The 57496-nt window shown below is 49.4% G+C and carries 54 protein-coding genes and 1 riboswitch (2 of these 55 only partly in view); of the genes, 27 read left to right on the top strand and 27 right to left on the bottom strand.

Annotated elements, in window-relative coordinates:
* Positions 1 to 291, bottom strand: partial view of a MaoC family dehydratase gene (locus tag NT073_RS22365; protein WP_297377874.1) — the 5' portion only. Its footprint begins 126 nt before the window's first position; 291 of the gene's 417 nt are visible here — the first part of the coding sequence; the start codon lies at positions 289 to 291; the stop codon falls past the left edge of the window.
* 132 nt (positions 292 to 423) lie between these two features.
* Here NT073_RS22365 and NT073_RS22360 point away from each other — a divergent pair, with 132 nt between their 5' ends.
* On the top strand, positions 424 to 1656 hold the full coding sequence (locus NT073_RS22360; protein ID WP_297377873.1) for an acyltransferase: 1233 nt from the start codon (positions 424 to 426) through the stop codon (positions 1654 to 1656).
* Positions 1657 to 1739: 83 nt separating this feature from the next.
* On the opposite strand, the gene NT073_RS22355 is transcribed toward NT073_RS22360, so the two are convergent.
* Positions 1740 to 2147 (bottom strand): T9SS type A sorting domain-containing protein, encoded by a 408-nt coding sequence (locus NT073_RS22355; RefSeq protein WP_297377871.1) that lies wholly within the window; start codon positions 2145 to 2147, stop codon positions 1740 to 1742.
* A gap of 247 nt (positions 2148 to 2394) precedes the next feature.
* Between NT073_RS22355 and pgeF the strand changes: the two genes are divergently transcribed.
* Both pgeF and NT073_RS22345 read left to right on the top strand, forming a co-directional pair.
* Positions 2395 to 3141, top strand: a complete 747-nt coding sequence (pgeF, locus tag NT073_RS22350; protein ID WP_297377869.1) for a peptidoglycan editing factor PgeF — start codon at positions 2395 to 2397, stop codon at positions 3139 to 3141.
* A 69-nt stretch (positions 3142 to 3210) separates the two neighbouring features.
* Entirely contained in the window at positions 3211 to 3453 is a 243-nt protein-coding gene (locus NT073_RS22345; protein WP_012928057.1) for a GlsB/YeaQ/YmgE family stress response membrane protein, read from the top strand.
* A 305-nt stretch (positions 3454 to 3758) separates the two neighbouring features.
* Here the strand turns inward: NT073_RS22345 and NT073_RS22340 are convergent, their stop codons facing one another.
* Entirely contained in the window at positions 3759 to 4919 is a 1161-nt protein-coding gene (locus tag NT073_RS22340; protein WP_297377865.1) for an acyl-CoA dehydrogenase family protein, read from the bottom strand.
* Between the two features lie 365 nt (positions 4920 to 5284).
* On the opposite strand from NT073_RS22340, the gene NT073_RS22335 reads away from it, so the two are divergent.
* Positions 5285 to 6616, top strand: a complete 1332-nt coding sequence (locus NT073_RS22335; protein ID WP_297377863.1) for a UDP-glucose/GDP-mannose dehydrogenase family protein — start codon at positions 5285 to 5287, stop codon at positions 6614 to 6616.
* Positions 6617 to 6714: 98 nt separating this feature from the next.
* A complete protein-coding gene (locus NT073_RS22330; RefSeq protein ID WP_297377861.1) occupies positions 6715 to 7695 on the top strand; it encodes a UDP-glucuronic acid decarboxylase family protein in 981 nt (326 codons plus the stop codon).
* 166 nt (positions 7696 to 7861) lie between these two features.
* On the opposite strand, the gene nspC is transcribed toward NT073_RS22330, so the two are convergent.
* From nspC to NT073_RS22305, 5 genes are all read right to left on the bottom strand, one after another.
* The gene (gene nspC, locus NT073_RS22325; protein ID WP_297377859.1) at positions 7862 to 9022 is read right to left on the bottom strand and encodes a carboxynorspermidine decarboxylase; all 1161 of its coding nucleotides are present in this window, start codon (positions 9020 to 9022) and stop codon (positions 7862 to 7864) included.
* 189 nt (positions 9023 to 9211) lie between these two features.
* Positions 9212 to 9664: an energy transducer TonB gene (locus tag NT073_RS22320; protein WP_297377857.1), complete on the bottom strand. Its 453-nt coding sequence runs from the start codon at positions 9662 to 9664 to the stop codon at positions 9212 to 9214.
* Between the two features lie 62 nt (positions 9665 to 9726).
* Positions 9727 to 10557, bottom strand: a complete 831-nt coding sequence (locus NT073_RS22315; RefSeq protein WP_297377855.1) for an energy transducer TonB — start codon at positions 10555 to 10557, stop codon at positions 9727 to 9729.
* A gap of 61 nt (positions 10558 to 10618) precedes the next feature.
* Complete coding sequence (locus tag NT073_RS22310; protein ID WP_297377853.1) at positions 10619 to 11395, bottom strand: hypothetical protein; 777 nt, start codon at positions 11393 to 11395, stop codon at positions 10619 to 10621.
* Between the two features lie 101 nt (positions 11396 to 11496).
* Positions 11497 to 12714, bottom strand: coding sequence for a saccharopine dehydrogenase family protein (locus NT073_RS22305; protein ID WP_297377851.1), 1218 nt, complete (start codon positions 12712 to 12714; stop codon positions 11497 to 11499).
* 211 nt (positions 12715 to 12925) lie between these two features.
* Here NT073_RS22305 and NT073_RS22300 point away from each other — a divergent pair, with 211 nt between their 5' ends.
* Positions 12926 to 13366 (top strand): hypothetical protein, encoded by a 441-nt coding sequence (locus NT073_RS22300; protein ID WP_297377849.1) that lies wholly within the window; start codon positions 12926 to 12928, stop codon positions 13364 to 13366.
* An 83-nt stretch (positions 13367 to 13449) separates the two neighbouring features.
* Here NT073_RS22300 and NT073_RS22295 read toward each other — a convergent pair whose 3' ends face one another.
* The 4 genes from NT073_RS22295 to NT073_RS22280 form a co-directional block, all read right to left on the bottom strand.
* A complete protein-coding gene (locus tag NT073_RS22295) occupies positions 13450 to 14793 on the bottom strand; it encodes a serine hydrolase domain-containing protein (protein ID WP_297377847.1) in 1344 nt (447 codons plus the stop codon).
* A 57-nt stretch (positions 14794 to 14850) separates the two neighbouring features.
* Positions 14851 to 16146 carry a serine hydrolase gene (locus tag NT073_RS22290; RefSeq protein ID WP_297377845.1) on the bottom strand — a complete coding sequence of 432 codons (1296 nt, stop codon included), beginning with the start codon at positions 16144 to 16146 and terminating at the stop codon, positions 14851 to 14853.
* Positions 16147 to 16267: 121 nt separating this feature from the next.
* Positions 16268 to 16642, bottom strand: a complete 375-nt coding sequence (locus NT073_RS22285; protein WP_297378372.1) for a DUF3037 domain-containing protein — start codon at positions 16640 to 16642, stop codon at positions 16268 to 16270.
* Positions 16629 to 17426: a HipA family kinase gene (locus tag NT073_RS22280; RefSeq protein WP_297377843.1), complete on the bottom strand. Its 798-nt coding sequence runs from the start codon at positions 17424 to 17426 to the stop codon at positions 16629 to 16631. The genes NT073_RS22285 and NT073_RS22280 overlap by 14 nt, the downstream gene beginning before the upstream one ends.
* A 96-nt stretch (positions 17427 to 17522) precedes the next feature.
* Here NT073_RS22280 and NT073_RS22275 point away from each other — a divergent pair, with 96 nt between their 5' ends.
* Together NT073_RS22275 and NT073_RS22270 are read left to right on the top strand one after the other, a co-directional pair.
* A complete protein-coding gene (locus NT073_RS22275; RefSeq protein ID WP_297377841.1) occupies positions 17523 to 19463 on the top strand; it encodes a histidinol-phosphatase in 1941 nt (646 codons plus the stop codon).
* Positions 19464 to 19523: 60 nt separating this feature from the next.
* Positions 19524 to 20630, top strand: a complete 1107-nt coding sequence (locus tag NT073_RS22270; RefSeq protein ID WP_297377839.1) for a serine hydrolase domain-containing protein — start codon at positions 19524 to 19526, stop codon at positions 20628 to 20630.
* Between the two features lie 61 nt (positions 20631 to 20691).
* On the opposite strand, the gene NT073_RS22265 is transcribed toward NT073_RS22270, so the two are convergent.
* Entirely contained in the window at positions 20692 to 21033 is a 342-nt protein-coding gene (locus NT073_RS22265; RefSeq protein WP_297377837.1) for a nuclear transport factor 2 family protein, read from the bottom strand.
* A 220-nt stretch (positions 21034 to 21253) separates the two neighbouring features.
* Here NT073_RS22265 and NT073_RS22260 point away from each other — a divergent pair, with 220 nt between their 5' ends.
* From NT073_RS22260 to NT073_RS22245, 4 genes are all read left to right on the top strand, one after another.
* The gene (locus NT073_RS22260) at positions 21254 to 21577 is read left to right on the top strand and encodes an MmcQ/YjbR family DNA-binding protein (RefSeq protein ID WP_297377835.1); all 324 of its coding nucleotides are present in this window, start codon (positions 21254 to 21256) and stop codon (positions 21575 to 21577) included.
* A gap of 69 nt (positions 21578 to 21646) precedes the next feature.
* Positions 21647 to 22093: an AraC family transcriptional regulator gene (locus NT073_RS22255; protein ID WP_297377833.1), complete on the top strand. Its 447-nt coding sequence runs from the start codon at positions 21647 to 21649 to the stop codon at positions 22091 to 22093.
* Complete coding sequence (locus tag NT073_RS22250; RefSeq protein ID WP_297377831.1) at positions 22090 to 22476, top strand: VOC family protein; 387 nt, start codon at positions 22090 to 22092, stop codon at positions 22474 to 22476. The genes NT073_RS22255 and NT073_RS22250 overlap by 4 nt, the downstream gene beginning before the upstream one ends.
* 405 nt (positions 22477 to 22881) lie before the next feature.
* Entirely contained in the window at positions 22882 to 27198 is a 4317-nt protein-coding gene (locus NT073_RS22245) for a hypothetical protein (RefSeq protein ID WP_297377829.1), read from the top strand.
* A 177-nt stretch (positions 27199 to 27375) separates the two neighbouring features.
* Here the strand turns inward: NT073_RS22245 and tenA are convergent, their stop codons facing one another.
* The 4 genes from tenA to thiM are packed head-to-tail and all read right to left on the bottom strand — an operon-like array spanning position 27376 to position 30306.
* Positions 27376 to 28026: a thiaminase II gene (tenA, locus tag NT073_RS22240; RefSeq protein ID WP_297377827.1), complete on the bottom strand. Its 651-nt coding sequence runs from the start codon at positions 28024 to 28026 to the stop codon at positions 27376 to 27378.
* A 6-nt stretch (positions 28027 to 28032) separates the two neighbouring features.
* Positions 28033 to 28839 carry a bifunctional hydroxymethylpyrimidine kinase/phosphomethylpyrimidine kinase gene (gene thiD / locus NT073_RS22235; RefSeq protein WP_297377825.1) on the bottom strand — a complete coding sequence of 269 codons (807 nt, stop codon included), beginning with the start codon at positions 28837 to 28839 and terminating at the stop codon, positions 28033 to 28035.
* 40 nt (positions 28840 to 28879) lie between these two features.
* The gene (thiE, locus tag NT073_RS22230) at positions 28880 to 29503 is read right to left on the bottom strand and encodes a thiamine phosphate synthase (protein ID WP_297377823.1); all 624 of its coding nucleotides are present in this window, start codon (positions 29501 to 29503) and stop codon (positions 28880 to 28882) included.
* Positions 29500 to 30306 carry a hydroxyethylthiazole kinase gene (gene thiM, locus NT073_RS22225; RefSeq protein ID WP_297377821.1) on the bottom strand — a complete coding sequence of 269 codons (807 nt, stop codon included), beginning with the start codon at positions 30304 to 30306 and terminating at the stop codon, positions 29500 to 29502. Before thiM ends, thiE begins: the two co-directional genes overlap by 4 nt.
* A gap of 42 nt (positions 30307 to 30348) precedes the next feature.
* A riboswitch (TPP riboswitch) is annotated at positions 30349 to 30450 on the bottom strand.
* A gap of 99 nt (positions 30451 to 30549) precedes the next feature.
* Here thiM and NT073_RS22220 point away from each other — a divergent pair.
* The gene (locus tag NT073_RS22220; RefSeq protein WP_297377819.1) at positions 30550 to 31860 is read left to right on the top strand and encodes an alpha/beta fold hydrolase; all 1311 of its coding nucleotides are present in this window, start codon (positions 30550 to 30552) and stop codon (positions 31858 to 31860) included.
* Positions 31861 to 31982: 122 nt separating this feature from the next.
* On the opposite strand, the gene NT073_RS22215 is transcribed toward NT073_RS22220, so the two are convergent.
* A complete protein-coding gene (locus NT073_RS22215) occupies positions 31983 to 32156 on the bottom strand; it encodes a DUF1059 domain-containing protein (protein ID WP_297377817.1) in 174 nt (57 codons plus the stop codon).
* Positions 32157 to 32426: 270 nt separating this feature from the next.
* On the opposite strand from NT073_RS22215, the gene NT073_RS22210 reads away from it, so the two are divergent.
* The 3 genes from NT073_RS22210 (at position 32427) to NT073_RS22200 (ending at position 35336) form a co-directional block, all read left to right on the top strand.
* Positions 32427 to 33272 (top strand): sugar phosphate isomerase/epimerase, encoded by an 846-nt coding sequence (locus NT073_RS22210; RefSeq protein ID WP_297377815.1) that lies wholly within the window; start codon positions 32427 to 32429, stop codon positions 33270 to 33272.
* Positions 33273 to 33438: 166 nt separating this feature from the next.
* The gene (locus NT073_RS22205) at positions 33439 to 34233 is read left to right on the top strand and encodes an MbnP family protein (protein WP_297377813.1); all 795 of its coding nucleotides are present in this window, start codon (positions 33439 to 33441) and stop codon (positions 34231 to 34233) included.
* Positions 34230 to 35336 (top strand): cytochrome c peroxidase, encoded by a 1107-nt coding sequence (locus NT073_RS22200; protein WP_297377811.1) that lies wholly within the window; start codon positions 34230 to 34232, stop codon positions 35334 to 35336. The genes NT073_RS22205 and NT073_RS22200 overlap by 4 nt, the downstream gene beginning before the upstream one ends.
* A 42-nt stretch (positions 35337 to 35378) precedes the next feature.
* Here NT073_RS22200 and NT073_RS22195 read toward each other — a convergent pair whose 3' ends face one another.
* The gene (locus NT073_RS22195) at positions 35379 to 37388 is read right to left on the bottom strand and encodes a T9SS type A sorting domain-containing protein (RefSeq protein ID WP_297377809.1); all 2010 of its coding nucleotides are present in this window, start codon (positions 37386 to 37388) and stop codon (positions 35379 to 35381) included.
* A gap of 300 nt (positions 37389 to 37688) precedes the next feature.
* On the opposite strand from NT073_RS22195, the gene NT073_RS22190 reads away from it, so the two are divergent.
* Positions 37689 to 39065, top strand: coding sequence for a Gfo/Idh/MocA family oxidoreductase (locus NT073_RS22190; RefSeq protein ID WP_297377807.1), 1377 nt, complete (start codon positions 37689 to 37691; stop codon positions 39063 to 39065).
* Between the two features lie 77 nt (positions 39066 to 39142).
* Here NT073_RS22190 and NT073_RS22185 read toward each other — a convergent pair whose 3' ends face one another.
* The 3 genes from NT073_RS22185 to NT073_RS22175 form a co-directional block, all read right to left on the bottom strand.
* The gene (locus tag NT073_RS22185) at positions 39143 to 39523 is read right to left on the bottom strand and encodes a MerC domain-containing protein (RefSeq protein ID WP_297377805.1); all 381 of its coding nucleotides are present in this window, start codon (positions 39521 to 39523) and stop codon (positions 39143 to 39145) included.
* A gap of 169 nt (positions 39524 to 39692) precedes the next feature.
* Positions 39693 to 40346, bottom strand: a complete 654-nt coding sequence (locus NT073_RS22180; protein WP_297377803.1) for a hypothetical protein — start codon at positions 40344 to 40346, stop codon at positions 39693 to 39695.
* A 159-nt stretch (positions 40347 to 40505) separates the two neighbouring features.
* The gene (locus NT073_RS22175) at positions 40506 to 41381 is read right to left on the bottom strand and encodes a geranylgeranylglycerol-phosphate geranylgeranyltransferase (RefSeq protein WP_297378369.1); all 876 of its coding nucleotides are present in this window, start codon (positions 41379 to 41381) and stop codon (positions 40506 to 40508) included.
* Positions 41382 to 41549: 168 nt separating this feature from the next.
* Here NT073_RS22175 and bshA point away from each other — a divergent pair, with 168 nt between their 5' ends.
* The 3 genes from bshA to NT073_RS22160 all read left to right on the top strand — a co-directional run bounded on the left by bshA (position 41550) and on the right by NT073_RS22160 (position 44896).
* Positions 41550 to 42689: an N-acetyl-alpha-D-glucosaminyl L-malate synthase BshA gene (gene bshA / locus NT073_RS22170; protein ID WP_297377802.1), complete on the top strand. Its 1140-nt coding sequence runs from the start codon at positions 41550 to 41552 to the stop codon at positions 42687 to 42689.
* A gap of 126 nt (positions 42690 to 42815) precedes the next feature.
* A complete protein-coding gene (locus tag NT073_RS22165) occupies positions 42816 to 44153 on the top strand; it encodes an NAD(P)/FAD-dependent oxidoreductase (protein WP_297377801.1) in 1338 nt (445 codons plus the stop codon).
* Positions 44154 to 44248: 95 nt separating this feature from the next.
* Entirely contained in the window at positions 44249 to 44896 is a 648-nt protein-coding gene (locus NT073_RS22160; protein ID WP_297377800.1) for a sterol desaturase family protein, read from the top strand.
* A gap of 111 nt (positions 44897 to 45007) precedes the next feature.
* Here NT073_RS22160 and NT073_RS22155 read toward each other — a convergent pair whose 3' ends face one another.
* A complete protein-coding gene (locus NT073_RS22155; protein WP_297377799.1) occupies positions 45008 to 45334 on the bottom strand; it encodes a nucleotide pyrophosphohydrolase in 327 nt (108 codons plus the stop codon).
* Between the two features lie 8 nt (positions 45335 to 45342).
* A complete protein-coding gene (locus NT073_RS22150) occupies positions 45343 to 46578 on the bottom strand; it encodes a pitrilysin family protein (protein WP_297377797.1) in 1236 nt (411 codons plus the stop codon).
* 28 nt (positions 46579 to 46606) lie between these two features.
* Here NT073_RS22150 and NT073_RS22145 point away from each other — a divergent pair, with 28 nt between their 5' ends.
* The 4 genes from NT073_RS22145 to NT073_RS22130 all read left to right on the top strand — a co-directional run bounded on the left by NT073_RS22145 (position 46607) and on the right by NT073_RS22130 (position 51109).
* The gene (locus NT073_RS22145; protein WP_297377795.1) at positions 46607 to 47635 is read left to right on the top strand and encodes a glycosyltransferase family 9 protein; all 1029 of its coding nucleotides are present in this window, start codon (positions 46607 to 46609) and stop codon (positions 47633 to 47635) included.
* A 336-nt stretch (positions 47636 to 47971) separates the two neighbouring features.
* Positions 47972 to 49111: a histidinol-phosphate transaminase gene (locus NT073_RS22140; protein ID WP_297377793.1), complete on the top strand. Its 1140-nt coding sequence runs from the start codon at positions 47972 to 47974 to the stop codon at positions 49109 to 49111.
* A gap of 178 nt (positions 49112 to 49289) precedes the next feature.
* Entirely contained in the window at positions 49290 to 50423 is a 1134-nt protein-coding gene (locus NT073_RS22135) for a TlpA disulfide reductase family protein (RefSeq protein ID WP_297377791.1), read from the top strand.
* 287 nt (positions 50424 to 50710) lie between these two features.
* Positions 50711 to 51109, top strand: a complete 399-nt coding sequence (locus tag NT073_RS22130) for a hypothetical protein (protein ID WP_297377789.1) — start codon at positions 50711 to 50713, stop codon at positions 51107 to 51109.
* On the opposite strand, the gene NT073_RS22125 is transcribed toward NT073_RS22130, so the two are convergent.
* Positions 51086 to 51538 (bottom strand): hypothetical protein, encoded by a 453-nt coding sequence (locus tag NT073_RS22125; protein ID WP_297377787.1) that lies wholly within the window; start codon positions 51536 to 51538, stop codon positions 51086 to 51088. The two genes, NT073_RS22130 and NT073_RS22125, sit on opposite strands and share 24 nt — an antisense overlap.
* 69 nt (positions 51539 to 51607) lie before the next feature.
* Positions 51608 to 52849: an MFS transporter gene (locus NT073_RS22120; RefSeq protein WP_297377786.1), complete on the bottom strand. Its 1242-nt coding sequence runs from the start codon at positions 52847 to 52849 to the stop codon at positions 51608 to 51610.
* Positions 52850 to 53078: 229 nt separating this feature from the next.
* Between NT073_RS22120 and aroB the strand changes: the two genes are divergently transcribed.
* Together aroB and NT073_RS22110 are read left to right on the top strand one after the other, a co-directional pair.
* Positions 53079 to 54116, top strand: coding sequence for a 3-dehydroquinate synthase (gene aroB / locus NT073_RS22115; RefSeq protein WP_297377784.1), 1038 nt, complete (start codon positions 53079 to 53081; stop codon positions 54114 to 54116).
* Between the two features lie 125 nt (positions 54117 to 54241).
* A complete protein-coding gene (locus tag NT073_RS22110; RefSeq protein ID WP_012928001.1) occupies positions 54242 to 54775 on the top strand; it encodes a DUF4136 domain-containing protein in 534 nt (177 codons plus the stop codon).
* Positions 54776 to 54873: 98 nt separating this feature from the next.
* On the opposite strand, the gene gldA is transcribed toward NT073_RS22110, so the two are convergent.
* Positions 54874 to 55791 carry a gliding motility-associated ABC transporter ATP-binding subunit GldA gene (gene gldA, locus NT073_RS22105; protein ID WP_297377781.1) on the bottom strand — a complete coding sequence of 306 codons (918 nt, stop codon included), beginning with the start codon at positions 55789 to 55791 and terminating at the stop codon, positions 54874 to 54876.
* A gap of 144 nt (positions 55792 to 55935) precedes the next feature.
* Between gldA and NT073_RS22100 the strand changes: the two genes are divergently transcribed.
* Positions 55936 to 57496, top strand: partial view of an amino acid permease gene (locus NT073_RS22100; RefSeq protein WP_297377779.1) — the 5' portion only. Its footprint extends 128 nt past the window's final position; 1561 of the gene's 1689 nt are visible here — the first part of the coding sequence; its start codon is at positions 55936 to 55938; the stop codon falls past the right edge of the window.

Raw genomic sequence — 57496 nt, 5'->3', positions numbered from 1 at the left:
AAATGTGGCTTCGTAGTCGGTATCGACAAACATAGGCCGTAAGAACTCCAGCGTTTGCCCCAGATAAACGGAGCCGTAGCCCGGAAATTCGGTGCCAAGTACTTTTGTGAATACACTCGCCCCCAGCATGCCGTGAATAATTGGGCGTTTAAAGGGCGTTTGGGCAGCAAAGTCAGCATCGAGGTGAAGCGGGTTATTATCGCCTGTAACGCGGGCAAAATCGACTACATCGGTCTGTGAAAATCGGAACGAATAACGATGAACGGCATTGAGGCCAAAGTCTGGAGTCATATCAGAAAATGAATTATACGAGATGAATTGCATTGGATATCGGCAAAGTTAGGGATGTCTCGATAAATCGTTCATCACAGGTTCGCCGGCCCGGCTATCATTCGTAATTCTCTAGTACCTTCGCAGTGAATTATGCTGAGAAACCTATTTTCGCTCGATACAGCGACAGCCAGGCGCGTATTCGGGTTAGACATGATGCGGGCCATTGCCATTCTGATTGTGGTAGATGCCCACGCAACGATTGCCCTCAAGGAGTATTATAGCGGAGCGTTCTGGCACCACCTGCTGCCCGATGGTGTCGAGCTGTTCTTTGTGCTGAGCGGTTTTTTGATTGGTGGAATACTGATCCGGTCTTACGAAAAGAAACAAACCTTCGACCGGCAACTGCTGCTTAATTTCTGGACCCGCCGTTGGTTTCGCACACTGCCAAACTATTACCTTGTCCTGACCGGAATTATTCTGCTATCGCTCCTGAGAGCCTGGGCAAATGGTCTGCCCAATGCGCTTCCCGGCGCGGGAACACTGGTCAGGTATTATTTTTTCGTGCAGAACTTTGCCAGCTACGTACCTGATTTCTTTCCCGAAACATGGAGTTTAGCTATTGAAGAATGGTCGTATATAACCCTGCCGTTGGTACTTTGGGCAATGCACCGTCTGTTGGCTGGGCAGTGGTCGCGGCAGCGGATCGTTCTGGCGGCAATTCTGTTCGTTATTATTGGTACAAATCTATACCGGTTTATTACAGCCCTCCAGGTTCCGGTTTCGGAGGGTGAGTTAGGGTATCGGGGTATCGTCATGACTCGTCTGGATGCCATTTCGTATGGTGTACTGGCTGCCTATGTCAAACATTATTTTCCTGTTGCCTGGCAAAATGATGCCTTGCGACGGCGGTGGCTTTGGCTGGGCTTAGGGTTGACAGTACTGGCGGCCTTCACGTCCTCTATCGTTATCCTGAAATTTTATGGCAACATGGGCCTTTTTCCGGCGTATACATTCTACAAGCGCACCGTTTATTTTCCGGTCATTGGCCTGAGTATGGCGCTGCTGATGCCTTACATGGACGGCTGGCGGACAGCTACGGGGGGATGGGCGAAGTTTGGCATTTCGCGGGCCATTACGCATATCAGCCTGATTTCCTATTCCATGTATCTGCTCAACCTGACGCCCATTATGATGACATTCATTGACCGCATACCCACCACATCACTTGCAATGGGTTGGGTAAAAGTTGGCCTTTTCTGGGTGCTGGTACTGATTCTGTCGACGCTGCTTTATAAATTCTTAGAAAAACCGGTTACCGAACTGCGGGAACGCCTGTCGGCCAAGGAGCCAACACAACTGGTTGGCGAACAGGTAGATCGATAGAAAACTAATTTCAGGGTTGTACAATAAAAAAGGTGCCCAAATAGATGGGCACCTTTTTTATTGGTGAGAAAGGATAGCAGACATTAATTAATGGCAACCAAACGATTGGGGGTGGCGGGTTGCTTAGTCGACAAAACCACGTTTTGCGTCGTAGTTTCGGCACCATTGCTGATTTCCAGCATATAGGTGCCATCTTCCAGATCGCTCAGGTTCAGGCTCAGGCGGCAGCCTTTGTCGTGTTTGCCCAGGTATTGTGCGTATAAGACTTTACCGCTTGTGTCTTTCAGGCGAATGTCGACACGGCCGTTCGTTTCTTTGTCAAGGGCAATGTTCAGCTTACCCGATACGGTCGTGTATATACCAGTTTTGTACGTGGCAACCTTCGAGGGGCGACCAATTGGGTTGGTTTCGGCGATGTTGGCAAAAGAAGCAGCCGCTGTGACAACAGCCAGAGAGAAAGCTAAAGCGAGGGATTTGACGAGCGTTTTCATAATGTTTATAGTTTAAATGTTTTGAGTTGAAAGCGAGTCGGGTTATTGCCGATTGGTGAAACAAAGATATAGGCTACAGACAGTACTATGTAATGCAAACTACTGGAGCGGTTCTGTAAATTGATGAATGGACTGAAACCGGTATGTTTGAGCAACCGGTAGGTTAGGAAAGCGTCAGTTTAGGCCCCAATTTTGTTGAGCTTAGGGTCGAAGCCAATGCCCGGAAGTATATAATCGTCCTGATTTTATGAAATCGTACTATTGTCCAGCTATATTTTCTTCATTCACTACCCTGATTGCCGCCGAAAGCACCCGGGTTGGGGGCGTTAGCCCGGTACCATTTTCATCGCTCAATCTGGGTATCAATACCGCCGACGAGGTTGCCAATGTCGATGAGAACCGCCGTCGCTTCTTTTCGGACATTGGCGCCGGTTCATTTCAATTTGCATCGTCGCATCAGATCCATAGCACAGCCGTTCTACACACAACTGAGCCGGGTCGTTTTGATGGCTATGATGCGCTGATTACCAACCAGCCTAATTTGCTCATCGGCGTAACCGTAGCCGACTGCGTACCGATTTTGCTGTATGACCATCGGCATCAGGCTGTTGGGGCGGTTCATGCGGGCTGGCGCGGTACCGTAGGTGGTATTGTCACTCAAACGCTGCTGGCTATGCAGAACCAGTATGGTACTTTACCCGAAGACTGTTATGGCTATGTAGGAACCTGCATTGATGAATGCGCCTTTGAGGTTGGTCCCGAAGTGGCCGAGCAGTTTTTGCCAGCTTTTAAACGGGCAGACCATAGCAGTGGAAAAAGCTATATTGATTTAAAAGCAGCCAATTTTCGGCTACTGACCGACTTCGGAATTCCTGTAAACCAGATAAGTATTTCCTCCTTCTCTACGGTGCTGAATAATGACCTCTATTTCTCGTATCGGGCAGAAGGCGGACATACTGGACGAATGTTAGCTGTAATTGGTATAAAACAATAAACAATACGGAGTTGAGCTAAGTTATGTATCTGTTTTTATCACATTATTAGTACTCAACACTCAAACGTCATGGGAATCTTAGTATCAATTCTGGTAGGTGCAGTAGCCGGCTGGCTCGCTGACCTTGTTTTTAAACGGTTTTCGTTTTCGCTTTTCGCTGAAATCCTGCTGGGTATTGCCGGTGGATTTGTAGGTGGTTGGATATTCGGTCGGGATGGTGGTATCGTCGATCAGATCCTGACCGCTTTTGTCGGTGCTGTTATCATCCTTGGTATTGCCGCCTTAATAAAAGGCTCGCGTCGTACGGTGTAAATCAGAACCGGTATTTTAGTAAAATTTAAAGGATTAAGCATGATTGCTCACGGTTGTGCACTTGTCATACTAATCCCGAAAATCACTCCAATCCAATTTAGATTAGCGAGCAGTACTGCTCGCTAATGCCAAAAATCAGTAAAACAAATCCCGATCAGCCTAGCTGATCGGGATTTGTTTTATCACATTAGTCCAGAAAATCAGTTAAAATCATCTGAGAATAAGGCGATAGGACTTGTCGTCCCCAAGACTAAAATCAGATTTTATTTACTGCATTAATCTTGTTACTGCATTAATCTTGAAAATCATTTTGATCTGGTTGAAATCCCTGTCAGGATATGCCTTGAGATAACCAGTTTTTGAATTTCGCTGGTCCCTTCTCCAATGGTACACAGTTTTGCGTCGCGGTAAAATTTCTCAACGGGGTAATCTTTTGTATATCCATAGCCACCAAAAATCTGAACGGCATCGTTGGCAACGCTAACCGCTGTTTCGGAAGCAAATAATTTTGCCATTGCCGATTCTTTAGTAACCGGCTCCCCGGCATCTTTCAGGGCAGCTGCCTGATAAGTCAGGAGTTTAGCGGCTTCGATAGCGGTGGCCATATCTGCCAGTTTAAAGCTTATGCCCTGAAAATTAGCGATCGGCTGACCAAATTGTTCACGTTCTTTCGCGTAGGCTACAGCAGCATCATAAGCTCCGTAAGCAATACCAAGACTTAGCGCTGCTATTGAAATGCGGCCTCCATCAAGTACTTTGAGGGATTGAATGAAACCATCACCGACGGTGCCGAGCCGTTGGCTGTCAGAAATCCGGCATTCCTGAAAAATCATTTCCGCCGTTTCTGAGGCCCGCATACCGAGTTTGTCCTCTTTTCGTCCGCCTGTAAATCCCGGCGTTCCCCTTTCTACAATAAATGCCGTGGCATTGTGTGGCGTATTAGGCTCACCTGTGCGGGCAATCACCACGGCCACATGACCACTTATGCCGTGGGTGATGAAGTTTTTTGCTCCGTTCAATACCCAGTCATCTCCATCCCGGTGTGCGGTTGTTCGCATGTTGCCCGCGTCGGACCCAGTATTGGGTTCCGTAAGTCCCCACGCTCCAAGCCATTCGCCCGTTGCTAGTCGTGGGAGATAAGCACTTTTCTGAGCATCGTTACCAAATAAGAGAATGTGGTTCGTACAAAGTGAATTATGAGCCGCCATCGATAAGCCGATGGAACCGTCAACCCGCGAAAGCTCAACTATAGCTGTCACATATTCCTGATACCCCAGGCCTGACCCACCATAATAGTCCGGGACCAGCATGCCCATTAATCCCTGATTTCCCAGCTCCCGAAACAACTCAGATGGAAAGTATTGACTATCATCCCATTGCCGGATATTAGGCTGAATAAACCGTTCACTAAATTTTCGAACTGACTGAGCAATTAATTCTTTGTTTTCTACAATTTCATTTGTCATAAAGTTGGGCTTCTTTAGTTGTTGATTGGCAAGAAAGTTAAGAAATTTCTAAGATAAGTACAAGTCTGAAATTAGGGTTTACTTAACGCTTTTTGTTAGTTGTAAAAGGGCATACAATAAGTTTTTAGTTGTTGAATTTATGAAATAGTAAACTTTATTTGTTTATATATGCTGATTTGGTATTTTTGCATTGGTTGATTTCAATAAAGTTTTTTCAGGTATAGCCAAGAGATGGTGTTTTAACCAGAACTGGGATTTTATTTACTGGTCCTAGGAGCTTATTAAAAAACTCCTATTTTTGTAGCGTTGATTATCTTAAATGAGTAGTATAAATAGTCAATTTAATTTTTTATTTTATTATATATATGAAACTAGCTGTTGTTGGAACCGGATATGTAGGACTTGTAACGGGTACGTGTTTTGCCGAAACTGGAAATCAGGTTACCTGTGTAGACATTGATGAGCGCAAAGTAGGAAAACTTAATAACGGGATTGTTCCTATTTATGAACCAGGTCTGGAGACCTTGTTTCACCGGAATGTTGAAGAAGGTCGTTTGACATTCACCACAGATTTGGAAGAAGGAATCAAAGGAGCTGAGGTTATCTTTTTAGCCCTGCCAACTCCTCCGGGTGAGGATGGCTCCGCTGATTTGAAATATATTCTGAAAGTAGCCAGTGACCTAGGTCCAATATTGAGCCAATACGCGGTAATTGTTGACAAGAGCACCGTACCTGTTGGCACAGCCGAGAAAGTACACGCGCACATTGCTGATAATGCCAAGGTAGATTTCGACGTCGTTTCGAACCCCGAATTCCTCCGCGAAGGTGTTGCCGTTGAAGATTTCATGAAGCCTGATCGGGTTGTGATCGGGACGAAGTCGGACCGGGCTAAGGCCGTTATGAACCGACTTTACGCACCGCTGGTACGGCAGGGTAACCCCGTCATTTTCATGGACGAGCGTTCCGCTGAGATGACCAAGTATGCCGCTAACGCATTCCTGGCTACCAAAATTACGTTTATGAACGAAATCGCCAACCTTTGCGAACGGGCCGGTGCAAACGTAGACGACATCCGTCGGGGTATTGGAACGGACAGCCGCATTGGTAAACGATTCTTGTTTGCCGGTATTGGATACGGCGGTAGCTGCTTCCCGAAAGATGTGCAGGCGCTGGCGAAAACAGCCAAGGATTTCGACTACGATTTCAAAGTACTGAAATCGGTGATGGAGGTCAACTATGAGCAGAAGACAAAGCTGATGCCATTGATTCTCAATCATTTTGGCGGAGATTTGAAAGGGAAGACAATCGCTATCTGGGGATTAGCCTTCAAACCTTACACAGACGACATTCGTGAGGCTCCCGCCCTGGATAATATTAAAGCGTTAATTGATGCAGGTGCCAAAGTGACGGTTTATGATCCGGAAGCTATGGACAATGTGCGGGAGCAGATCGGTAATGCCGTAACGTACGCCCATACGCAGTATGCCGCTCTCGACGATGCCGATGCGCTGGTTATCATTACTGAGTGGCCGTTGTTCCGCACGCCTGATTTCGATAAAATGAATCTTTTATTGAAAAATAAAGTAATTTTCGACGGTCGTAACGTATATGAGCTGGATCAGATGATTGAGCAGAATTATACGTACTACTCCGTGGGCCGTGAACCAATTATGGCCCCAGTCGAGCAAAAAGTCTAAATGCAGTTAAATATAGAGACACAGGAACGCAGCGGTTCACAACTTTACAAAGTTTGTGAACGCTGCTTCTTTGTGTATTCTACTACTCAAAATAACATATGAAACGTGTTTTAATCACCGGAGGAGCCGGCTTTTTAGGTTCGCACCTCTGCGACCGATTTATTAAAGAAGGGTATCATGTAATAGCTATGGATAACCTCATTACGGGCGATGTCCGGAATATTGAGCATCTGTTCCATCTGCCCAATTTTGAGTTTTATCACCATGATGTATCCAAATTTATTCACGTTCCGGGCGAGCTGGATTACATTCTGCATTTTGCCTCACCGGCCAGCCCAATCGATTACCTCAAAATTCCGATTCAAACCCTGAAGGTGGGGTCTTTAGGTATTCATAACTGCCTTGGCCTGGCCCGGGTGAAAGGAGCGCGGGTACTGATTGCATCGACCTCAGAAGTGTACGGCGACCCAAGCGTTCACCCACAGCCTGAAGAGTACTGGGGTAATGTAAACCCTGTAGGCCCGCGTGGGGTGTACGATGAGGCCAAGCGTTTTCAGGAAGCGATCACCATGGCATATCATACCTATCATGGCCTGGAAACGCGGATCGTCCGGATTTTCAATACCTATGGCCCGCGTATGCGCCTGAATGACGGTCGGGTATTGCCCGCATTCATCGGTCAGGCACTGCGTGGTGAAGACCTGACGGTTTTTGGAGATGGTAGCCAGACTCGTTCATTCTGTTACGTCGATGACCTGGTTGAAGGCATTTATCGGTTGCTGCTCAGTGACTACGCCTATCCGGTTAACATCGGTAATCCGTCGGAGATTACGATCAAGGAATTTGGTGAGGAAATCATCAAGCTTACAGGCACCAAACAGAAGCTAATTCTTAAAGACTTACCCGTCGACGATCCGAAACAACGCCAGCCCGACATCACGAAGGCGAAAGCGATTCTGGACTGGGAGCCGAAGGTGTCGCGCGAGGAGGGTCTTCGTATTACGTACGAATACTTTAAGAGTTTGCCCGAAGAAGAATTATACACGGCGGCCTATCATCGGGAGTTTGCAAAAAATTAAAGAACCGGTTTTCGTTTGGAAAAACGGTTGTAGCTTTACTTTGCTGTAACTACCTCAGGTGGTTACCTTTAGCTGTCTAATAAAAACCTGCACACGGCATCGTATGCAGGTTTTTTGTTATAGTACAGTAGAGTAATACTGAGTGTATCACCCGACATTACACAAACTACAGTCGATCCTTAAAGCTTTCGTAGCCAAAGGCTTTTAGTACCTGAAACGATTCATCCTCTTTCCAGACGCCGATGGCGGGCAAGTTTACGCCGTTGAACGTGGTGGTCTTTACCATCGTATAGTGAATCATATCGTCGAACACAACGGTATCGCCCACTTCGAGCGGTTTGTCGAACGAATAATCGCCCATGAAATCACCGGCCAGGCAGGTCATACCGCCCAGTCTGTAGGTAGGCTTTCCGGCAACGGGCTCGTGATACGAATGAATGATTCGCGGTTTATAGGGCATTTCGAGCGTGTCGGGCATGTGGGCCGCAAAGGAGGTATCCAAAATGGCAACGTCAATTCCCTGGCTGTTGAATACGTCAAGTACGGTTGACACCAGCACACCCGTTTGCCAGGCAATGGCCGAACCAGGCTCCAGAATGATATCGACATTGTATTTCTGCCGGAAAGCCGTCAGCAAACCAATCAGGTGATTGGTATCGTAGCCTTCGCGGGTCATCAGATGCCCCCCGCCGAAGTTTACCCATTTGGCCTGATGGAGCAGGGTATCAAACCGGCTTTCGAGGGCTTCCAGCGTACGTTCGAGGGTAAAGGAATCGTTCTCGCAGAGCGTATGGAAGTGAATGCCATCCAATCCTTCGGGCAGTTGATCGGGCAGCTGGTCGCGGGTGGCGCCGAGCCGGGAGCCGGGCACACAGGGATTATACATGTCTGTGGCTACTTCCGAATACTGCGGATTGACCCGAATGCCGCACGAAACGGGCTTACCCGCTACCCGGTCTTTGAAGCGTTCCCACTGGCTCCACGAATTAAACGTTAGGTGGCTGCTTCGGCTAACGACCTCATCGAAGGTGGCATCCTGATAGGCCGGTATGTAGGTATGCGCCTGCACACCCATGTATTCGTTTACGAGCTTGACTTCGTTCAACGAACTGGCTGTGGCCCCGCTCAGGTATTGGCGCACCAGCGGAAAGGCCGAGTACATCGAAAAGCCTTTCAGAGCCAGTATAATGGTTACGCCAGCCGCGCGTTGTACAGAATCGATCAGTTCAAGGTTTCGGCGGAGTTTGGCCTCCTCAAGCACGAAGCAGGGCGACGGAATAACGGGTTCGGCATTGCCGTTGATGTGTTGAAGCAAAGTCGTATTCATGCCGCAAAGGTACGGTCTTTCAAACCGCTCCCCAACTCGACGGCATTTATTGATGCAGCGAGGGTGGGTGGCCCTGTTCCCTATAAATCCCGGTCTTAACGGTTCATTTAGGCGAAAAATGAATTATTCTGGCCGTCGATGATTGAGCATAGCTCGTATTGACCATCTCCTTGTTCAATAACTCCAGTCTTATTTTATTTTTCGCACAGGCTCAGGTATGCCAAAGCGGATAGGCAGGTTGTACTTGACCCGTAACGGATGGCCGTCCTGACTCCCTGGTAACCAGTTGGGCATCATTCTGACAACGCGCATGGCTTCCTCATCGCAGCCATAGCCCATACCCTGCAAAATCGTGATGGCGGTGCGGGAGCCGTCTCGTTCAACGATGAACGATAGGTAAACCGTCCCTTTTATGCCCGCCTTTTGGGCATCGGGCGGGTAGGTCGTATTCGTTTTTATGAAGGTGCTCAAGGCACTCATACCACCCGGAAATTCAGGTTGTTTCTCCACGACGGTAAAGACCGTAGGGTCGTCGAGTTTTGGAGGGCGCTGGGCAAGACTGAACGTTGTCATAAAAATACCGACGCTCAGGCCAGCCAGCCGGATGAACGTCGGTAGGTGAAGGGTACGAAACAGGGGCATAACGGCTATTAATGGTTTGTGTAGTCACAGGATGCAGGACATCCTGATTTTCCATACTGCCGTTATTCGAGTGTGAAGGAAATGGGCAGATTATACTTTACCCGAACAGCCCGGCCCGACTGTTTGCCCGCCCGCCAGTTGGGCATCTTGCGCATAACCCGCAGAGCCTCTTCGTCGCAGCCAAAGCCAATCCCTTTCAGTATGGTCAAATCGGTTAGGCTGCCGTCTGTATTGACCACAAAACTGACATAGACCCGGCCCGACACACCCGCCGAGGCTGCCGGGCGGGGGTAGTTCAGATTCTTGCCCAGAAACGCTCGTAAAGCCTCCATACCACCCGGATACTCCGGCTGTTGCTCGACGGTAAGAAACGGGGCTTCCGTCTTCGGCTCGGTTTCCAGCGCTTTCTCGACCACCGTGGGAGCCGAGGCTTCGGGTGCTGCGATAATGTCAATATCGCCCGTACCTTCGGCCGTTTGCGTGCCGGAGGTGGCGTCTTTCAATTCGTCTGTAGTAGGCGGCAACGTTTCTTCCACCACATCGGCCTCGGGCATAACGACCAGTGGCAGATTTCGCACAGTGTTAACGGCCGGAGCGGTTTCGGCGGGGGGGATGACGATGGGTTTCTCGACGGGTGGTTCCGTCAATTTTGTCAGCGTCACTTCGCTCATGGACTGGTCTAACGTGATGGATTCATGGGGCCAGAGTCGGGCGTAGAGGGTAGGAGCCGCTAATGCACTTAAAAACAGACCGACGCCCAGCCCTAATGCGCGGCTGAGTGTCGGTCGGTATTGGTTACGGAGGTCAAAAGCGCCATAGGCCCGGTTGCGAGCCTGGAAAATAATATCGTCGTAGGTTAACAGAACGGCTTCGGAAGCGGTGGCTGGATGCATGGCGTTGCTGATTTGGTTTGTACCACCTGGATGGTTTCGCCCGCCAAATTCCACACAAGGCTTACAGGCTGTCGTATTTTTTTACCAGAGTAATGGCGTCATTATCCGTCTTGAAGTACAAATTTTCCTGCTTGACAAAGGCTTTCAACTCATCTTTTTTATCGCCGAGGGCGTCGATAATGGACTTATCGGAGAGTTTGACTTTAGTAAGTGTCTGGTCCGGCTTGAGCAGGTAATACGAGAAAGCATCCCGAAAAGCATCGTATCGAACATCGTTCGAGTACGGGTTCTTGTAGTCGGCGGGTTTAAACGTTTTAGCTATCCGCTTGAGGAGTACGGTTTTGCCTTCATAAAGCACCAGAAAGTACCCATCCTTGATCACCTGATCGCTGGTTTTTGCATTGGGAAGCCGTTCGAAGAGGTAAGTCTGACCTTCGTTGTTTTTCAACGTGAATCGCTTTACCAGGCTCGGCTCAACAATGATGGAGTCACTTCCGGCCCAAGTCCGTAAAAGCATTAACTGTTGCTGGTAAGCGTTGAACTTAATTGGCACATTGGTATAGTTCTGCCCGGCGGTCATCTCAATCTGCCCTTTATTCCAGTCGGGCAGAAAATAAGGCGTTCCACGTAGTCCTTCATAGCGATGGTCGATGGTGTTGATCATGCCATTTGGCCCCTGTCCAATAATCTGGTTGGTAGACTGATAGGTTTCGAACCCATTGCGCCGATCGTTGGGATTAGCCTGCTGGGTGGCTTTTGTTTTGGTTGAATCGCGGGTCTGCGCCTGGGTAATCGTGAGCGAAAGAAGAGCTAAGGCAGTTAGTAGCAGGGTTTTCATAGGGTGAACGATAAGTGGATAATGCCGATTGCCTAAATAACGAAAAATCCCGCCATCTACGATGAACGGGATACTCGTTTTAAGAAATTATAAGCGTATGATCAGGCTTCTGGATATTCGTGCGGCAATGGAATGTTCACACGCTCCTGCACGGGGAGTCCCTGCTTGTTCATCTGCTCGATAAATGGATCGGGGTCGAGTTCTTCGCAGTTCCAGACACCGGGTTTCATCCAGACGCCTGTCAGCATGAGCATAGCGCCGATCATGGCCGGAACACCCGTAGTATAGCTTACGGCCTGGCCGCGCACTTCACGGTAGGTTTCAGCATGGTCGCAGTTGTTCCAGATGTAGCAGGTAATATCTTCGCCATCTTTCACGCCTTTGATCTGGCAGCCAATGCTGGTTTGGCCGGTGTAATTTTCGCCTAGAGAATCGGGAGCGGGCAGTACGGCTTTCAGGAATTCGAGGGGAATAACATCCATACCCTGGAATTTTACTTTATCGATGCGCGTCATACCCACGTTCTGAAGTACTTCGAGGTGGGTCAGGTAAGCCTGCCCGAAGGTCATCCAGAAACGGGCCCGCTTGAGGGTCGGGAAATTCTTGACCAGCGATTCCAATTCTTCGTGATAGAGAATATACGATTCGCGCTCGCCGATTTCGGGGTAGTCGATGGGCTTGTGAATGCTCATGGCCGGAATCTCGACCCATTCGCCATTTTCCCAGTAGCGGCCGGGCTGCGTGATTTCGCGAATATTGATTTCCGGGTTGAAGTTGGTGGCGAACGCTTTGCCGTGGTTGCCCGCGTTGCAGTCGATGATGTCGAGGTAGTCCATCCGGTCGAAATAGTGCTTGTTGGCATAGGCCGTAAACACCTGCGTAGCGCCCGGATCGAAGCCGCAGCCCAGCAATGCCATCAAGCCCGCCTGTTCAAAGCGTTCTTTATAGGCCCACTGCCAGCTATACTCAAACTTGGCAACGTCTTTGGGTTCGTAGTTTGCGGTGTCCATATAGTGTACACCGGCTTCGAGGCAGGCATCCATAATTGGAAGGTCCTGGTAGGGGAGGGCCACGTTGATGACCAGTACGGGCTTAAACGACCGGATAAGCTCGACCATTTCGGATACCACATCGGCATCGACCTGAGCCGTCTGAATGCTTACGCCGTGCATTTCCTGAATTTCGGCCGCAATACGGTCGCACTTTGATTTGGTGCGGCTAGCCAGCATAATCGTTGTGAAGACATCGCTGTTCATTGCGCATTTGTGCGCCACAACGCTGCCAACTCCACCGGCTCCAATAATGAGCACGTTTGCCATCTATCTGAATGATTAGTTTGTATATTCTTTCGGGCGCAAAGATAAGGAAAGTGACTAACCCGAGGTGTTTGTGATTTATGAACTTAGTATGATGCCCTACTTTCCCGTTGGATAGGATAAATTTCTGATTAGCTAAAGCATTGATAATTAAACAACATATATAGTATATTTGTTAAGTAGACAATAAGTCAACTCCCTAACTAAACGTGCTATGAAATTCGTATCGTCTTCCAACTCACTCGACTCCTTTGAATTCGCTATTCTGGGATATGGTAATGCTACAAGTAGCTGGCGCGACCGTAATCGGCTCCAGTGTCGGCTGTCGACTTTCTGGCGACAAAAGACAGATACGCAATCGGCACCGTTACAGACTTGGGAAGTTAAGCGTATGCTGATCGGACTGCGTTCGTTATGGAACAGGGCCAGCAGTCATGTGGCCCTTCGGTTCTCAGAGCCCGGCTTAAGCATGGACGCCAAAGCACTGCCCGATGATAAATATAGACTCCAGATTCAACTAGGGCATGACTTGACGCCCTCTTGGCACAACTACCCCGATTTTCCGCTGGAAATGGATATTGTTTTGAGTCGCAGTCAGTTACAGGAAGCTATACAGGAGTTGTCGGGACAGGTTGAAACGTATCCTGAGCGATAATAAACGACTAGATAATGTTTAAAAGCCAGCGGGCCAAGCTAACTATTAGCTTGGCCCGCTGGCTTTTTTCGTAATAGATCGCGTTAATTGCCGGGTTCGACTACCTCCTGATCGTCCAGCGCCTGATAGATCATCAGGCTGAATTTGTTGTCGAGTTCACCGCCGTAGCTTGTTCCCCACATTTGTTTCATCAGGACGGCGCAGAGTTTTTCTTTAGGATCGGCAAAGTAATCGGTGCTGAAAGCGCCACCCCAGGAGAATGTACCTACGCTGCTCAAATCCTGCGTGTGCCCCTTTTCGTTCGTGACGGCAAAACCCAGACTGAAATAGCTGTTCGGATCGGGAAAAAGGGTGCCGGTCTGGTTCGAATTGGTGAATAGTTCGACGCCCTTACGGCTGAGGAAACGCTTGCCGTTATATACCCCGTTGTTCAACAGCATTTGCAAAAAGATGGCGTAGTCATAGGCCGTACTTGATAAGCCGCCACCACCCGAGAAATACGCTTTTGCCCCTACAATCGGGAAATCAGGATCGGTAGGCAGGCTCTTTAGGGTAGCCGTTTTGACCAGCTTCTTGTCTTTACCTTCCGAGTACAACGCTACCAGACGGTCTCTTTTTGAATCGGGCAAGTAGAAATAGGTGTCTTTCATGCCCAGAGGCTCGAAAATGCGTTTCTGAAAAAACTGGTCCAGCGGCATCCCCGACACGACCTCTACCAAAGCGCCTAACACATCAATACTCAGGCCATACGTCCATTTTTCACCCGGTTGGTGATTGAGGGGGAGCTTCGCCAGTTTTCTGACGGCATCGCCAATTTTTATGTTCTGGGTCGTGAAGGCATCCACAATGCCGGCTTTGGTATAAATGGCCCGCATGTGCGGGTCGCTGGCAATGACGTTGTAATTGAGCCCCGACATGTGAGTGAGCAAATGTCGGATGGTGATTTCCCGCTTGGCCGGAATGGTGGTGTAAGTACTGTCTTTATCGTTGAATTTGTCGAGCACGACCGGCTTGCTAAATTCAGGAATGTAGTTGCTGATGGGGTCATCGAGCATGATTTTGCCCTCTTCATGAAGCATCATAACGGCCAGCGACGTAATGGCTTTGGTCATGGAGGCAATCCGGTAGATCGCATCTTTCGCCAGCGGTTTATTGTTATCGAGATCGGAGGTGCCGAACGCTTTGTGGTAAACGATCTTACCGTTTCGCACCACAATAGCGGTTACGCCGGGAAATGCCTTTTTGTCGATATACGATTGAATAAGCCCGTCGATGCGGTTGAGTCGTTCTGACGAAAAGCCTACCGTTTCAGGATTGGCCGCGGCCAGTAGCGGGGGCGTTTGCTTGGTACCGGTCTGTGCATACAGCGAAACGGCGGTGAAGGCAAACAGCAATACTGTTGCCCTGAGTTTGGAAAGAAATGTCATATAGCTAAATAGGTAAGGTTAAGGAGCTTACTGGCTTTAAATAACGCAATTCTCCTCTCAATTGTCAACATCCTTCACCAACGGTCGGCTATCCGTCTGTCGTGTTTCGTAGGGCATAACAAAGGCTTTCAGGTTTGGCGTGTGTGTGCGTTTACGCGTTAACTCGTATTGATAAATCGTTTGGCCCAGTTGATACAGAAATGGATGTCCTATGCTTTCATAGTCGTATTTGTCGTCGTTCAAAATGCCGTCGCTATTGGTGTAAAGCGTGGCGGTCAGCATATATTCGACCTTGTTGGCGAAGTCAACGACGTACGAGGCATCCGTCAGAAACCCGTAGGCCCAGCCCACTTTGTTGAATACCCGCACCCCTTTAGGCAACTGATGATGCAGACTATCCATGAAAAAGAACTTTACATAGGTATCGTAATACTGGCTGGCGTCGTACTTCGGGTAGTTGGTTTCGCCGGGAAGTTGTGACAGGTATTGATGCAGAAACCGGTAATCGTCAGGGGTTAAATTAAATCGCTTTCTGGCCGGAACAGAGGTTGGGAACATAACCGACTGCAGCACCTGCTGAAAGCTTTCGAGCGGGAATTTATTACGCTCGGTAAAGTTGAACGGCTCACGCACCAGACTGTCTTTCACGTAATAGCCTTTACCGAGTCGGGCCGTTCTCGAAAAATCGAACGGGTCCTGATTGTACGCTGCCGGTTGACTGTATATCAGCTTTCCCGATTCATCAATGAACCGAACGGCATTTGTATGCCGGTTCTCCTCGGCCGTCATCCGGACAAACCGGTGCGTGATGCGGGTGTCCAGGTAGCCCTTTGCATGAAGCGACCGGTTGATCTCGCCCTGCCCCACAAACTCATACATCCGGCTATACGGGTCATTTTCACTCACCAGAAAGGCTTTCCTGATAAGATGGGCGATGGAAGGATACCCGCTTTGCGCCGTTTTGTCCGTCCATTCTTTCGTCTGGCCGCTATACGAACTGTCGAACTGCATAGCCGTAAACTTTGTCAGTTTCAGGTTTCTGAGGTTGTTCAGCTTTTCCAGCGACAGTAAGGCCAGTGGCAGCTTCACCGTCGAGGCCGGGTTGAAATATTCGGTACTGTCGACCCGGAAGCAGTAGTTGGTAAACGAAGGTTTATTGTCTTTATCCCGGTCAATCTTTGTGTAGATGATTTGCAGCCGGTAGTCGTCCGGGTGCTGCATAACTTTCTTAAAAACAGGATGCTGGTTCGTAGCGAGTAGGTTTTTCAGAAACGAGTCGGTTCGTGGCTGGGCGAAGCCGGTTGTGCTTACGCCTAAAAACAGCCAGAAGTAAAGTTTTGTGAATGGGTGCATGGCATTAAATGTGCCGCTTTTGTACCGTGGGTCTTTAGCCCGCGCAGCCGTTAGGCTAAAGTTAAGAATTGAAAATACAAGCCCAGCAGTTGCGCGGGCTGAAGACCCGCGGTACATAAAACTACAAAACCAACTGTTCAAACAGCTTCGTCAGGGTTTCGCCCGCGTCGGTACACAGGCCGGGATGTACCGGCGACGATTGGACGATGGTGCTTCGTGTGGCCGTAAGCCAGCGGAAACGCTCGGCGATACCGAGCTGGCCGATGGTGCCGCCTTCCCGCCGACCCGCACAGATTTTTTCGAACGCCTGAATCCGTTCGCGAACTTCGTCGATGTCCAGATCGGCCGATAAGGCATGCAGCCGGGTTTCGTTCAGCGTGTACAGCGTTTTCAGAAAACCCAGCGAGCGGCAATAGACAATGACGCCCACATTTATAAATTCTTCCCGTTCAACGCGCGGCATGACGCGGATAACGGCATACTCAAACAAGTGCATGTCGGGCTTCGATGGCTGCGTTGACAAAAATTTCTGACGAGGTGAGTCGGGTCTCTAAAAACCGGGCATACACCTCCCGTTGCTCGTCCGGGGATTCCAGAACGGATGGGTTTATCAGCCAATCGTCCGGAATCAGCGCGACGATGTTTCGCAATAGTTCGGGCGTGAGCATGGCCCGGTATTCGGCGTCGACGGTGGCTAATTCTGACGCGCGGGGCAGCAGTACGTGGTCTTTGACCTGCACAAACGGCCGCTGGCTCTGGGCTTCCCAGTTGTCCCAGTTATGGTGAAAATAAAGAGCCGCGCCGTGGTCGATCAGCCAGAGCTCCTTATGCCAGATCAGCATATTGGTATTGCGGGCGGTGCGGTCAACGTTCGTTATGAAGCAGTCCAGCCACACAATCTGCGAGGCCAGTTTCGCATCGACCGTGTTCACGATGGCATCGAAAGTAATGGAGCCGGACAGGTAATGAAGCGCCAGATTGAGTCCCTCACTGGCGCGGAGCAGGTCCTGGATTTCTTCGTCAGGCTCGGTGCGGCCAAAGGCTTCATCGAGGGTGGCAAAGACGATTTCGGGAATACGCAGGCCGAGGGCGCGGGCAATTTCACCCGCTACCAGTTCCGCAATGAGGGCTTTGGTTCCCTGACCGGCCCCGCGAAACTTGAGTACGTACAGGAAATCGTCGTCGGCCTCGACCAGGGCGGGCAACGAGCCGCCTTCCCGCAGGGGTTTGGCGTAGCGCGTTACGTTAACGGTTCGGAGTTCAGGTTGATGAGTAGGCACAATACGTTAAGGATCGGTGTTCGAAGGCATAAAAGTATGGGGCATTCGGTAGTTTTGCTACATTCGGGCTAAATCCCTACCCACCTTACCCCGCTCATGAAGAAAAACGCCTGTTTCAGCGTCGTACTAGTCCTGCTGGCTGTCTCCATCACACAGGCGCAGCACTGGTATAAAGGCAACCTGCACACCCACTCGCTCTGGAGCGATGGCGACGACTACCCCGAAATGATTATGGACTGGTATAAATCCAATGGTTATCAGTTTGTTGGTCTGTCGGATCATAATATTTTGCAGGACGTTGATAAATGGGTAAATGTGCCTCGGCAGCCGGATCGACGCCGAACGTTCGACCGGTATCTGCGCACGTTTGGGCCGGATTGGGTGACGTACCGAAAAGGACAAAACGACTCGCTGAGTGTCCGGCTTAAAAAACTGGATGAGTATCGGAATTATTTTGAAGAACCGGGTAAGTTTCTAATCATAAAGAGTGAAGAAGTATCGACCGGCTATCAGGGCAAGCCCATTCACATGAACGTCACCAATGTGAAGAACCTGATTCGCCCGTTGCCCGGCAACAGCGTGGCTGATGTCATGCAAAACAACATCGACATGGTTGTGGCGCAGCGTCGGCAAACGGGCCAGCCCATGTTTCCGCATATCAACCACCCCAACTTTTACTACGCCATCAAAGCCGAAGACCTGATGCAGCTCCGGTACGAACGCTTTTTTGAAGTCTTTAACGGGCATCATCTGGTCAATAATTACGGCGACAGCACCCACGAAGGCACCGAGGCCATGTGGGATAAAATAAACCTACATTTCCTGCAGCAGGCTCGTCCACTGATGTACGGCCTAGGTACGGATGATAGCCACAATTATTACTTTTTCGGCCCTTCGTTCAGCAATTCGGGCCGGAGCTGGGTCATGGTCGATGCGCCCGAACTAACACCAAGGGCACTAATTGAGTCTATGGAGACCGGGCGTTTCTACGCTACCTCGGGGGTTACGCTAAAGCAATTGCCGCAGGCTGGAAGCAAGCTCGTGGTGCGGGTCAAAACCGAGCCAGATGTGACGTACCGCATTCAGTTTTTCGGTGTCAGAAAAGGTAGTATACAGGCCGAATTGCTCCGTGACGTTGCCGATACAGCCGCTACTTATGCGCTGACGGATGACTTATTATTGCTTCGGGCGAAGGTCATTTCCAGCAAGCCCAAGTATAACCCCTTTATGCCTGGGGATGTTGAAACGGCCTGGACACAGCCTATTGCCCAAACCATTGTACCACAGCAGCTTGCCGGGGTGGCCCCACTTGCCAATGGCCACGCACATAACGATTACGAACAGTCGCGCCCGCTTTGGGATGCGCTGGATAACGGCTTCACCAGTGTTGAAGCCGACGTACATCTGATCGACGACACTTTGTATGTAGCGCACGACCGGCCAACTATCAAAAATCCGGCGGCTACGCTCGAAAACCTGTACCTCAAACCGCTGGCCGAGCGAATCCGGAAAAATGGCGGCCAGGTGTTCCCAACGTATAAAGGCCCGTTTTACCTGATGATCGACGCCAAAACCAACGCCGACAGCACGTATCAGGCACTGACGAAGCTGCTGCAACGATACCGCTCGTTACTGACTACGGGGGCTAAAGGTAAATCGGGTGTTGTCTCCGTTGTTCTGTCGGGTAATCGGTCGGTTGAGTCAATTGCCAAAGCAAAAGGACGTTTGGTTTCAGTCGACGGGCGTCCTGATGATTTGGGAAAGGGCTATTCTCCGGCGGTGATGCCGTATATCAGCGATGAGTACCAACATCAATTAAGCTGGCGCGGGAAAGGCAATATGCCCGCTGAGGAATTTCAACGATTACGTCAGCTGGTTGGTAAAGTACATGCCGAAGGGAAAAAGCTACGATTCTGGGCGAGTCCCGAAGATCCGCTCGTCTGGGCAAAGCTCCGCGAAGCAGGCGTCGATTTTATCGGTACCGACCAACAAGTGCTGGTCCGGGATTTCCTACTAAAGGCGGCCGATCGTAAATAAGTCGATTGCAGAGTATAGAACAACTTATTGATTTAACTTTATCATACAACCTACTCCTTCATGAAAGTCACCTTAATTGCCTCGTTACTCCTAACTGCCTTGTTTCTGCATGTTAACGCCAACGCCCAAGGTAGTTTATCAAAATCAATCGGCCCTGACGTTGATAAGCTCTTTGCCAGCATACCTGACTTTAGTGGTGTAGTGCTCATCGCCGATAAAGGCAAGCCAGTTTACGAAAAAGCCTTTGGCTACAAACAATTCGAGACAAAAGATCCGTTGACCACATCATCTGTTTTTGAACTGGCCTCGGTCTCGAAACAGTTTACGGCCATGACAATCATGATGCTGAAGCAGGGGGGGAAACTGGCGTACGATGACCGGATTGATAAATACATTTCTGGGCTGCCGTATCCGGGTATTACCATCCGGCATCTGCTCAATCATACTTCCGGCCTGCCCGATTATCAGGATGTGATGGACAAGCACTGGGACAAGAGCAAAGTGGCTAACAACGCCGATAATATTTCCTATCTGATCAAGTATCATCCTGCAAAACTGTTTGAGCCCGGTGCCAAATACACATATAGCAATACAGGCTATATGCTGCTGGCGAGCATTGCTGAACGGGCATCCGGACAGGATTTTATTAGCTTCTGCCGGACGCGTATGTTTAACCCCCTTGGCATGACGCATACCGACATTCGTACCAAAGCGGCAAAGCTAAAACTACCTGACGTGGCTTGGGGGCATATTTATGTGCCCGAGAAGAAACGCTACGTTCAGGCTGATTCCTTCCCCGAATTCAATTACGCCATCTGGCTGGGCGACCGCAAGGGGCCCGGTCGTATCAGTTCTACCGCCGAAGATTTGCTGAAGTGGGACCGCGCACTCTATTCCGATAAACTTGTTAGTCAGCAAACGTTGAGAGACGCCTTTACCCCGGCTAAACTCAATGATGGCTCACTATCCTCATACGGCTTCGGGTGGGAGTTGTCGCAAAGTCCGAAACTGGGCCGTCTTGTCTGGCACGACGGCGATAACCCCGGCTACAAAACCCAGATCATGCGCTACATCGACGCCGACAAAACGATTATCGTGCTTTGTAACAATGCCCACGAGAAAAAGGCCGACATTATTAAAGCGCTACAGGCGCTGGTTGAGAAGTAGGATATTGTCAGTTCAAATCTATAAGGTTTCTAAAACCTTATAGATTTGAAGTCTAACCTATTTATTGAATATTCATTCGCCTGATTTTTTCGCCGTCAAACGTGTAGACATGCTTAACTACACCATCTGTCAGAAGATGGCCTTTTCGGTCGTGAATCAACTGATGAACAATCACTTCTATTTGTCCATCGGCCTTCTCCTGCATAGAAATGGGCGTTACTTCCGGGTCAATTTCCTGCCATTGCCGGGTCCAGTAGGTACGCACGTCTTCGTGCCCGTGTACATAACCGCCTTCCCAGCCGTTGGGCCACTGCACATCCGGGTGCATCAGGTTTAGTGCGCCATCAATATCTCTGGCATTGAAGGCATGGTAGGCTCGATTGATCAGGTCTTGATAGTCCATGGCTTATAAGAGGCAATAGTTTAGTACTTGACTTTGTGCCTCAAAAAAAGCGGATCTTGCAGGAGTTGCGTGTCGGTATGTGTTGAGATTTTGTGGGATTTACCCGAGATTGGGAACGTGGGACTTTTTCGGTAGTGCAGAGTACCACTTCACGCTACTGAAAGGTCAATAATAAAACTTGTCATAAATCCTGATGATCGACATAACTACAATCCGGTAAATGGCGTTAGCCTATCCCGAAACAACTGAGCAGCCGCATTTTGAAAAAACCTCGTTCAGAGTCGGAAAGAAAGTTTTTGCCACCTACAATGGCCCTTACAACCGGATTTGTGTGAAATTGTCCGAACTCGATCAGGATGCATTTTGCAGCTTCGATAGCTCCGTAATATACCCGGTTCCCAACAAGTGGGGTAAGCAAGGCTGGACACTTATCAATCTAGCTACCGTTCAGGAAGAGACGCTTATAGACGCTCTAATGATGGCCTATTGCGAGGTAGCGCCTACACAACTGGCGACTCTTGTAAAAGGGGATCGGTATGAGTAGATGATTTTTAACCAGCCATAAAGTAGTTAATTCATTTGTGTTTTAACGAAACAAGATAGGTAGTCAGATATGACTTTTTATGCCGAAACAGTCCGGCAGCTCCGGCAGGACCATTACCCGAATGCACAATTAACGAAACAGATAATCCAGGCCAAGAGATTTATCGACGCTAATTTTGGTGAGGGTATTGATCTTAAGAAGATGGCCGGAGCGGCTTTTTATTCAAAGTTTCACTTCATCCGGTGTTTTAAATCACTGTATGGCCGTACGCCAAACCAGTATCTGACATCGGTACGAATACTGAACGCAAAGCAGTTGCTTCTTACTGACGATAGTGTTACCAGTGTATGTTACAAGGTCGGGTTTGACAGCGTAACGACTTTTGCAGGACTTTTTAAACGAATGACAGGGACAACACCCACCGAGTATAGGCGTCGAAAAAAGCAATTTTCAAGACATGAGACCGGGAATCTGTTCGGAGATTTGCCGCTTAACCTGCTAAACACGGATACATGAAAATCAGACTTACCAGCGTGATGGTCGATAACCAGACTAAAGCCCTTGCCTTTTACACAACGGTGCTGGGTTTTGTGAAAAAGACGGAAATGCCCATAGGCGAGCACAAGTGGTTGACCGTGGTGGCTAAAGACGAACAGGATGGGGTTGAATTACTGCTGGAGCCCATAGGCTTTGCACCCGCTCAAACGTACCAGAAAGCACTTTTTGAAGCCGGTATTCCGCTGGCTTCGTTCTCGGTAGATGACCTCGATACGGAGTACAACCGGCTGACCGGACTAGGCGTCTCGTTCAGCATGTCGCCAACCCAGATGGGTGCCGTTAAACTGGCCGTTCTGGACGATACCTGCGGTAATCACATCCAGTTGATGCAGGTGCTGTAAAAGGACGGTGCCACAATGTCTGTTAAAACACTGTATATGTACGGAAGGAGGGCGGTTTAATGGCGGGCGTATCGCGGCTACAGTTATAAATGTTTCGCGTTGCCTAATGGGCTACGAGTAGCTGTATTATGAAAACTTTAATGTTCAGATCGGTAGGGCGGTGGTAAAAATCGGGCGTTTTCAGAACGGTAAACGTGTAGGATAAGCAGAAGTTAAGTAGTTAATTATCTTATAGATAGGTGTAGTATAAAATCATGATGACAAGCCGTCGGCAGGGTAAATTCTTTTCGACTCACTAGCTGTTATAGACGTTCAATAAAACTCTGCCTGGTGGTTGGAGACAGGTATTTAATGGTTATAAATGGCGTAATTTGCTTGTGAATATTAGTTTGTCTTTTCGCTTTAATGAACTCTATAAGGTTATATTTTACCATTTTAGTTACGCTGACTATTAGCGTTGTAAAAGCTCAGAAGATCAGCATTGACTATTTGCCGGGCCCTTTTTGTATCCAGACACATGCTACTATTCCATTTACGGTCTCCGGGCGATTTGGTACCGATAACGCGTTTCGGGTGCAGATTCAAAATGCTTATAACAGCCAATTGATGTACACCTCAGAGGGCATATCGGCCAGCCCGGCACGTATACAGATACCCACTGATTTGCCGTATTACTACGATTCGGGTCGGTATCAGATTCGGGTTATTAGCAGTAATCCGTATGCTGAAAGCAACTGGACAAGTTTGCCGGCCGTTTATGACCCTGCCGTCGTGACCCTTGCCCCACTGCCGTTTTCGATGGCTAACCCAAATCAGGCGGTGCCGTTGCGTTTTATGGTACAAGGGAGTAGCTCGGTTCAGGTTACCCTGTCGGACGGTACCCAGCATGAACTGACGGGCTGCTGTAACAATCAATTTGAGAGCCAGCGTTTCGTATACCCCGAAAAAACAACCACCTACGCCATCGCTTCGGTACAAAATGTATGCGGAACTGGAAAAGGACAGGGAACAGTAACGTTGACCGTAAACCCAATTGCGACAAGAGCTCTGTCAGTCACGCCTTCCCGCATTTGCGCCGGTAATTATGTATATGTTACTTACAGTAAGTCTGGCGGAACATTTGCGTCAACTAACAAATTCAAAATTCGGCTCATTACCTATAATCCATTTGTTTACGATCAGCCAGCGGGTAAGTATTATGATTTTGACGGAGAGGAGTCAAACGGGACGGTTCGGGCTTTCATCCCCGCTTCATTTGAGGGAGGGTACTCCTTTTACGTGCAGGTACTGACAACTAATCCGGTTACGGCAAGCGATCCATATACTTCTGGGGTCAGTATCAATACGCCAGCCTCTGCTGAACTGGTGACAGCCAGTCCAACCATCAATTACGGTCAGCAACAAACGCTGGCTGTTCAGGTAACCGGACGGGGGCCGTATCAGGTAGTACTTAACGACAGTTTACAAATTCCAATCGATGATTATAGCGAAGGAAGCGGTTTTGGCAGTATCGAGGTAAAGCCCCGCCAGACCACGACGTACCGTGTTACCGGTTTTCAGAGCACGTGTGGTCCATCGACCACTAAAGCATCCAGTACTATTGTAACAGTACGTCCGGGTGTGGCTATCGACTCATTGCCGGGAAGTGGCTTTGCGCGCGGCCCTGTCTGCGAAGGGGCGTTGCTAAAGCTACCTGTTTCCATGAACATCGCTCCGCAGGCTGCCACCCGGTTTTTTGTCGACTTTCGCTATCAGGAAAAAACGCTGGCTTCGGCACCGGCAACGTTACAGAATGGTAACGTGCTCACGCTGACCGTACCTGTATTACCCACTGATACATCGAATTTTAACGGAATTCGTCAGTACACCGTACGGGTTCGAACAACGGCCCCGGATACGGAAGGGGGAGCCGAGTTGAACCAGGTTTTGATTGTCGTCAGAAAACCCAATCCCATCTTTGCCTCCTATAGCCGTCAAATCACACTCGATAAGCCAGGCGTAGCCGCTGTAAGTATTCGGAATCTGGGAGGAGGTCCCGCTGAGATTAAATTCTCGAACGGAATGGTAGTGTCCGCGACCTGCTTGTATTGCGACGATACGTTCACTGAACTGTATGCCAGTCAGACAACTACGTTCCGGATTGACTACGTTCAAAACGCGTGTGGTCGAATCGATAATCCACCAACGGAAGCGAGGGTAACGGTAAACAGTTCGTATCCAGTTGGTATTGAAATTGATTCGGTGCAGCAGAACCGGTGCAATAGCGATAGCATTCTGGTTTACTTTCGGACAAAAGGTACATTTGATGCAGGTAATGAGTTCCGGATTCAGGCAGCATCGCCGTCTCTGGGAGAGGGGTGGGGCTGGACCGATGGCCCGGTTGTAGGACGTGGAACGCGTAGTCCAATACGAATAAAGCTGGGAGAAGATAGTAAGCTTCGAATCAGCGCAACGAGCCCGGTTGTGTTCAGCAATGAAATCCGGGTATCCGTAAACCAGAAACCGACTGCCGACCTCAATACACCTGAGGGTATCAATTATTACCATTTATACGGCTCTGAACCCAATACCATACCGGCGGGTAGCTCGGTAACGCTGGATGTTAACTACCTTCGGGGAAAGGGGCCGTTTCGTACGGTTTTTACGGACGGGAAGACGGATTTTGTTAATCCATCCGGAACAAATGTTGTGGTGAAACCAGCTGGGCCAACTACGTACCGGCTGAAGACGATTGCCAATGCCTGTGGACAGGGGGAGGTAAGTACACGTAGTATAACGTATGTACCAATGCCCTACCGCATCGAAATTGCCGTGCGGCCGAGTAGTAACCCTTACTATTTCAGTTTCTGCGCTGGAAGCGCCTGGAGTCTGCCATTTATAACAAATCCTACGGCCCCTGTGGGTACCGTGTTTACCCTCCAGCTTGCTTCCCGAAAAGATTCGGTATTTAACGACATTGCCACAACCACAAGCTCGTCATTACTTATTTCAGTGCCTACATCCCTGACGGCGGGGGACTATTACCTTCGAATTATTGCCAAAGCTACCGGTGCCCGAACGGCTTCCTTGCCAGTACAGGTATTACTACCACCCACGGCGACACTGCTGCCCGTTGACCCCGTTTCGGCCACCCTATCACCCGGTAATTCCGCTTCTTTGAAAGTCAACCTAACGGGCTCATCACCCTGGGATGTGTTTTTCAGCGATAGAACCTGGGCTTCCTTTTATGGGTCACCGGGTGTCCGTGAAATCCAGCCTCAGGCTGGACGAACGTACACGTTGCAAACTGTGAGCAATATGTGCGGCTATGGAACGGTATCGGGTGAAGCCACCGTTCGGGTAAAACCGCAGCTACGGCTAGCACTGGAGTCTACCAGAGAAGCCATATGTGTGGGTAGTACGGTTGCATTTCAACTCCTGACATCGGGTGATTTCCTGCCTACGACCAGCCTTAACTTCGTCCTGGTCAACACCGACTCAATGACCGAAACGGTTCTCGCGACCAGCCCGATCGGTGTTACCAGTGTATCGTTGAAAATGCCCGCCGATCTGCCGCCGGGATCTTACCTGGTTCGGGTAACAGCCTCCGATGGGTCACAGGCCAGTACTCAGCCATTTGCGGTTAATGTTCCGCCCCGGTACACGCTGACGGGGAGTACAACTATCAACGCTGGTCAATCGACCTACTTGACCCTGCAGCGTACCGGTCCGGGAGCGGAGACGGACGCGGTTCATTATATGCTGTCTGACGGTTACCAGGAAACGGTTTTCACCTATGGGTCAATAGCGTCTATCCAGGTAACGCCCACCCAAACAACTACCTATCGACTGACAAGCCTGACCAATGGGTGCGGTGTTGGTCAGGGAACGGGCAGTGCTGTCGTGGTGGTTAATCCGCTTCAGGAAAAAATGGTTAGTGTCATATCGGCCGGACAACTGTGTAGTGGTACGTCCGTTTCTGTGAACTTTAGTAGTCAGGGGGCGTTTACGGCGTCGAACAAGTTTACCGTGCAGATATCCGACTTGACGGGAGAAAATTTTCAACCGCTGTCTACAACAGGTACGGCGAGTCCGCTTGTGGCCCTTATTCCCGCCAACATACCTGCCGGATACGGGTATCGGTTGCGTATCGTGGCCAGCGATGTAAACACAGCTAGCGGTAACAGCCCAAACGTATACCGGCTGGCTACGGGTGCAACAGCTGCGTTTGATTCAACCACGTATTATCTGCGACCTAATACGACTGTGCAACTCAAGGTGCGTTTTACGGGAGATGGGCCCTGGTATTATACCATCAGTTCAAATAAAAACGCAAGTATTTTTTACGCCACGAAAAACCCTGACATTGTGGCTTTTCAACCCCTTCAACCAACCACGTATCAACTTATCAATGTATCAAATGGCTGCGGAATGGGGCGGATTGTTGAACCCTCTACTGCCCGGGTTGAGTTAGTTACGGCTACTGAAATAGGCGAGCTGCCTAAGGTGACCTTTTATCCGAACCCGGCCTCGGATAGAATATGGGTGAACCTGAAAAACATACCAAAGCCCGTGGTCCTTAGTCTCATCGACCTCAACGGACGATTGCTAAAGCAGGTTACCGCGCGGCAGGACATCCTGGAGTTTCCCATAAGCGAACTGTCGGATACCAGCTTGTTCCTGCATGTACAGCTAAACGAAACGAGTAAACCACTTATATACCATGTTGTTCGACAACCATAGCAGCAGAAAGTTTTCTTTAACGTGAATATTGAGTTTACTATTTGACCATCAAGTAGGTTTAGTGCCTTAGGTACTGAATGCTTGTAGCATAAGTCCGCTAGGCGGCCATTATTCATGTTACCTTTAGGATTCTATGAACTTTGGTTGGCTGATGCAAGACCACCAGGCTACTATTTGTCAAACCAGCCAGCGGTGCTGCGTATAGGCATCGTTCCAGAAATACCATTCCAGACGACTCGATACTCGAAACGCTTCCCGCATTTGCTCCAGCTCCATCGGTCCGGCCGTTTCGGCATATTTATCGGTGAGGACAAGCATCTGATTGACCGACTGATCAAAGGCATCGCCCGCATAGGTGTCGATCCAGCTTCGGTAGGGGTTTTCCTGAATGGCCCGTTCGTAGATGTGCTTACCCACCTGCCGGTAGATCCAGAAACAGGGCAGCACCGCAGCGGCACCAACGGCAAGGGACTGTAACGAGGTTGTGGCCAGCAGGTAATTCGTATAGGCAAAACAGGCTGGCATCTTCGCCGTTTGGGGCCGTATATCGTAGAGTGAAAAATAGGTCTCGTGCAACGCCCGCTCCACCAGAATGGCGTTCTGGGCAAACAGCGTGAAAGCCAGCATATCGTCGGGCGTGGTAGCTCGTGCGGCTAGTTGGCTCAAGGCCCGGCTGAAGTCCGTAAGGTAAAGGGCATCTTGCTGAATGTAGTATTGAAACGTTGGCGACGGGAGGCTACCGTCCATTAGCTCGGTAACAAAGCCGTGTTCGAGTACAGACTGATAAATGGGGCTGATATCCTGCCAGAGTTGGTCGGTGAAGGTCATGATGGTCTATTGCCAGACGTTGAAAAAATGGTGAACAGGCCCATGGCCATGTCCAAGTTGGTAATCAGCGCCTGTGCGAAGGGCCTGAGTTAAATAATATTTGGCCGCAGCTACAGCATCCACGACCGACAAGCCTCGTGCCAGCCCGGCCGCAATGGCCGACGAGAGCGTACAGCCAGTTCCGTGCGAGTTGCCGGTTTGTATGCGAGTTGTCGGGAAGGAATGTTGTTCGGTGGGCGAGAGATACAGCAGATCAGTACTTTCGTCCGTCGTCAGGTGGCCTCCTTTCATCAGAATGGCTCCCGGGCAAAGCGTTGCCAGATCAACGGCGGCCTGCTGCATATCGGCCATCGTCTCGACCGGTCGCCCCAGCAGCACGCTGGCTTCGGGAAGATTGGGCGTAATGACAGATGCGATGGGCAGTAAGTAGGTTTTGAGTGCGTCGACGGCTTCATCCTGCAATAGTTTATCCCCACTTTTGGCCACCATAACGGGGTCTAACACAATCGTTTTGACACCAAATTCGATCAGCGTTTTCGCCACCTGTTCAATCACCTGAACCGAGTGGAGCATGCCAATTTTCACCGCATCGGCACCAATGTCGCTTAACACGGCCTTCATCTGTTCGGCAATGAACGCTGGAGGTACAGGCATAATACCCGTTACCGCTTTCGTATTCTGGGCCGTCAGGGCCGTAATTACCGACATGCCGTAGCAGCCGAGCGCGGCAAACGTTTTGAGGTCGGCCTGGATACCAGCACCCCCGCCACTATCCGACCCGGCAACGGTGAGGGTTCGTGCGTATGTTTTCATATAATTTGAAGAGCAAAAGAGTGAAAGTGTGAATATCAACTTACAAGCCATCAAGCAGCGTTATCAACGCCCGACTAGCCTCATACGGCGACTTTTGCCCACAAATAGCCGACACTACAGCCGCCCCCGAAGCACCAGCCTGAAGCACAGATCGAATATTGGTCGTATTGATACCACCAATGGCGAAGGTGGGGAGGCTTGTTCGCTGACAGATGGCTTGCAGTCCATCGAATCCCAGCAAGCTGGACGTATCGGTTTTGGTACCCGTTGGAAAAATGGTGGCAATGCCGAGGTAGTCCAGATCGGCGCCCTGGCTGGCTTCCAGTTCGGTCAGGCTATTGATCGACAGGCCGATGATTTTGTCTGGCCCAATGATTGATCGAACGAGTACATACGGCATATCGTCCTGCCCCACGTGAACGCCATCGGCATCGACGGCCAAGGCTATATCGACCCGGTCGTTGATAATAAGCTTTGCACCATAGGCTTGCGTAATGCGTTTCAGGGCCAATCCCAGTTCTACAAAGGCGCGGGTAGACAAGGTTTTCTCCCGCAACTGCACCCAACGAACACCCGCCCGACAGGCTTCTTCGACTACGAAAGGCAATGTATGGCCCGCCTGATGCGCAATGTCACTATCCGTCACTAAATAAAGTCCGTTCACACCTGTGTCAGTTGGAGCCGGTCTGCTATGGCAGCTTCGGTCAGTTCGTAAAGAGCATCAAGGAAGTTGAGTTGCAGACTACCGGGAGCTGCTTTTTTCTCAACGGCCAGTTCGCCTGCAATACCCATAACGGCCATGGCGTGGGTGGCAGCCTGGAAATAATCGGAATTAATGGCGGCAAAGGCACCGGTCAGGGCGGTGGCGGTGCACCCCATGCCGGTCACTTTGGTCATAAGGGGATGGCCGTTGCTGATGATGGCTGTTTTATCACCCTGAATGATGTAATCTTTCTCCCCACTAATCACCACAACACCGCCTGTCAGGGCACTCAGCCGCCGGGCCGCGTCGACGGCGGCTTCCGAACCGTACAGACTATCGACACCCTTAGTTTGGGCGTTCAGACCAGCCAACGCCATAATTTCGGAGGCATTGCCCCGAATCACATCGGGGGCCGCCAATGCCAGCAATTCCGCACTTACCTGATTTCGGTAGGCCGTAGCACCCACACCCACCGGATCAAAAATGACGGGCTTACCCAACGCTTTGGCTTTTGGCATAGCCAGCCTCATACCGGCTACGAACGTGGCATCGAGCGTGCCGATGTTGACGACAAGCGCACTGGAAATAGAGACGAAGTCTACCACTTCTTCGGGGGCATGAACCATAGCTGGCGAGGCTCCTAACGCCAGCAGGGCGTTGGCGGTGTTGTTCATCACCACAAAATTGGTAATGTTATGGACAAGTGGAGCCTGCGCGCGTATGCGCTCAACGTCGGCCCAGATTGATTGCGGGGATTGAACCATGTTGCTGATACTAAATTCTACAGCAACTTTAGGAGAGCGGGGTGCATCTCGTTAACTTTTCCCTACGGCAGTACTAGCTGCATCAGGTAATGAGGGTATCCTCTCAGTCAGTCCGGTCTGGTACTGACACCCCTAAAGTTGTGGGGCAAAGGTAGGGGATAATGAATTACGAAATTGTAAAAAATGCCTGGCTGTCTGCTGAATTCAGAAAGTTTACGATAGCTTTACAGCCAACATTCCTACATGAAATCCGTGAAGTCGACCTCTATTCGTTACCTTTTCCTCCTGCTTTTCACGCTGGGAGCTGCCTGGCAAACCAGTGCTCAAAGCCCTGACAACTCTTTTGTTAATGGTGATTTGCTACCTAATTCGCCCGAGCTGTCCCCTCGGGGCACCTATGGCGTTGGCGTGCGAACCCTAAAAGTGGTTCATAAAGACCAAGTCGATGTACTGCACCAGAAAGACGGTAAAAACCCGCTCTACGACCGTTCGCTAACCCTGGAAGTCTGGTATCCGGCCCGTATTCCGGCTGACAAACAGGCTCTGGTCACGTATGAATCCGTTCTCGGTCGTGCCAACGATCCAAAACGCCCGCTTGTTCCGTTCACGTTTGCCGGTCGGGCCAGTCGAGATGCCGAGCCAGATGCCAGCGGGGGCGCATATCCACTGGTTATTGTGTCGCATGGGTATCTTGGCTCACGGCTGCTGCTTACCTACCTAACCGAAAATCTGGCTTCTAAAGGCTACGTAGTCGTTGCTATCGACCATATGGAATCGACCTATAGCGATGCCGCCGGATTTCCCAGTACCTTGCTGAACCGGGCGCTCGATGACCTGTTCGTTCTCAATGAAATGGCCCGGCTGAGCGCCAAATCCAGTAATAATTTCCTGGCGGGTTTGCTCAATGCCGATAACACGGCCCTGGTTGGTTATTCTATGGGCGGCTATGGGGCACTCAACGCCACCGGGGCGGGATTTAGCCCCCAGGCCGTCAAGATGTTTGGCCAGCTGGCGCAGGGCAGTACCGCTCTTGAGGTTCGCTCTATGGATTCGCCGGCTTATAAAGCTTCGCTGGACCCGCGCATTAAGGCCGTTGTTGCCTTTGCGCCCTGGGGTATGGAACGGGGTATGTGGGATGCCAAAGGATTGGCGGGCCTGACATTGCCGACGTTATTTGTGGCGGGAAGTAAAGATGATGTGTCAGGATATGAAAAAGGCATCAAGGCCATTTATGACGGAGCCGTCAACGCCGATCGGTATATGCTGACCTACGTGAATGCCCGTCACAATGTAGCTCCTAATCCCCCTCCGGCGGTTTCGTTTCAGGCAGGCGTATCGGCCGATGAGTACATGCACTATGCCGAACCGGCCTGGAATGAGCGTCGAATCAATAACATCAACCAGCATTTCGTGACGGCCTTTCTGGGCATTCACCTCAAAAAAATGGACTACGTCAAATATCTTGACGTCCCCGAAACCGATGTTGCTGGGCCGTGGACTGGATTCAAACCCCGGATGTCGGTGGGTCTGGAAATGCGGCATGCAAAGCCGTAACAAGGCTTCATAGTTTGTCGAAGCGAAGCCCGGCAGCCTTTAAGAGGTTAACCACAAAGCCACGGAGTACAAAGAGGTTAGCATACGCACTCCTCTTTGTACTCCGTGGCTTTGTGGTTAACTTAGGCTTCGTCGTGGATCAGGCTTTTAATACCGGCAGCTAATTCGGGCGTTACCGTAACGCCATGAACCTGTTGAGCATGCTGGGCAGCCTGTGCCAGCACTTCCTCATCAGTATCGGCCCGTACAACAGCCTCACAATCAAAACCAGCATCTCTACAGTGTAATGTTTTCATGGAGTAAGTATGTTTTAGCAGGGGTTACCAGTCAGTAAGTTAGCAGGCTTGAGAATACAGACTTTTAACTTTTGAGCGAGTGGTCAGTCCTTGGTTATGAGTGGTTTATGTGGGCTTGAGCAGCATTTAGCGGTATTGTCCGAACAGGGTTTGTAAAGTAGAAACGTTCAGGGGCGTTCCTTATAGGTACGTACCAGCCCATGGTACTATACCGAATAGAAGAGTGACACATTCTATTCACCTGATTTTACACTCTTTGCTTTTAGCTACATGAAACGCACAATCTCGTTTTTGATTCTATTACTGGCGGGCAGTCTTACCAGCCAGGCCCAGTCGTTTGGGAAACTCGTGAAGAAAACACCGGGGATGGTGTCGTACACCCTGCGCGAGAGTTTTTCAAAAGACGTTCCCGGTACGCTGGACAAAGTAAAAGCCTGGGGTATAACGGATATTGAGTTCTCCAGCCTGTTTGGGAAAACCGCTCCCGAGCTGCGGGCGCTTCTCGATGAGCGTGGGCTCACCTGCAGCAGCTATGGAGTGAGTTACGATGCCATTGCCAACAAGCCGGATTCAATCCTTCGAAATGCAAAGGCGCTGGGCGTTAAGTATGTTCGTATTGGCTCGATCCCCCACAAAACAGCCGCCACGCTAGAGATGATGCAGCAGGCTGTCGAGGTGTTTAATCGCTTTGGCAAACAGGCCCATGACCAGGGCATCATGTTCTGCTACCATAACCACGGGTTTGAATTTCAGCCTTACGAAAACGGAACCCTGTTCGATTATCTGGTGGCGAAGACGAATCCCGACCATGTTGGGTACGAAATGGACGTTACCTGGACGTATCTGCCCGGTCAGGACCCGGCTGCACTTCTGCTAAAGTACCCGAAGCGGTTCCGGCTCATTCACCTCAAGGACGTGGAAAAAGGGGTAGCCAAAAGTGATAAAGGAAGTATGGCTAATGAACAGTCGGTGGTATTAGGAACCGGGCAGATCGATTGGCCCGCCGTGCTGAAAGCGGTTAACAAGTCGTCAATTGCTCATCTCTATATTGAAGATGAAAGCAAAGCTGCTGAGCAGCAAGTGCCGCAGAGTTTAAAATACCTGAAGAGTTTATAAGCGTCAAACCTTTTACACATAAGCCAGCACTACCTAGGTGAGTGCTGGCTTTTTTGCTATAGCTAAGGTATATTTAATCCTCATTTCTGTATGATTTCGGGAATGATTTCGTTAGTTACGCGTATGACCTGTCAATTGTCGAATGGGCAGCATACGCACATACGCTATGAAAGGGACGATTACTGCTAGCCTATTGGTCACCATCGTTGTGGGTTTGACCGTCTTTTCCTGCCATGAAACAGAAGTGACCCCAACAGGCCGGATGCGGATCGCGTTCGACAATGTAGCAGGTACATCAGACCTTACGCTGAGTACCAGTACCTATCTGAATGCTGCCGGGGAGTCGTTTTCCGTAACGAAATTTAATTATTTCGTCAGTAATATCCGCCTTCGGAAAGACGATGGCAGTGAGTTTGTTGTGCCGCAGGATAGCAGCTATTTTCTGATTCAGGAAGATAAACCTGCTTCGCAGACAATCGCTTTATCGAACATTCCGGCCGGAAATTATACGGGCATTACCTTTGTCGTTGGGGTCGATAGTGCCCGTAGCATGGCCGACATTAGCAAGCGCACAGGCGTTCTTGATCCAGCCTTGAATAACGGCATGTATTGGGACTGGAATTCGGGCTATATTTTTATGAAGATAGAAGGTACGTCGACCGTAGCACCTGCTGCTCAGAATAACGCATTTTTTTACCACATAGGCGGCTTTGGGCGGGCTAACGTCAAGATAAACAACATACGGACACTGTCTTTGCCCTTCACGGGTACTGTTGCTCGTGTGGAGTCTGGTTCCATACCGACAGTAAGTTTGAAAACGGATGTGCTGAAAATTTTCAACGGCTCGACCAAACTGAGTATTGCCCAAAATCCGTCGGTTATGTTTGAGCTGTACTCAACGAATATTGCCGATAATTACGCGCAGATGTTTAGCTACGACAGGATCCTTACGAATCAATGAGGCTACGAGATATACCATCGACAACGCAACTTGGACTGGTCGTCAGCGTACTACTGTTCTCGATGGCCGTTGCCTGCCAATCCAGCAAAAGCGTTGATCCAACACCTGAGCCGCCCCCAACCGGTGGCGGCATTCAATACCAGACAACGCCCGTAACTCTACGCAAACCGGCTAACTTTCCGGATGTGGTCTATGATCTGAGTAAGAATCCATTAACAGTGGAAGGGGTGGCGCTCGGCAAGACGTTATTTTATGACCCGCTCTTATCGCGCGATACAACCATCAGCTGCGGGTTCTGCCATCAGCAGTTTGCGGGTTTTGGTCATTCTGACCATCCATTGAGTCATGGAATAGGCGGAAAATTTGGCACACGCAATGTACCCGGACTGGACAATCTGGCCTGGGGGCGCGAGTTCTTCTGGGATGGGGGCGTAACCAGTCTGGACGAATTACCCATATCGCCCATTCAGAATCCGGTGGAGATGGATCTGAAATTTTCGGAAGCTCTGTACCGAGTGCAGAAAAACCCCCGGTACCCGGCCCTGTTCAAAGCTGCTTTTGGCTCTGATACCGTTACAACGGCCCGTTTTCTGAAAGCTGTATCACAGTTCCTTCTGACGATGGTGTCGGCTGATTCGCGCTATGATAAATACGTCAGAAAGGAAGCCGGGGGCAATTTAAATCCAGATGAGCTGGCCGGGTTAACGATATTTCAGCAGAAATGCGCGACCTGCCACGCTACCGATCTGTTTACTGACCGCACGTACCGCAACAATGGCCTTCCTGTGGGAGCCATCAACGACCAAGGCCGGTATACCATCACGCTGAACGAAGCTGATAGGTTAAAATTCAGAGTGCCCAGCCTTCGAAATGTAGAGAAGACCTTTCCATATATGCATGATGGACGATTTACCACACTCGATCAGGTACTTAATCATTACACCAAAGGCGTAAAAGACAGCCCCACCCTTGACCCAGCCCTGAAAGTCAGTGAGCAACTGGGTATTGCTCTGACCGATACCGAAAAGAAACAGGTAATCGCCTTCCTGAAAACTTTGACGGACGATACATTCATAACCAATCGGGCATTGAGTGCCAACTAGCATGCACAACACGTTAAGCAGATACGAGCAAGGGTAGAAGCGTTATTGCTTCACGATCTTGAGCGTCTTTATTTGTCCGTCTACGGTCGTATGAAGCAAAAACGTGCCAGCCGCCTGTTGACGAAGATCGAACGATTGCTTCTCTACCTGACCGGCCTGTTCAACAGTTCGTTGTTCAAGTAGCTGACCTCGGGCATCTATCAAGCGTAAACCAACGGCTAGCCCGCCAGCGCCTGCAATCTCGACCAGCGCCGTTTCGCGCACCGGGTTCCCTAATAATGTTAACTGTATGTCTGCCGTACGCTCGTCAACAGCGGACCTGGCCCGGCCACAGGCGGCTTTCAGGTCAAACACATACATAACGATTTTGCCGCTCTGACGGGCCATGAGGTGCAGCGGCTCAATATTGGCAGCGGTGCGTAAAACAGGCTCTACAAACTGGTTAGGGTTTCTGGTCCAATCTGTAATACCTGTCGCGGCATATTCAACGGGTGTGCCATCGCCCCCTGTGCTGTAGAATGTGATGGCGCCCGTCTGGCAGTTATAGGTTGGAGGAGTCAGCTTTAATGTGTCGGTTAGGGCTGTGCTGGTGGCTGGCGAACTCGTTTGGCAGTAGGCGGCCAGATCAACAGCATAGCAAACCGTCTGACCGCTTTGGGTTGCCTGAATGGTAATGGTCATCGTATTGTTACGCAACTCATCGTCAACTGTACCAAATGTGTCGGTCGTGTTGGCCCGGCCAATGCCCGGCGTAGTGTAGGTGATCGGTGATCCATCGCCACCGCTGGTCTGAAAGCTGATAAAACCGGTCTGGCAGTTGTAGCTCGGGGGCAATATGCGTAGCGTTGTAAGTTGGGGAGCGGTGCCTATTTTAAGAACCCAGGTAGCCAGTGTACCCGTTGGTTTGCCAACAACATCGCCATTGGTTGAGTTGGTAGTGCCCACAACCAGATAGCCACCGTCGTCAGTAGAGAGAATATCTGTCGGAATGTCCACCCCCGATCCACCGTAGCTTTTCGTCCAGTAATCTGTTGTCGGTAGGCGTCCGTTGGTCAGGCGAAAGTCGCCATTGTTGGTGGGTGCTGCATCGAGTATGGTGATAGTACCTGTCCGATCATTGACCAGCGAAACGACCGAAACAACGCCGGGTAGGGAAGCCAGTAGTTGTCCATCGTCTGGTTTGTCGGGTGCCAGCGTAATTGCCTGCCCACTGTTTCCCGGACCGGAACCTACGGCTATATAAGATCCTTTAGTAGCTGGATTTTCAACAACACGCTGAATGGCAGACAAGCTGGCATACGTCTTCTGCCAGATGATGTTCAATTGAGCATTTAGCTGTAGAGCCAGTCCATGACTATCTGTGGTGGTCGCGCCACTTACCCGGCCAACCAGTAAATACCCGTTGTCAGGTGTCGTCGAAATTTGATTGATAACCGGCGTAACCAGTTGTGCTGGTCCCGAGTAGATGACACGCCATTGGCTTACAACAAGCCCTTCCGCATTCAGTTTGGTTGTTGTCAGGTAAGACAGTACATCCGTATACGAGCCAACCAGTAGTAAACCGCCATCGGCTGTAACCGCCAACGCTGTTTCTTTTATATTAACTGCCGGACCTGCATTGGCGCGGGCCACCAGTCTGGTCCACGTTTCATTACCGGCCGAATCCAGCCTGGTTACGTAATACCGATTAGTGACATCCAGTACCAGTATCACAAATCCATTATCTTTCGTTGCGGATAAACCTATCGTTTCCTGAGCGGCTATTCTGGTTCGTGAACTGTCGGCGTAGAGGCCGGGTACGGGTTTCGACCATACTGGCTTGCCGGTCAACGACAGTCGGGTAAGCGTGTTTCCGCTCAACACACCGTAGTCGCCATTCGTTGCTTTCGCCAGCCGGGGTTGACCGGTTGCGGTTGGTTCACTACGCTCGATCGTGTATTGCCACTGCGAAACGGGTGGCTGGATTGACTGGGCCTGAAGGTTGACTACTATGCCTAACACATACATACATGTCAGGTAATGTATCTTCTGGAACACGTAGTGTTTTTTCATAAAACCAGTTTTATCAGACAATAACTAGTTAGTTTTTTCACTACTCCTTGGCCAAGCAAGAGTTTTTACATTTCGTAAAGAAGTGACGGTACGGTATAGATCGGGGAAAAGAGTGAGGCATTGGCCCACTGATTAGCTGATAGCTTAGTATAAGCTGTCATTTATAACTGGAGATGGCAAGTCGTTCATAAGCACGTTTAAGATCAATTATGGCATCATCCTCACTTTTAGAGACATATTGACAACCATTCAATAAGCAAGGGGTTAACCGGAAAACCTTATCGAACCTACTCTGCGTTTATGAACAGACTGACTACCTTTCTTAAGGCATTGGCCGACACGCCACCGCAATCACGCAAGGATTTTCTTAAACTAACCGGGCGAGCGCTGGCTGTCGGCACGGCTGGCGGACTGCTGACAAGTTATGGCCGCGATCAGCCAGGAGGTAGGCGGTCGGTCATAAGTCAGGTAGATACTGTGCCGCATATACAACCCGTTTCGCCCCCGGCCGTTATTCCACCCAAAGTAGATGAGCCCATCAAGCTTGAACCCATCCGGGGGGATGCAGACCGGCAAACACCTCCCACACCGTCTCCCCAACCACCCGACCAGCGGGTAGGCTACGCCGTTGTTGGTCTGGGACATTTATCGCTCGAAAATATACTGCCCGCTTTTGGCCGCAGCCGAAAGTCCAAACTGGTGGCGCTGGTGAGCGGGAGTCCTCAGAAACTTCAGAAAGTAGCGCAGCAATACGGCGTTAAGCCTCAGAACTGTTATAGTTACGATACGTTCGACCAGCTGCGGGACAATCCTGAGGTGCAGGTGGTTTACATTGTGCTGCCCAACGCTATGCATGCAGAGTATACCATTCGGGGGGCGCAGGCGGGTAAGCATATCCTAACAGAGAAACCAATGGCTACCTCTTCGGCCGATTGTCAGGCTATGATCGACGCCTGTAATAAGGCGGGGCGTAAATTGATGGTCGCGTACCGAATTCAATACGAGCCTCACAACCGGTATGTCCGCGCACAGATTCGGCAGAAGGAATACGGAGCGGCTAAATTTATAGAGTTATTCAATGCCCAACAGGAGGCCAATCCGAACCATTGGCGCCATATCCGGGCGCTGGCTGGCGGGGGAGCCTTACCCGACATTGGCTTGTACTGCCTCAATACGGCTCGTTTTATTGTGGGCGAAGAGCCGACAGAAGTGTTTGCTTATCAATATAGTACACCTGACAATCCGTTATTTCGGGAAGTAGAAGAGGTGATGTCCTGGCAGATGCGCTTTCCGAGCGGCCTCATTACCAACTGTGGGGCGCACTATTTCGCGCACGAATCCCGTCGTTACCGGGTGTTGGCCGAGCGGGGTTGGCTTAACCTGGAAAATGCCTTTGCTTACAATGGCCTGGAGTTGCAGCGGTCGTATGCAGAAGGACAGACAGAACATAGGGATCAGATCAGTTTAATGGAAAAAGATCAGTTTGCCACTGAAATGGACCACTTCTCCGATTGTGTTCAGCAAAACAAGCAGCCGTTTACACCCGGCGAAGAAGGGCTTCAGGATCATCGAATCATGGAAGCGATCTATCAGTCGGCGCAGACGGGTAAGCCGGTTTCTTTACCGTTAATTACCAAGATTGATCCTTTTCGGGGGCCGGAGCCGCAACTTGATTAGGTTCTGGTCATGTCAGTCGTTCGGTTGCCGTTGGGCAACCGGCTTCAACTATGCCCCCATTGCTGATTGCTAGTCACTTAATGCGTATGACTTATCCGATGTTGCCGGATATTGAGCAGATGGGTAATAACTAAACCAGCTGAGGCAATGTAGGCAATGTACTCAAAAATGGGGTCGGTGTCTTCCAGAAGCAGGGCAACGGCAAATAGGAGCAGGAAGCACCAAAGGCTACGCTTAATAGCTAAGGGAGCGTAATGACGAGTGGCGAAATAAACCGCAATGATGTTCACGCCGATAAACACATAATCGAGACTCAGGTAACCAACACGAAGCGCTGAGTTCTGAAAAAATGAACTCGTCAGCAATAATACGGGCGTAATCAGGCAGTGAATAATGCACAGCACGGAGCCAGTAATGCCGATATAGTCAGCTTTGCGGGAGATACTTTCTGTTTTCATGAGCACGCACAAAAATACGATGCTTTAGGCAAACGTACGTCTCCTTAACTCACTTTGTTGCAACAAAGTTGCGTAAAGTGAGCTTGCTATCTGCTCTTTTCAATATACACTGTAAAAATTGTGTTCGTATTACACTGCTTTGAACGGGATAAGAGCAGGTAAGCATCCGTCAATTCGCTTTGGTGAGCAGTGAGTAACCCATCAGCTTTCCATTTTTATTGTATGTTTCCGATCTGATATCGAATAGTTGATTATCAGTTCGGTAGCTTACAACTCGCATGGTACTTCGAACGGGTATACCCATCACTCTGTTTTCGAAATTAACATCAGACGACACTTTAAATGCGTCAAATGTGCCAATGGGCGTAGTAATCGGGTCTTTGCTTTCTACCTGTCGATTCGCCATGACCATATTCATATTCATCATTGTAGAGCCATTCGAACTCATCTCAACCTCCATCTGACCATCATTTAATTTCTGCCCAACACTCAATTTTCCGGGATAAATCAGCTTATTGGTTTTTAATTTCATTTCCATGTCTTTCATGCCCCCGTTTTGCATAGCCTGCATCATTCCTGACATATCGGCTACCAGTTCATTGCCCGTGCAGGTGTAGTGAATAAGGTAAGGTGGCCGTTGATTGCCTTTCTCGTCCTGAAACTGTGCGGTAATATCCATAACAGTCGAACTGCCTTCTTTGCGGACATCTTTGACCTGATACGTGATTTTACCCATGGGTTTCTCTTTGGCGCTAAATTGACTTATTTCGAAATTGGTGCCCGTTTTAAACGTCATGCCCAGGCAAGTTTGAGCTTGACTCATTGTAAATGGAACAATGGCAAAAAGCAAAGAAAAGATGAGTGTTTTCATGTATAGATGAAGCTAGTTTGTAGAAACCAAAGGTAACCTGTCAGATGAGTTGAAGGCCAAAGCTTTGATTGAACGGAAACGGGATGTATCAATACATCTTACGCCCTGCCCTTACGCCCATATCATGCTGATGACGCCCATGAGCATAATTAATTTGCAGAGGTTGCTGAGGTACCCGAAATCGCGCCGGGTGTCGGCTATAATAAGCCGGTAGGTCATCCAGGTTATAGGCAGGAGCAGCAGAGCGAAAATAAACGTAAGTCTTGCGTTATCCAGAGAGTTGGTAATAACGAAAAGGCTTATCAGAAAAGCACCGATCAAGGTGTAAAGCAGGTATTTTGTTCGGCGGAGGCCCCAGACAATGGGTAGCGTACGGCAACCGAAACGAGCATCGCCCCGAATATCCTGCATATCTTTAATGATCTCACGAATGAAGGAAATACCAAAGGAAAACAGCGCGTAAATAAGAATGATACCCGTATTCTGCCGGTAATAAACGGCCAGAATAATGAGGGAAAGGGCAGTAAGGAGCGAAATGACAATGTTACCAATGGCTGGCTGACGCTTGAACTGGGCCGAGTAAAACCACAGCAGCGATACGGACACAACATCGGCCACAAATACCCATTTGCTCAAATAGAGGCCTATTAAGCACCCCACAATATTAAGAAACTGGTGTACGCCCATAGCCACACGCCGTTTCAGATAACGCCCGATTACAACCCGTTCCGGTTTATTGATCAGGTCGATTTTAATGTCGAAGTAATCATTGATGATGTACCCGGCGGCTGCAATGCAAACGGTCGATAACGACAGAAGCCAGAGCGTAGGGTCGGTGAGGCAGTTGATGATCTCGGTCTTTGGACCAACCAGAAACACGCGCGCCAGAAATTGCGTCAACACAACAATCAGCAGATTCTGTACCCGTATGAGTCGCAGAAAGCCGGATGCAAATGCTGAGAAAGGAATGGACTGGCGGGCCACCATAACTGAATTTTTACCAAAAATAGGGATTTTGAGCGCAGGAAGAAAGGTACTCAAGTGAGTAGAGATCGAGAAACAGAATTAAAAATTACGCCTTCCCTGTGTCTTTCTTCCTTTAGGGATTCTTTTTGCTCTTGTTTGTTGTTGACAGACAAACTCGTTCTCTCACGCATGAAAATTGGTATCGTGTGCTACCCAACCTTTGGGGGCAGTGGTGTTGTCGCTACTGAACTTGGCAAAGGGTTGGCCAAAAATGGCCACCAGATTCACTTCATTACTTATCAGCAACCACCCCGGCTCGATTTCTTCAATGAAAACGTTTTTTACCATGAAGTAAATATACCATCGTATCCGCTGTTTCAGTACGCCCCCTATGAGTCGGCATTAGCCAGTGAGATGGTCAACGTTGTTACGAACGAAAACGTCGATTTACTGCACGTTCACTACGCTATTCCGCACGCTTCGGCGGCCTATATGGCAAAAATGATCCTGCGTTCGCAGGGGCGTAACGTGCCCGTTGTAACAACCCTGCACGGTACAGACATTACGCTGGTGGGTAAAGATGCGTCTTACGAACCGGTTGTTACGTTCAGCATCAATGAGTCGGACGGGGTAACGTCGGTGTCGGAGAATTTACGGGAGGATACCTACAAACATTTCAATGTTCACCGCGAAATTGAAGTTATTCCCAACTTTATCGACCTGAGCCGGTTCAAGCGGCAGCAGAAAGAACATTTCAAAAAAGCTATCTGCCCCAACGGCGAAAAGCTGATCGTGCATACCTCTAACTTCAGGCGGGTAAAGCGCATCGACGATGCGGTCATGATGTTTTATCATATTCAGCAGCAAACGCCTGCAAAGCTCCTGCTCGTGGGCGATGGTCCTGAGCGGGCTCGTATTGAGCGGCTGGTGCGCGATCTGGGCATTTATGACCAAGTCCGGTTTCTAGGCAAACTCGATGCCGTGGAAGAAGTTCTGTCGGTTGCCGATCTATTTGTGATGCCTTCTGAAAATGAGAGCTTTGGCCTGGCTGCGCTGGAAGCGCTGGCCTGCGAAGTTCCGCTAATCACCTCAAACGCCGGCGGGTTGCCCGAGTTGAATATTCAGGGCGTTACCGGTTTTCTGAGCCCGGTTGGCGACGTGACTGATATGGTCAAAAATGCACTCTACGTATTGGATGATGCCAACTTGCCAACCTTTAAAGAAAACGCGCTGGCACGCGCCAAAGAATTCGAATTGTCGCGTATTCTGCCGCTTTATGAAGCTCATTATGAGCGGGTCTTGCAGACTACCCAGCCTTTTGTTTCCTGAACTAATTTAAACATCGGCGTCTGTTAATCAGTTTTTCTGTAGGCCCTCCCGATGAAGGCATCTGACCGGAATTAAACCATGCTCTACGGCCCACTGTCAACGGCCTGGTGTAAATCGTACCTCTGAATGAATCCAAACATACCGCAAACCGATCGCAAGCGTATTGTTATTGTTGGTGCTGGCTTCGGCGGCCTGAAGCTGGCCCGCTACCTGTCGCGCCGGAAAGAGTTTCAGGTGGTCTTACTGAACCGGCAGAACTACCATGAGTTTCAGCCACTTTACTATCAGGTAGCAACCGCCGGTCTGGAAGCTAACTCTATTCTGTTTCCACTACGGGCGGTGTTTGGCGATTGTAAGAACGTGCATATCCGGGTGACAAACGTTACGAGCGTTCGACCAGCCGATAAAACTGTAGATACCGAATTGGGTCCCGTTACCTATGATTACCTTGTGATGGCCACTGGTGCCGATACCAACTTCTTCAACCAGCAGAACATTATCGAGAAAGCCCTGCCCATGAAGTCGGTAGCCGAAGCCATTGCTTTGCGCAACCGGATGCTGCAAAACTTCGAAGATGCCCTAAGCGTAGAAACCCTCGATGAGCGGGAAGGGCTAATGGATGTGGTGGTGGTAGGGGGTGGGCCAACGGGCGTTGAACTGTGCGGTACTCTGGCCGAGATGCGCAAAACGGTACTGCCAAGCGATTATCCCGAACTGGATTTCAAGATGATGGATATATTCCTCATCGAGTCAGGGGGGGAGCTGCTGGGGCCAATGTCGGTGCAGTCGCAGCAGCATTCGCTCGATTACTTGCAGAAGCTTGGGGTAAATGTTCGGCTCAACACGCGGGTCAAGGATTTCGATGGGCGGGTGGTCACCATGAATGATGGCACTACGTTGCGAACAAATAACCTGATCTGGGCGGCTGGCGTGAAGGCTAACCCATTGGCCGGTTTACCGCCTGAAGTGCTTGGGCGCGGTGGCCGGATTCTTGTGAATCGTTATAATCAGGTGCAGGGATTTACTGATATTTTTGCCATTGGCGATGTGGCACTCATGGCGGAAGATAAATGGCCCAACGGTCATCCGCAAATCGCGCAGCCCGCCATTCAGCAGGGCAGGCACCTGGCAAAAAATATGATTCGCTGGGCTAAAAATGAGCCACCTGTTGAGTTTACATACCGCGATTTGGGCACTATGGCCACTATTGGTCGGGGCTTAGCCGTAGTCGATTTGCCTTTTTTGAAGTTTCAGGGATTCTTTGCGTGGATAACGTGGTTATTTGTTCATCTAATGTCGATCGTTGGTGTTAAAAATCGACTGGCTATCTTTTTGAACTGGATGTTTAACTACCTGACTTACAATAACTCCTTGCGACTTATCATTCGTCAGAAGATGCCTAAAGGCAATATGGCTGCCATGCAGGAAAAGCTATCCGATCAGCTAGAGGTCAGTAAAACATAGATCGTGATAGTAAAATTGGTTTACTATCTTGTCCAACAAAGTCGATTTCGTTTTATTTTTGTGCCAGTATTACTCTTTGTTAATGTTCTTTCTCTATGGAATCAACTACTGAAAAGCTGCAAACCATGGCCGGTCATGGAAAAACACGGCCTAAAAATAGCGGTAGTAAAAAGCTATTCGACAATCCAATTCTAGAAGCCCTTTCGCGGACGCACATCATGGTCCCGATCTCGATGTGGCTTATTTTGTCGGCGTTTTTGGGTTGGTACGCCTTTACTTACACCGACATGGGTACCAGCATGATTGCTACTCTGTTCGTTACCGGATTGCTGGTGTTCTCCCTGTTTGAATACGTTCTGCACCGGTATTTGTACCACCTTGCCCCATCAACTCCCCAGCGGGCCAAAATTCAGTATACCTTTCATGGTATCCACCACGAATACCCAAAAGATAAGACACGGCTGGCTATGCCTCCAGCCCTAGCCATTTTTGTAGCTGGCGGCTTCTTTGGCTTGTTCTTTCTGTTGATGGGTGAAGCGGCTTATGCATTTTTCCCCGGTTTCCTGGTCGGCTATTCGGGTTATCTGGCGGTCCACTTCATCGTTCACGCCTATGCACCTCCCAAAAATTTCTTCAAGGTGCTATGGATAAATCACAGCGTACACCATTACAAGAATCCAGAAAGCAACTACGGTGTATCGTCACCATTCTGGGATTATGTGTTCGGTTCGTTCCAGAAATAATTCGGATAACAGCTCAATAAAAAATCCCCTGAGGTACGCCCTCAGGGGATTTTTTATGTACCCACGTACCCACGGGCTGAAGCCGAACGCGGCCCGGCCCGTGGGTACAGATTACTTCAACTTCTCATTATCCAGATGCCTCGTGGCATCCCTTATGTTTTTCTTGTCGAGGTTTTTCTGAAAAGCTTCGGTCAGGTCGACGCCGGTTTGATTAGCGAGGCAGATAAGTACCCACAATACATCGGCAAGTTCATCGCCGAGGTCCTTGTTTTTGTCCGATTCTTTCTCGGATTGCTCGCCGTACCGACGGGCTATGATGCGCGCTACTTCGCCAACTTCTTCGGTTAGCTGGGCCATATTGGTCAGCTCGTTGAAGTAGCGAACACCAACGGTTTTTATCCATTCGTCAACGGTGGTTTGGGCGTCCTTGATAGTCATGGCAACAATTACTTTTCCGGTATAAAGGTGAGTGAACTGAACTGATTCTCGTCGAAAATCTCCTGCGCCAGTGATTGCAGGTGCCCGGCGGTTACGGATTTGATGTCGTTGAAAATATCATTCAGCGCTTCTACGCGGTCAATATCGAGTAGGCTTTTGGCCATCATAAGCATAAAGCTGTTGTTGCTTTCTTCGGCCATGGCCAACTGCCCGATCAACTGCTCTTTCGTCTGGTGCAGTTGCAGGGTCGTTAAAGGTTGTTCGCGCAGTCGTTTTAGCTCTTTACCAATCAGCGATTGTGCCTTTTCCACCTTTTTAGGATCGGTGCCGAAATAAATTCCCAGAAACCCGGTATCCAGATAGGGCGTGTAACTGGCATCGATGGAATAGACAAGGCCATATTTTTCGCGCAGATTCAAGTTAAGCCGGGAGTTCATTCCCGGACCGCCGAGGAGGTTTACGAGCATAAAAAATGGCAGTCGGCGGGGGTCGGTCAGGCCGTAAGCGGGGCGTCCTATAGCGCACTGTGCCTGAGTAATGGGCCTTTCTACCCGCGTTTGGCGGGGCACATAATCCGTAGGCTTTTTCCGCTGGCGGGCGGAGTGCTGGGCCGGTACGTCCCGAAAGTATTTTTCGGCTACTTTTACAACCTGTTTGAACGGTAACTTACTGACCGACGCAAACACGATCCGGTTGGTGTCGTAATTTTCGGCAATGAACCGCTGAAGGTCTTCGCGCCGGAACGAACTAACGGTTTCGGTAGTGCCGAGAATGTTGCCGCCGAGGGCATGGTTTGGAAAAACCAGTTCATCGAAATCATCTTGGATAGCATCTTCGGGCGAATCGTAATACATTGCCATCTCTTCGAGAATAACGCCCCGTTCGCGCTCAATTTGTTTTTCGGGGAAGATCGAATGAAACGTAATGTCGGCAAGTAATTCGGTTGCTTTCTCAAAGTGAGCATCGAGAACCGAGGCATGAAAACACACCTTTTCTTTCGTTGTGTAGGCGTTTAACTCGCCCCCGATGTTTTCTAAACGCGTTATAATGTGGTAGGATTTTCGTTTCTCCGTACCTTTGAAGGCCATATGCTCCCAGAAATGGGCCAGCCCCTGCTGTTGAGGTTGTTCGTCGCGGCTGCCGATGTCGAGCATAATACCACAGTGAGCAATCTGTGTATGTGGCATCTGTTTATGCGCAATCCGAATTCCGTTAGGCAATGTGTATACTTCGTAATCTTCCATTCTTAGCTTTTACGCATTGAGCGTACTAATGATAACCGCTACTAATCCGCCCCGGTTCCTGATTATCCAAACCGCTTTCATCGGTGATGTGATTCTGGCTACGGCCATGCTCGAACAACTGCACGAGGCCTACCCCACGGCGGTACTGGATATTTTCGTTCGCAAAGGTAATGAGGGTTTACTGGCCAATCACCCCTTCCTGAACGAAGTGCTTGTTTGGGATAAAAAGGGAACTGGAGGGCCGTTTGCCAAATATAAAAACCTGTGGCAGCTACTGGGCATTATCCGTAGCCGTCAGTATACCGCTGTATTTAATTTGCAACGGTATTCGACAACGGGTATGCTTACCGTACTCTCAAATGCTGAGATGACGATTGGATTCGATAAAAACCCTTTGTCGCGCTTTTATACGCATCAGGTCGAGCACCGCTTTGAGCCCGGTGTGCACGAGGTAGACCGAAATGCGGGCCTGTTGCGCGCGTTGGGCGTAAGGGGCGGGTTCGTGCGCCGGCCAAAACTCTATCCTTCCCAAGCCGATTATCAGGCCATAAAGCCTTACCAGCATCAGCCGTACATCTGCATCGCACCTATGTCGGTCTGGTTTACCAAACAGTATCCGGTTAAGCGATGGACCGAATTAATTCAATCACTTCCCGAAACGATTACCGTTTATTTGCTGGGAGCCCCAACTGACGCGTCGGCCTGCGAGGCAATCCGGTCGCAGACCGAACCGAGGAAAAACGTTGTGAGTCTGGCCGGGAAGCTCAGTTTACTGCAATCGGCTGCATTGCAGCAGCAGGCGGTTATGAATTACGTTAATGATTCAGCCCCACTACATTTGTGTTCGGCCATGAATGCGCCAACAACCGCCATCTTCTGTTCAACGGTACCTGAGTTTGGGTATGGCCCGTTGGCCGATGTGTCGCGCGTGGTACAAACGCCCGAGGAACTGGATTGCAAACCCTGCAATCTGCACGGTCGTTCGCGCTGTCCGCTGGGTCATTTTGCGTGCGCCTGGGGCATTCGCCTTGACGACCTCTCAAGCCTGAATATATAAACTCCAAACTATTTAACGCTACTGCCTGATCTACAGTGATTTCACTACAGGTCAGGCTTTTCTGCGTCTACTTAGCCAGGAATAGCCCAAAGAAGGTTCTGTATTTATATTTTATTTGGATAATATTGTTTTATTGGAATTATGTAGAGTATAAATGGATTTATTGCAGAATAATATTTGACAGTGGATTCGTAATGCTATATATTTGGTCTGTCGGGACGGTTTGCACATGAAACTCGGTAGATTTCGACTTATATATCTGAGTGTGTGGGCCATTGACACGTCAACGTTCTATTCTTAACTCATCTATCGGTACGGTAAGACCAACCCTTTGTTATGTCCATCAATCGTCGTGACTGGCTACGGGCCAGTATGTTATCTGGCTTAAGTCTGGCTGCTGCTCCGGCGGCATTCTGTGAACCGGAACCCGAAATGCCCAAAGGCTATAAGGTTCCGAAAGTAGGGATAAAAGCCCGGTTGTCGGCTAACGAAAACCCGTATGGTCCGTCGCCCAAAGCGCTTAAAACCATCACAGAAGCCGCTCCTGACGGGTATCTGTATGCAATGGAATACGCGAAGCAGTTTCGAAAACTGGTAGCCGACACCGAAGGCGTTCCCGAAGAGTATGTACTGTTGGGGGCTGGCTCCGGTGAGTTACTGACGGCTGCGGCACTTTGGTCGGCTTACCGCCCGAATGCGGGGCGGACGATTGTTGCCCCCGATCCAACGTTCGATGCGCTGCCTCGCTCGGTTATCAAGCATGGCGTTACGATGGATCGTGTGCCGCTGGTGGCCGCCGATGGATATGATATTAACCTGAATAAACTCAACGAGCGCGTTGGCAGCCAGACGGGCATGGTTTATCTGTGCAACCCCAATAACCCAACAGCCATTACCGTTGATCCGTCCAAACTCCGCGCTTTCTGCGAAGCGGTAGGCGCAAAAACGCCTATTCTTGTCGATGAAGCTTATATTGACTATACGCCAGATCCCAAGGCTTACACGATGGTCGATATGGTGAAGAAAGGCAATAACGTTATTATTACAAAGACCTTCTCGAAGGTGCATGGTTTTGCCGGTTTGCGGGCGGGTTACATGATTGCCAAGCCGGAACTGCTGGAACAAATTGCCAAATTCGCAACGGGTGGCAGCTCTATGAGCATGACGACCTTACGGGCCGCCATTGTTAGCTTGCAGGACAAAGACTTTGTAAAGTTCTCGCTGGGCAAAACGCAGGAATCGAAAGATTTTTTGTATAAAGTGCTGAAGCAAACAAACTACGAGCCACTGCCCTCGGGCGCTAACTTCGTGATGTTCCCCATCCGGATGAAAGGCGAAGATTTCGTAACCCGCATGATGGACCAGGGCGTAAGCATCCGCCAGTGGAAGTTCGACGGCCAGTACTGGTGCCGCGTTAGCCTGGGTACGATGCCGCAAATGCAGGCTTTTGCCGATGGCTTAAAAATGATCTCATAAGTAATCACGGCTGCAAAGCCTTCGATCATAATTGAAAAAGGTGTGGGCAACTGATGTCCGCACCTTTTTTGTTCAGTGATGAATAGCGTTACTTTGGATGACATAATGCACAACAGGCATCTGCTCCTACAACCCTAAGGAGAACGCTGGGGTCTATTGACTAAAATCCATAAAGAAAATGAAATTAGGCTCCTGCATGTTACTCGCGATCGCTTTTTTCTTTGCACATAGCATTGCATTTGGGCAAGTCAGAAATCTGACCTATCGTTTAAAGGGAATTGTTAATTGCGATACAGGAACGGTCACCTTAGTGCCAAGCGGAGAAGGGTTTGATGCCAATCTGAACAACAATTACCAGGCTAAGATTACTCAGGGACGCTTCCTGCTAGCGGGGAAAATGGCCTATCCCGGTAGTTACAGAATTCGAATTTCGCCCGGTTATATATCAAATTATTTCCTGATTGAGCCAGGTAGTCAAACCATTACTTGTCATATTGATTCGCTCCGGGAGACACCTCAGCTAGCGACCAAGACGATGGCTGAGTATAATCGGTTCATAGCTAATTATGTTTCGCCAATTAGTAAACAGCGAGAACAGGCTTTCGAGAGGTACATTGATTTGAAAGCGGTTACAACCAATCCGCATTTACTGGATAGTTTGCAAACGGCTTTTAGTCAAAACCGAGCGCGTTTAATCCATCAACAGCAATTGGGGTACCTAACATATGCTACGCAGCATCCAACTTCCTACGTAATCCTATGGCAATTGGTTAGAGATATGGGCGAAGGCTATCAACCCATCCTTGACTCGCTCTATCACGCTCTTTCTGTTTCGTTAAAAAACACACCAACCGGCAAGATGATCGCTCAACGGTTAAATTCGTCCAAAGTAACCGCTATAGGGCAAATTTTTCCTTCTCTACATCTGGTCGATGTAGGCAACAAATCGGTGTCACTCTCCCTTGCTCACAAGTCAAAATACACGCTGATTGACTTTTGGTTTAGCCATTGTGGCCCCTGTCTGCAACAGTTTCCCAAACTCAAGAATTTGTTCACAACCTATCAGGCCAGGGGATTCAATATCGTTGGGATTTCTATCGATAAATCGACGGACAAAGGGACTTGGAAAGAAACAATTCAAGCTAATGGATTAATGTGGCCTCAGTATTTAGATTCATCGGGCAAACTCACGGTTGGCCTGCTATCGATTAATTACTTTCCGTCTAATTTCTTGCTGGATGAGAAGGGCGCAATCATTCGGAGAGACATTAGTCCTCAGGATTTGAGCGTTTTTCTTTCTCAGCGAATGTAATAAAACGACGCTTTATTCAATTATTTAATCCGCCATCCAGAACGGTTGCATAACCAGGGTGGCTGTTGCAAAAGTCAACAGGACTACGAAAACCCCTGCCAAGTAAGTAGGATTTGCCTTGTAAACAGAGTGACATTAACCATTCAGCCAAGGCCACTACACCCATTTTAGACTTTTGCAACAGCCACAGAGATTATATAAGTGATTAAACTTAGATAGAATGACCAGTTACATAATGTGCTCTGAGGGAAAAGTTGTATTTACTGCTAATCGTATCAGCTAACTGTATGACACTTAAAAGTAAACGGATGCTAGGCTTATCCGGTTTATTCTTAATCATAGCTATTTATCTAATTCAATGCACTGGGAATTCCTTTAACATTAGTCGTAGCAGTCAACGGCATGAATTTAGAGTCAAACAAACTCATTTACAGCTAAGCATTGATGCCCCTGTTGTTGTCGAGATTAGTGGAGTACTCGATGGGAAAGCTGTTGTTTTTATGCCTAATGGTCCTCAAGATAGTACAGGCGTACCCGTTTGGGATAATAGTGGTAGCGTTGTCAAGCTTTCAAAAGGGATCGTTAACAAGAAAGTATATATCGGTGAAATGGCTGGAGATTTTATGTTAATATACCAACCAATCACAGCAAAGAACGGCTTATTAAATATCAGAATAGATTATTAATCTTGTTGTATTGGTGCAGTGGCTGTTGCAAAAGTATATCGGTATTATATACATATGATGATAATTCACTTTATCCCTACTGTTATAGAAGTCACGTTGGTAAAGCTGGTTTATCTTGCCTTTTGGTAAATGAGTTTCACCCATTAAGACGGCTGGATTAGCGTACTTAGTAGAAATAGAAGCGGTTGAGTCGTTTGGCGCACCAGATGCTAACATGGCGAGTCTTCCGGTTCCCTCGCCATTGCTTCGCTGGGTCCTCACATAAAAAGTAGTATCCTTATCTACATTGGTTAAGTCAAAATCAGTACTAGGGATCGAATAAGCATAAAAGAAAATGGCAAAGGCTAATGCCATCATCCCAATAAGTACGGCAAAAGCTAGTAGGGCACTTCTAATTAGCTTAACGATTGTTTGGATAGAAGTTTCCAAGGTCTTTTTGCTCTCCCTTCTGTTGTATAGTCCTGGCTATGTTGATAAACTGAAACCTATTGCTTAAGCCTACTTTATCGTCACGGGCTTTGTTGGATCAATTCGTAGCCAGAGTAAGGCACTAACCAGTAAACAACCGGCAATCATAAAGAGCGGATAGTTGAAGTTATGGGTATTCTCAACGATAGTGCCGAACAGAATGGTGATGAAAAAACCGCCCAGTTGCCCTGCAAAATTCATAGCACCCGTTACAGAACCTGCATTCCGCTGACCAATGTCTACACAAACGGCAAACGCAACCGGCAAGGCCAGATCTTTCATCAGAACGCAGGTGGCCAGAAAATAGCCCGCCAGCTGATTGTCCGTAGTCAGGCCTGCCAGCAGGAAAAACAAACTCGATAAACCCAGACCGCCAACGCCAACAGCCCGGCGACCAATTTTGAGCCCATAACGCTTGGTTAGGGCGTCGCTCAGAATGCCACCTACCAGACAGCCGATAGCGCCTAGAAAGTAGGAGAGGGAAATGAAGTTTTTGGTCTGGTCTTCGGTCATCCCGCGCCCCTCCTGAAAATAAACCGACGACCAGTTGGTGAAAAAATAAGATCCGTAAAAAAACAAATGACACATCAACATCAGCGCCCACAGATCGGGGTTGCTGATAATGGTTTTCCAGGGAATGAGATGATCGGCATCCCGTATCTTTCGTCCCCGCTCAATCTCCCGTACTTCCTCCAGACTGATGCCCGGCTGTGCTGCTGGTTCGTCGCGGAAGGATAAGTACCAGCCTAAGGCCCACAGCACACCCAGCAGCCCTAGCAGGACAAAAGCCCACCGCCAGCCAGCCCAGTGTACAAGCGGAATAACCAACAGGGGAGTCAGAGCACCACCCAGTCGTCCGGCTGCCCAGATAACGGATTGCGCCCGACCTACTTCAACGGCCGGAAACCAGCGCGCAATAACGATCGATGCGTTGGGGTAGGCCCCGGCCTCGCCAGCACCAAACAAAAACCGGACAATCAGCAGATAGAGGAAGTTAAAGGCCGTGCCAGTCAACATGGTAAACCCCGACCACCACACCACCACCCGCGTCAGTACCCGCCGGGGGCCAATCCGGTCGCCTAGGGAGCCGGTTGGTATTTCAAAAAGGGCATAAGCCAAGGAAAAAGCACCCAGAATCCAGCCAAATTGCTGGTTATCAAGGTTTAAGTCGGCTTTGACGTATTTACTGACGACGTTCATGCAAACGCGGTCGAGATAGGTAATGGTAGACAGCAGGAACAAGCCCGCCAGCACGCGGTAACGAACCTTCATAGGGCGTTGATGAGGAAAAAGACTACAGGAGAAAGGTAAAGATAGGCCCGGTGGATGAAAAAACAACAGATGTAATTGATGATCAGGAATAAGACGCAATTATATTCTGCCAGTGTTGCGTGCTAAATTATATACGTTCCTGGCAAACACTGTAGAGCCTGATGGTCTGTCAAAAAAAATCTTGGCATTCTCCCGTTATCACAACCAATGACTGCCGTACTTTTACAGTATGTCGACCGTAACCATTGCCCCACTTGCCGAAAGCCTGCCTGCTTTCCTTGAATCTTACGATTTTTCAGCCATTGCTGTTATTGCTGATAACTATACGTTTCGGTTCTGTTATCCCGAACTGAAAACCTTTTTGCCTAAGCACACCCTCGTCCGGATCAAATCGGGGGAGGAGCAGAAGCACATCGCTACCTGCGAAATGATCTGGGATGCCCTCACGCGGGCTAATTTTGACCGTCATGCGCTGGTGCTCAACCTTGGTGGGGGCGTCATTGGGGATATGGGTGGTTTTTGCGCAGCTACTTACAAGCGCGGTATAGCCTTCGCTCAGCTGCCCACTACCTTACTTTCGCAGGTAGATGCCAGTGTAGGCGGTAAACTGGGGATTGATTTCCGGGGCTTTAAAAATCACATTGGCGTATTTCAACAACCCAATACGGTACTGATTGACCCAACGTTTCTGTCTACACTACCCGAACGTGAACTCCGCTCAGGGTTCGCCGAAGTCATTAAGCATTGTCTCATTGCCGATGCCGCGATGTGGGACGAAATTCGTCGGCGTGACCTCGACGAGCAGGACTGGGCCGCACTGGTGGCTCATTCCGTAGCGGTAAAACAACGCGTCGTTGAGCAGGACCCAACTGAGAAGGGATTGCGGAAGATTCTGAACTTTGGCCATACGCTGGGCCATGCGGTAGAAACGTATTTTCTGACGCAGCCCCGGAAACGGCTCCTGCACGGTGAAGCCATTGCCGTGGGTATGATTGCCGAAGCGTATATTGCCTACCAGAAAAAAATGATCGATGAATCGCTGCTCACGCAAATCGAAGAATACATATTTGCCGTATATGGTAATGTGCGGTTGTCGGACGACGATACCGAGCCAATTCTGGCCCTAACCCTACAGGATAAGAAAAATCGGGGGCGTGAAGTACGGATGTCATTACTGGATGGAACCGGGAGTTGTGCTTTCGATATCCTTGTATCAAACACCGAGATGCGGAGGGCAATCGAGTTCTACCGAGGTCTAAATAAATAAAGTATTATTTGGCTGTAGACTATTGTTTGCCAAACATTTACGATTATATTTGAGTTCGACCCTTAGTTATCACTACTTTCTATTAAACACAAGTTATCTATTGAAAACTCTTTACAAGCTTTAGTATGAAAAAGTGCATCGGAATTTTATTTACACTGGCCGTTATTGCTGTGGTGGGTTGTTCGCCAAGTAGGTTATTTGTAGAGCATGATTATAGCTACGAGGGCCATTTTAAAAACTACGAATCATTCAATTTTCTGGAATGCGAGTTTGTCGATTCGACACTTCTGTGTTCCGACATCCAGGATGCTATTCGTCACCAGATGGAAGCACGGGGGTATCGCGTCAGCAACCGGAACCCCAACCTGTTAATCTCGTATAATATATTTCGTTCTGACCTGCGTTTCCGGGGGTACCAGCAGCCGGTTATTAAAGACTGGGTAGTTCGGGAAGATGACGATGCTACCTACAAACGTATCGACTACAATCTTGACGAAGGAACCCTGATGATTTCGCTCATCGACGCGGAATCCTATCAGGTTATCTGGAAAGGGTACGCATCCAAGATGATGCGCAACCAGAACTTTAAGAACAACTATTTTAAAGGGATAGTCCGGTCAATTTTCGACCAGTATCCACTCATGGCTACCGCCAGATAAAGGGTAATAACGTAAACGAAAAGGCCCGTTTAAACGCCATACCTCAAAGGTATGGCGTTTAAACGGGCCTTTTCGTTTACTTATCACTACCTTACGAGCTATTTTGTTAACTCCTTGAAAATTCCTTCCAACGAATTTTCCTGCTGTCGAAGGCCAACGAGTGTGAGGTTCCGGTCGGCGGCAAGGCGGAAAATGGCCCCTCTCAAGTCGGTGTTCGGGGTGGCCGTGATGCGGTACTGTCCAGTAGTTAGCGGCTCTACACGCTCTACTCCTGGAATAGACGCCAGTAGGTTTACATCCTCCAGTTCCCGTTCAAACTCGGCTACAACGACAACACCTTCGCCCGCCGATGCCCACCGAAGTTGGCTGAGGGGCTGGTCGGTAACAATCTGGCCCCGGTTAATGATAATCACCCGGTCGCAAATAGCTTCAACTTCCTGCATGATGTGCGTTGAAAATAGCACTGTTTTATTGCGTCCGGCCTCCCGAATGACTTGCCTGATTTCTGCTAATTGATTGGGGTCAAGGCCTGTTGTGGGTTCGTCCAGGATCAACACCGGCGGATTATGTAGCAACGCCTGTGCCAGCCCCACCCGCTGCCGATACCCTTTGGAAAGCTGACTGATGCGCTTATGCTGCTCTCGTCCAAGGCCAACCAGCTCAATCATATCGGTAATACGTCTGGTTAGATCGACTCCACGTATGCCGTGAAGTGATCCCGCGAAGCGCAGGTATTCCTTCACGTATAGGTCCAGGTAAAGCGGGTTATGCTCAGGCAGGTAGCCAGTACTACGTCTAACTTCCATTGGGTGCGTCAGAACATCGAACCCATTAACCTCAACCGTACCAGCGGTGGGAGGGAGGTAGCCCGTTGCAATTTTCATGGTCGTTGACTTACCCGCGCCATTTGGCCCCAGAAAACCGACAATCTCACCCGGTGATACCGAGAGCGAGATTTGATTTACAGCCTTTTGCTGATTGTATTCTTTAGTGAGATTCTGGACCCGGATAGACATGGTAAACTAGAGCTGACAAACAATAAACGAAGAACTGCCCACAGTCGGCATAACGGCTATGTGCATGTAACGTACAAAAAACCGGAAAGAATTTCTATTTTTATCGGTTTAACATCAATAGACACTGTTTTTCTTCATCAGCCTATGTCGCTTTTTCGCAAAAAGACCGTAACCCAAATCCTGAGCGATGCCTCCGAAGGTGAGTCGAGCAAATTGGTAAAGACGCTGGGCGTCCGCGACTTAACGTCATTCGGCATTGCAGCAATCATCGGGGCCGGTATTTTCAGCACCATAGGGCTGGCGAGTTATAATGGGGGGCCTGCGGTATCGCTGTTGTTTGTCTTCACCGCCATTGCCTGCGTTTTCACCGCGTTGAGTTATGCACAATTTGCCAGTACGGTGCCCGTGAGTGGCAGTGCGTACACGTATGCCTACGTGGCATTTGGCGAAATTTTTGCGTGGGTAATCGGTTGGGCACTTATTCTCGAATATGCGGTCAGCAACATGGTTGTGGCCATCTCCTGGTCGGAGTATTTTACTTCTATGCTCAGCGGGTTCGGCATTACGTTTCCTAAGTATTTAGCGACGGACTACGGTTCGGCGTCCCGCGCCTTTGCGCTTGTGCAGCAAACCAAACAGGCGGGTACGGCCCTGACCACCTTACCTGAAAATACGCGTCTGCTGGCCGACGCCTATGCCAATGCGCCTGTTGTGGGGAATCTTCACATCATAGCTAATTTGCCTGCCGGTGCCATAACTGCTCTGATCACCGCCCTGGTATATATTGGCATTAAGGAATCACGAACGGCAAGTAATATACTGGTTGTTCTTAAGCTTGGGGTAATCGCTTTGGTGATTGGCGTAGGAGCTTTCTATGTGAAACCGGCAAACTGGTCGCCGTTCGCGCCAAATGGCATATCGGGTGTGCTGAGTGGCGTGGCATCGGTGTTTTTCGCCTTTATCGGCTTCGACTCTATTTCAACAACAGCCGAGGAGTGTAAGAACCCCCAGCGCGATTTACCCCGTGCTATGCTCTATTGCCTGGGGATTTGTACGGTTCTCTACGTCTTGATTACGTTAGTATTGACCGGTATGGTAAATTACAAGGAGTTAGGCGTTAGTGATCCGCTGGCCTATGTATTCCAGAAAGTAAACCTCGATTTTGTGGCTGGCGTCATTTCGGTGAGTGCCGTGGTTGCCATTACCAGCGCGCTATTGGTGTATCAGTTAGGGCAGCCTCGTATCTGGATGACCATGAGTCGGGATGGTCTGCTTTGGAAACGGTTTTCCCGGATTCACCCCGTCTATAAGACGCCTTCCTTTGCCACTATTGTTACAGGTTTTCTGGTGGCGATACCCTCGCTGTTCATGGATCTCAAGTTCTTCGTGGACCTTACCAGTGTTGGCACTTTTTTTGCGTTCATTCTGGTTTGCGCGGGTATTTTGTACTTGGATGCCAAAGGGCTGACAGCCCAATCGAAGTTTAAAGTGCCTTATATTAACGGTAAATACATAATCGGTGTGGTACTGCTGGCCGTACTGGCGTACGCGTTGACAAGGCCCGATATAAATGTGTTGAAAACGCTGGAGGACAAACCCCTGCTTGTTGTTTTTTGGGGTGTGTGGGCCGTTCTGGCCATACAGGGATTCCGCTATAATTTCTCTCTGTTACCGGTTATCGGCGTGTTGACCAACCTTTACCTAA

Source organism: Spirosoma sp. (genome assembly GCF_026391055.1).
Lineage (GTDB): Bacteria > Bacteroidota > Bacteroidia > Cytophagales > Spirosomataceae > Spirosoma.
Note: the sequence above shows the minus strand (reverse complement) of the source record. Positions and strands in the feature narration are given on the sequence as shown.

Excerpts from the sequence above, each read along its gene's own strand:
- NT073_RS22360 (WP_297377873.1), top strand. The coding sequence starts at position 424 with ATGCTGAGAAACCTATTTTCGCTCGATACAGCGACAGCCAGGCGCGTA.
- NT073_RS22355 (WP_297377871.1), bottom strand. The coding sequence starts at position 2,147 with ATGAAAACGCTCGTCAAATCCCTCGCTTTAGCTTTCTCTCTGGCTGTT.
- pgeF (WP_297377869.1), top strand. The coding sequence starts at position 2,395 with ATGAAATCGTACTATTGTCCAGCTATATTTTCTTCATTCACTACCCTG.
- NT073_RS22345 (WP_012928057.1), top strand. The coding sequence starts at position 3,211 with ATGGGAATCTTAGTATCAATTCTGGTAGGTGCAGTAGCCGGCTGGCTC.
- NT073_RS22340 (WP_297377865.1), bottom strand. The coding sequence starts at position 4,919 with ATGACAAATGAAATTGTAGAAAACAAAGAATTAATTGCTCAGTCAGTT.
- NT073_RS22335 (WP_297377863.1), top strand. The coding sequence starts at position 5,285 with ATGAAACTAGCTGTTGTTGGAACCGGATATGTAGGACTTGTAACGGGT.
- NT073_RS22330 (WP_297377861.1), top strand. The coding sequence starts at position 6,715 with ATGAAACGTGTTTTAATCACCGGAGGAGCCGGCTTTTTAGGTTCGCAC.
- nspC (WP_297377859.1), bottom strand. The coding sequence starts at position 9,022 with ATGAATACGACTTTGCTTCAACACATCAACGGCAATGCCGAACCCGTT.
- NT073_RS22320 (WP_297377857.1), bottom strand. The coding sequence starts at position 9,664 with ATGCCCCTGTTTCGTACCCTTCACCTACCGACGTTCATCCGGCTGGCT.
- NT073_RS22315 (WP_297377855.1), bottom strand. The coding sequence starts at position 10,557 with ATGCATCCAGCCACCGCTTCCGAAGCCGTTCTGTTAACCTACGACGAT.
- NT073_RS22310 (WP_297377853.1), bottom strand. The coding sequence starts at position 11,395 with ATGAAAACCCTGCTACTAACTGCCTTAGCTCTTCTTTCGCTCACGATT.
- NT073_RS22305 (WP_297377851.1), bottom strand. The coding sequence starts at position 12,714 with ATGGCAAACGTGCTCATTATTGGAGCCGGTGGAGTTGGCAGCGTTGTG.
- NT073_RS22300 (WP_297377849.1), top strand. The coding sequence starts at position 12,926 with ATGAAATTCGTATCGTCTTCCAACTCACTCGACTCCTTTGAATTCGCT.
- NT073_RS22295 (WP_297377847.1), bottom strand. The coding sequence starts at position 14,793 with ATGACATTTCTTTCCAAACTCAGGGCAACAGTATTGCTGTTTGCCTTC.
- NT073_RS22290 (WP_297377845.1), bottom strand. The coding sequence starts at position 16,146 with ATGCACCCATTCACAAAACTTTACTTCTGGCTGTTTTTAGGCGTAAGC.
- NT073_RS22285 (WP_297378372.1), bottom strand. The coding sequence starts at position 16,642 with ATGCACTTGTTTGAGTATGCCGTTATCCGCGTCATGCCGCGCGTTGAA.
- NT073_RS22275 (WP_297377841.1), top strand. The coding sequence starts at position 17,523 with ATGAAGAAAAACGCCTGTTTCAGCGTCGTACTAGTCCTGCTGGCTGTC.
- NT073_RS22270 (WP_297377839.1), top strand. The coding sequence starts at position 19,524 with ATGAAAGTCACCTTAATTGCCTCGTTACTCCTAACTGCCTTGTTTCTG.
- NT073_RS22265 (WP_297377837.1), bottom strand. The coding sequence starts at position 21,033 with ATGGACTATCAAGACCTGATCAATCGAGCCTACCATGCCTTCAATGCC.
- NT073_RS22260 (WP_297377835.1), top strand. The coding sequence starts at position 21,254 with ATGGCGTTAGCCTATCCCGAAACAACTGAGCAGCCGCATTTTGAAAAA.
- NT073_RS22255 (WP_297377833.1), top strand. The coding sequence starts at position 21,647 with ATGACTTTTTATGCCGAAACAGTCCGGCAGCTCCGGCAGGACCATTAC.
- NT073_RS22250 (WP_297377831.1), top strand. The coding sequence starts at position 22,090 with ATGAAAATCAGACTTACCAGCGTGATGGTCGATAACCAGACTAAAGCC.
- NT073_RS22245 (WP_297377829.1), top strand. The coding sequence starts at position 22,882 with ATGAACTCTATAAGGTTATATTTTACCATTTTAGTTACGCTGACTATT.
- tenA (WP_297377827.1), bottom strand. The coding sequence starts at position 28,026 with ATGACCTTCACCGACCAACTCTGGCAGGATATCAGCCCCATTTATCAG.
- thiD (WP_297377825.1), bottom strand. The coding sequence starts at position 28,839 with ATGAAAACATACGCACGAACCCTCACCGTTGCCGGGTCGGATAGTGGC.
- thiM (WP_297377821.1), bottom strand. The coding sequence starts at position 30,306 with ATGGTTCAATCCCCGCAATCAATCTGGGCCGACGTTGAGCGCATACGC.
- NT073_RS22220 (WP_297377819.1), top strand. The coding sequence starts at position 30,550 with ATGAAATCCGTGAAGTCGACCTCTATTCGTTACCTTTTCCTCCTGCTT.
- NT073_RS22215 (WP_297377817.1), bottom strand. The coding sequence starts at position 32,156 with ATGAAAACATTACACTGTAGAGATGCTGGTTTTGATTGTGAGGCTGTT.
- NT073_RS22210 (WP_297377815.1), top strand. The coding sequence starts at position 32,427 with ATGAAACGCACAATCTCGTTTTTGATTCTATTACTGGCGGGCAGTCTT.
- NT073_RS22205 (WP_297377813.1), top strand. The coding sequence starts at position 33,439 with ATGAAAGGGACGATTACTGCTAGCCTATTGGTCACCATCGTTGTGGGT.
- NT073_RS22200 (WP_297377811.1), top strand. The coding sequence starts at position 34,230 with ATGAGGCTACGAGATATACCATCGACAACGCAACTTGGACTGGTCGTC.
- NT073_RS22195 (WP_297377809.1), bottom strand. The coding sequence starts at position 37,388 with ATGAAAAAACACTACGTGTTCCAGAAGATACATTACCTGACATGTATG.
- NT073_RS22190 (WP_297377807.1), top strand. The coding sequence starts at position 37,689 with ATGAACAGACTGACTACCTTTCTTAAGGCATTGGCCGACACGCCACCG.
- NT073_RS22185 (WP_297377805.1), bottom strand. The coding sequence starts at position 39,523 with ATGAAAACAGAAAGTATCTCCCGCAAAGCTGACTATATCGGCATTACT.
- NT073_RS22180 (WP_297377803.1), bottom strand. The coding sequence starts at position 40,346 with ATGAGTCAAGCTCAAACTTGCCTGGGCATGACGTTTAAAACGGGCACC.
- NT073_RS22175 (WP_297378369.1), bottom strand. The coding sequence starts at position 41,381 with ATGGTGGCCCGCCAGTCCATTCCTTTCTCAGCATTTGCATCCGGCTTT.
- bshA (WP_297377802.1), top strand. The coding sequence starts at position 41,550 with ATGAAAATTGGTATCGTGTGCTACCCAACCTTTGGGGGCAGTGGTGTT.
- NT073_RS22165 (WP_297377801.1), top strand. The coding sequence starts at position 42,816 with ATGAATCCAAACATACCGCAAACCGATCGCAAGCGTATTGTTATTGTT.
- NT073_RS22160 (WP_297377800.1), top strand. The coding sequence starts at position 44,249 with ATGGAATCAACTACTGAAAAGCTGCAAACCATGGCCGGTCATGGAAAA.
- NT073_RS22155 (WP_297377799.1), bottom strand. The coding sequence starts at position 45,334 with ATGACTATCAAGGACGCCCAAACCACCGTTGACGAATGGATAAAAACC.
- NT073_RS22150 (WP_297377797.1), bottom strand. The coding sequence starts at position 46,578 with ATGGAAGATTACGAAGTATACACATTGCCTAACGGAATTCGGATTGCG.
- NT073_RS22145 (WP_297377795.1), top strand. The coding sequence starts at position 46,607 with ATGATAACCGCTACTAATCCGCCCCGGTTCCTGATTATCCAAACCGCT.
- NT073_RS22140 (WP_297377793.1), top strand. The coding sequence starts at position 47,972 with ATGTCCATCAATCGTCGTGACTGGCTACGGGCCAGTATGTTATCTGGC.
- NT073_RS22135 (WP_297377791.1), top strand. The coding sequence starts at position 49,290 with ATGAAATTAGGCTCCTGCATGTTACTCGCGATCGCTTTTTTCTTTGCA.
- NT073_RS22130 (WP_297377789.1), top strand. The coding sequence starts at position 50,711 with ATGACACTTAAAAGTAAACGGATGCTAGGCTTATCCGGTTTATTCTTA.
- NT073_RS22120 (WP_297377786.1), bottom strand. The coding sequence starts at position 52,849 with ATGAAGGTTCGTTACCGCGTGCTGGCGGGCTTGTTCCTGCTGTCTACC.
- aroB (WP_297377784.1), top strand. The coding sequence starts at position 53,079 with ATGTCGACCGTAACCATTGCCCCACTTGCCGAAAGCCTGCCTGCTTTC.
- NT073_RS22110 (WP_012928001.1), top strand. The coding sequence starts at position 54,242 with ATGAAAAAGTGCATCGGAATTTTATTTACACTGGCCGTTATTGCTGTG.
- gldA (WP_297377781.1), bottom strand. The coding sequence starts at position 55,791 with ATGTCTATCCGGGTCCAGAATCTCACTAAAGAATACAATCAGCAAAAG.